General features: G+C 44.5%; 51 protein-coding genes, 2 riboswitches and 1 other annotated feature (2 of these 54 running past the window's edge). Of the genes, 13 read left to right on the top strand and 38 right to left on the bottom strand.

Features of this window, described 5'->3' with window-relative positions:
* The 5 genes from AR1Y2_RS06395 to AR1Y2_RS06375 form a co-directional block, all read right to left on the bottom strand.
* Window positions 1–1,461 carry the beginning of a pyruvate carboxylase gene (locus AR1Y2_RS06395; RefSeq protein ID WP_137328229.1) on the bottom strand. 2,001 nt of this gene lie to the left of the window's left edge, so 1,461 of the gene's 3,462 nt are visible here — the first part of the coding sequence; the start codon lies at window positions 1,459–1,461; its stop codon lies off the left edge, out of view.
* A 181-nt stretch (window positions 1,462–1,642) separates the two neighbouring features.
* Window positions 1,643–3,544, bottom strand: coding sequence for a bifunctional 4-hydroxy-3-methylbut-2-enyl diphosphate reductase/30S ribosomal protein S1 (locus AR1Y2_RS06390; protein WP_137328228.1), 1,902 nt, complete (start codon window positions 3,542–3,544; stop codon window positions 1,643–1,645).
* Window positions 3,545–3,547: 3 nt separating this feature from the next.
* Entirely contained in the window at window positions 3,548–4,210 is a 663-nt protein-coding gene (gene cmk / locus AR1Y2_RS06385; protein WP_137328227.1) for a (d)CMP kinase, read from the bottom strand.
* A 14-nt stretch (window positions 4,211–4,224) separates the two neighbouring features.
* A complete protein-coding gene (locus tag AR1Y2_RS06380) occupies window positions 4,225–5,445 on the bottom strand; it encodes a BaiN/RdsA family NAD(P)/FAD-dependent oxidoreductase (RefSeq protein ID WP_137328226.1) in 1,221 nt (406 codons plus the stop codon).
* Between the two features lie 17 nt (window positions 5,446–5,462).
* Window positions 5,463–6,812 carry an MATE family efflux transporter gene (locus AR1Y2_RS06375; RefSeq protein ID WP_243118880.1) on the bottom strand — a complete coding sequence of 450 codons (1,350 nt, stop codon included), beginning with the start codon at window positions 6,810–6,812 and terminating at the stop codon, window positions 5,463–5,465.
* A gap of 252 nt (window positions 6,813–7,064) precedes the next feature.
* Between AR1Y2_RS06375 and queA the strand changes: the two genes are divergently transcribed.
* Together queA and AR1Y2_RS06365 are read left to right on the top strand one after the other, a co-directional pair.
* Complete coding sequence (gene queA / locus AR1Y2_RS06370) at window positions 7,065–8,090, top strand: tRNA preQ1(34) S-adenosylmethionine ribosyltransferase-isomerase QueA (RefSeq protein ID WP_137328224.1); 1,026 nt, start codon at window positions 7,065–7,067, stop codon at window positions 8,088–8,090.
* Window positions 8,091–8,303: 213 nt separating this feature from the next.
* The gene (locus tag AR1Y2_RS06365) at window positions 8,304–8,657 is read left to right on the top strand and encodes a molecular chaperone Hsp90 (protein WP_137328223.1); all 354 of its coding nucleotides are present in this window, start codon (window positions 8,304–8,306) and stop codon (window positions 8,655–8,657) included.
* Between the two features lie 89 nt (window positions 8,658–8,746).
* Here AR1Y2_RS06365 and AR1Y2_RS06360 read toward each other — a convergent pair whose 3' ends face one another.
* The 5 genes from AR1Y2_RS06360 to AR1Y2_RS06340 all read right to left on the bottom strand — a co-directional run bounded on the left by AR1Y2_RS06360 (window position 8,747) and on the right by AR1Y2_RS06340 (window position 18,591).
* On the bottom strand, window positions 8,747–10,372 hold the full coding sequence (locus AR1Y2_RS06360) for an aryl-sulfate sulfotransferase (protein ID WP_137328222.1): 1,626 nt from the start codon (window positions 10,370–10,372) through the stop codon (window positions 8,747–8,749).
* A 97-nt stretch (window positions 10,373–10,469) separates the two neighbouring features.
* Window positions 10,470–12,167 carry an aryl-sulfate sulfotransferase gene (locus AR1Y2_RS06355; protein ID WP_137328221.1) on the bottom strand — a complete coding sequence of 566 codons (1,698 nt, stop codon included), beginning with the start codon at window positions 12,165–12,167 and terminating at the stop codon, window positions 10,470–10,472.
* A gap of 162 nt (window positions 12,168–12,329) precedes the next feature.
* Window positions 12,330–14,750: a phenylalanine--tRNA ligase subunit beta gene (gene pheT, locus AR1Y2_RS06350; RefSeq protein ID WP_137328220.1), complete on the bottom strand. Its 2,421-nt coding sequence runs from the start codon at window positions 14,748–14,750 to the stop codon at window positions 12,330–12,332.
* 198 nt (window positions 14,751–14,948) lie between these two features.
* Window positions 14,949–15,968: a phenylalanine--tRNA ligase subunit alpha gene (gene pheS, locus AR1Y2_RS06345; protein WP_024727983.1), complete on the bottom strand. Its 1,020-nt coding sequence runs from the start codon at window positions 15,966–15,968 to the stop codon at window positions 14,949–14,951.
* Window positions 15,969–16,017: 49 nt separating this feature from the next.
* Window positions 16,018–16,193 (bottom strand) — a binding site (T-box leader).
* 64 nt (window positions 16,194–16,257) lie between these two features.
* Window positions 16,258–18,591 (bottom strand): transcriptional regulator, encoded by a 2,334-nt coding sequence (locus AR1Y2_RS06340; protein ID WP_243118879.1) that lies wholly within the window; start codon window positions 18,589–18,591, stop codon window positions 16,258–16,260.
* A gap of 261 nt (window positions 18,592–18,852) precedes the next feature.
* Between AR1Y2_RS06340 and AR1Y2_RS06335 the strand changes: the two genes are divergently transcribed.
* Genes AR1Y2_RS06335 through AR1Y2_RS06305 form a run of 7 tightly spaced genes read left to right on the top strand, consistent with a single transcriptional unit; the run spans window position 18,853 to window position 23,727 of the window.
* A complete protein-coding gene (locus AR1Y2_RS06335) occupies window positions 18,853–19,266 on the top strand; it encodes a PTS sugar transporter subunit IIA (protein WP_137328219.1) in 414 nt (137 codons plus the stop codon).
* Window positions 19,263–19,739 carry a PTS sugar transporter subunit IIB gene (locus AR1Y2_RS06330; protein ID WP_024727986.1) on the top strand — a complete coding sequence of 159 codons (477 nt, stop codon included), beginning with the start codon at window positions 19,263–19,265 and terminating at the stop codon, window positions 19,737–19,739. Before AR1Y2_RS06335 ends, AR1Y2_RS06330 begins: the two co-directional genes overlap by 4 nt.
* A 14-nt stretch (window positions 19,740–19,753) precedes the next feature.
* Entirely contained in the window at window positions 19,754–20,518 is a 765-nt protein-coding gene (locus AR1Y2_RS06325; protein ID WP_006568889.1) for a PTS mannose/fructose/sorbose/N-acetylgalactosamine transporter subunit IIC, read from the top strand.
* Window positions 20,519–20,530: 12 nt separating this feature from the next.
* Window positions 20,531–21,355, top strand: coding sequence for a PTS system mannose/fructose/sorbose family transporter subunit IID (locus tag AR1Y2_RS06320; RefSeq protein ID WP_024727987.1), 825 nt, complete (start codon window positions 20,531–20,533; stop codon window positions 21,353–21,355).
* 10 nt (window positions 21,356–21,365) lie between these two features.
* Window positions 21,366–22,130 carry a ChbG/HpnK family deacetylase gene (locus tag AR1Y2_RS06315; protein ID WP_137328218.1) on the top strand — a complete coding sequence of 255 codons (765 nt, stop codon included), beginning with the start codon at window positions 21,366–21,368 and terminating at the stop codon, window positions 22,128–22,130.
* Between the two features lie 18 nt (window positions 22,131–22,148).
* Window positions 22,149–22,781, top strand: coding sequence for a beta/alpha barrel domain-containing protein (locus AR1Y2_RS06310; protein ID WP_024727989.1), 633 nt, complete (start codon window positions 22,149–22,151; stop codon window positions 22,779–22,781).
* Window positions 22,782–22,785: 4 nt separating this feature from the next.
* Entirely contained in the window at window positions 22,786–23,727 is a 942-nt protein-coding gene (locus AR1Y2_RS06305; protein ID WP_137328217.1) for a phosphoglycerate dehydrogenase, read from the top strand.
* A gap of 76 nt (window positions 23,728–23,803) precedes the next feature.
* On the opposite strand, the gene AR1Y2_RS06300 is transcribed toward AR1Y2_RS06305, so the two are convergent.
* The 7 genes from AR1Y2_RS06300 to licT form a co-directional block, all read right to left on the bottom strand.
* Window positions 23,804–25,909, bottom strand: a complete 2,106-nt coding sequence (locus tag AR1Y2_RS06300) for a PTS transporter subunit IIABC (RefSeq protein ID WP_137328216.1) — start codon at window positions 25,907–25,909, stop codon at window positions 23,804–23,806.
* A gap of 62 nt (window positions 25,910–25,971) precedes the next feature.
* Window positions 25,972–26,907 (bottom strand): type I phosphomannose isomerase catalytic subunit, encoded by a 936-nt coding sequence (locus tag AR1Y2_RS06295; protein ID WP_137328215.1) that lies wholly within the window; start codon window positions 26,905–26,907, stop codon window positions 25,972–25,974.
* A gap of 20 nt (window positions 26,908–26,927) precedes the next feature.
* Window positions 26,928–27,299 carry a DUF956 family protein gene (locus AR1Y2_RS06290; protein ID WP_137328214.1) on the bottom strand — a complete coding sequence of 124 codons (372 nt, stop codon included), beginning with the start codon at window positions 27,297–27,299 and terminating at the stop codon, window positions 26,928–26,930.
* A 177-nt stretch (window positions 27,300–27,476) separates the two neighbouring features.
* Window positions 27,477–28,388, bottom strand: a complete 912-nt coding sequence (locus AR1Y2_RS06285; RefSeq protein ID WP_137328213.1) for a PTS system mannose/fructose/sorbose family transporter subunit IID — start codon at window positions 28,386–28,388, stop codon at window positions 27,477–27,479.
* Window positions 28,389–28,406: 18 nt separating this feature from the next.
* Window positions 28,407–29,207, bottom strand: coding sequence for a PTS mannose/fructose/sorbose transporter subunit IIC (locus AR1Y2_RS06280; RefSeq protein WP_137328212.1), 801 nt, complete (start codon window positions 29,205–29,207; stop codon window positions 28,407–28,409).
* Window positions 29,208–29,242: 35 nt separating this feature from the next.
* Window positions 29,243–30,223: a mannose/fructose/sorbose PTS transporter subunit IIB gene (locus AR1Y2_RS06275; protein WP_137328211.1), complete on the bottom strand. Its 981-nt coding sequence runs from the start codon at window positions 30,221–30,223 to the stop codon at window positions 29,243–29,245.
* A gap of 428 nt (window positions 30,224–30,651) precedes the next feature.
* On the bottom strand, window positions 30,652–31,482 hold the full coding sequence (licT, locus tag AR1Y2_RS06270) for a BglG family transcription antiterminator LicT (RefSeq protein WP_137328210.1): 831 nt from the start codon (window positions 31,480–31,482) through the stop codon (window positions 30,652–30,654).
* 395 nt (window positions 31,483–31,877) lie between these two features.
* On the opposite strand from licT, the gene AR1Y2_RS06265 reads away from it, so the two are divergent.
* Window positions 31,878–32,693 carry a YihY/virulence factor BrkB family protein gene (locus AR1Y2_RS06265; protein ID WP_137328209.1) on the top strand — a complete coding sequence of 272 codons (816 nt, stop codon included), beginning with the start codon at window positions 31,878–31,880 and terminating at the stop codon, window positions 32,691–32,693.
* Between the two features lie 297 nt (window positions 32,694–32,990).
* On the opposite strand, the gene AR1Y2_RS06260 is transcribed toward AR1Y2_RS06265, so the two are convergent.
* A complete protein-coding gene (locus AR1Y2_RS06260; RefSeq protein ID WP_137328208.1) occupies window positions 32,991–34,211 on the bottom strand; it encodes a 6-phosphofructokinase in 1,221 nt (406 codons plus the stop codon).
* Between the two features lie 105 nt (window positions 34,212–34,316).
* Here AR1Y2_RS06260 and AR1Y2_RS06255 point away from each other — a divergent pair, with 105 nt between their 5' ends.
* Window positions 34,317–36,089 (top strand): aminopeptidase P family protein, encoded by a 1,773-nt coding sequence (locus AR1Y2_RS06255; RefSeq protein WP_137328207.1) that lies wholly within the window; start codon window positions 34,317–34,319, stop codon window positions 36,087–36,089.
* 197 nt (window positions 36,090–36,286) lie between these two features.
* Here AR1Y2_RS06255 and AR1Y2_RS06250 read toward each other — a convergent pair whose 3' ends face one another.
* The 4 genes from AR1Y2_RS06250 to AR1Y2_RS06235 form a co-directional block, all read right to left on the bottom strand.
* Window positions 36,287–37,399, bottom strand: a complete 1,113-nt coding sequence (locus AR1Y2_RS06250) for a 5-methyltetrahydropteroyltriglutamate--homocysteine S-methyltransferase (protein WP_137328206.1) — start codon at window positions 37,397–37,399, stop codon at window positions 36,287–36,289.
* Window positions 37,400–37,525: 126 nt separating this feature from the next.
* The gene (locus tag AR1Y2_RS06245) at window positions 37,526–38,437 is read right to left on the bottom strand and encodes a LysR family transcriptional regulator (RefSeq protein WP_137328205.1); all 912 of its coding nucleotides are present in this window, start codon (window positions 38,435–38,437) and stop codon (window positions 37,526–37,528) included.
* Window positions 38,438–38,449: 12 nt separating this feature from the next.
* The gene (locus tag AR1Y2_RS06240) at window positions 38,450–39,373 is read right to left on the bottom strand and encodes an AEC family transporter (protein ID WP_137328204.1); all 924 of its coding nucleotides are present in this window, start codon (window positions 39,371–39,373) and stop codon (window positions 38,450–38,452) included.
* A gap of 12 nt (window positions 39,374–39,385) precedes the next feature.
* Entirely contained in the window at window positions 39,386–40,222 is an 837-nt protein-coding gene (locus AR1Y2_RS06235; RefSeq protein ID WP_243118878.1) for a substrate-binding periplasmic protein, read from the bottom strand.
* Window positions 40,223–40,384: 162 nt separating this feature from the next.
* On the opposite strand from AR1Y2_RS06235, the gene sigG reads away from it, so the two are divergent.
* Window positions 40,385–41,161 (top strand): RNA polymerase sporulation sigma factor SigG, encoded by a 777-nt coding sequence (gene sigG / locus AR1Y2_RS06230; RefSeq protein ID WP_175403598.1) that lies wholly within the window; start codon window positions 40,385–40,387, stop codon window positions 41,159–41,161.
* 49 nt (window positions 41,162–41,210) lie between these two features.
* Here sigG and AR1Y2_RS06225 read toward each other — a convergent pair whose 3' ends face one another.
* The 4 genes from AR1Y2_RS06225 to rpiA all read right to left on the bottom strand — a co-directional run bounded on the left by AR1Y2_RS06225 (window position 41,211) and on the right by rpiA (window position 44,989).
* Window positions 41,211–42,074, bottom strand: a complete 864-nt coding sequence (locus tag AR1Y2_RS06225) for an AraC family transcriptional regulator (protein WP_137328201.1) — start codon at window positions 42,072–42,074, stop codon at window positions 41,211–41,213.
* A 304-nt stretch (window positions 42,075–42,378) separates the two neighbouring features.
* The gene (locus tag AR1Y2_RS06220; RefSeq protein ID WP_137328200.1) at window positions 42,379–43,326 is read right to left on the bottom strand and encodes a magnesium transporter CorA family protein; all 948 of its coding nucleotides are present in this window, start codon (window positions 43,324–43,326) and stop codon (window positions 42,379–42,381) included.
* A 59-nt stretch (window positions 43,327–43,385) separates the two neighbouring features.
* Window positions 43,386–44,357, bottom strand: a complete 972-nt coding sequence (locus AR1Y2_RS06215; RefSeq protein ID WP_137328199.1) for a Gfo/Idh/MocA family protein — start codon at window positions 44,355–44,357, stop codon at window positions 43,386–43,388.
* A complete protein-coding gene (gene rpiA / locus AR1Y2_RS06210; protein ID WP_137328198.1) occupies window positions 44,354–44,989 on the bottom strand; it encodes a ribose 5-phosphate isomerase A in 636 nt (211 codons plus the stop codon). The genes AR1Y2_RS06215 and rpiA overlap by 4 nt, the downstream gene beginning before the upstream one ends.
* A 140-nt stretch (window positions 44,990–45,129) precedes the next feature.
* On the opposite strand from rpiA, the gene AR1Y2_RS06205 reads away from it, so the two are divergent.
* On the top strand, window positions 45,130–45,474 hold the full coding sequence (locus AR1Y2_RS06205) for a DNA-directed RNA polymerase subunit delta (protein WP_243118877.1): 345 nt from the start codon (window positions 45,130–45,132) through the stop codon (window positions 45,472–45,474).
* A gap of 44 nt (window positions 45,475–45,518) precedes the next feature.
* On the opposite strand, the gene AR1Y2_RS06200 is transcribed toward AR1Y2_RS06205, so the two are convergent.
* The 12 genes from AR1Y2_RS06200 to AR1Y2_RS06145 all read right to left on the bottom strand — a co-directional run bounded on the left by AR1Y2_RS06200 (window position 45,519) and on the right by AR1Y2_RS06145 (window position 57,210).
* The gene (locus AR1Y2_RS06200) at window positions 45,519–46,010 is read right to left on the bottom strand and encodes a GNAT family N-acetyltransferase (RefSeq protein WP_137328196.1); all 492 of its coding nucleotides are present in this window, start codon (window positions 46,008–46,010) and stop codon (window positions 45,519–45,521) included.
* 16 nt (window positions 46,011–46,026) lie between these two features.
* Window positions 46,027–47,508 (bottom strand): fibronectin type III domain-containing protein, encoded by a 1,482-nt coding sequence (locus AR1Y2_RS06195; protein WP_175403597.1) that lies wholly within the window; start codon window positions 47,506–47,508, stop codon window positions 46,027–46,029.
* A 122-nt stretch (window positions 47,509–47,630) separates the two neighbouring features.
* Window positions 47,631–48,518 (bottom strand): Hsp33 family molecular chaperone HslO, encoded by an 888-nt coding sequence (hslO, locus tag AR1Y2_RS06190; RefSeq protein WP_137328194.1) that lies wholly within the window; start codon window positions 48,516–48,518, stop codon window positions 47,631–47,633.
* Entirely contained in the window at window positions 48,515–49,279 is a 765-nt protein-coding gene (locus tag AR1Y2_RS06185) for a class I SAM-dependent DNA methyltransferase (protein WP_137328193.1), read from the bottom strand. Before AR1Y2_RS06185 ends, hslO begins: the two co-directional genes overlap by 4 nt.
* Before the next feature lie 12 nt (window positions 49,280–49,291).
* Complete coding sequence (cls, locus tag AR1Y2_RS06180) at window positions 49,292–50,854, bottom strand: cardiolipin synthase (protein WP_137328192.1); 1,563 nt, start codon at window positions 50,852–50,854, stop codon at window positions 49,292–49,294.
* 246 nt (window positions 50,855–51,100) lie between these two features.
* Window positions 51,101–51,874: an HAD hydrolase family protein gene (locus AR1Y2_RS06175; protein WP_137328191.1), complete on the bottom strand. Its 774-nt coding sequence runs from the start codon at window positions 51,872–51,874 to the stop codon at window positions 51,101–51,103.
* A 48-nt stretch (window positions 51,875–51,922) separates the two neighbouring features.
* A complete protein-coding gene (locus AR1Y2_RS06170) occupies window positions 51,923–52,501 on the bottom strand; it encodes a thiamine phosphate synthase (protein ID WP_137328190.1) in 579 nt (192 codons plus the stop codon).
* A 13-nt stretch (window positions 52,502–52,514) separates the two neighbouring features.
* Window positions 52,515–53,612, bottom strand: coding sequence for a 2-iminoacetate synthase ThiH (gene thiH / locus AR1Y2_RS06165; protein ID WP_137328189.1), 1,098 nt, complete (start codon window positions 53,610–53,612; stop codon window positions 52,515–52,517).
* A gap of 4 nt (window positions 53,613–53,616) precedes the next feature.
* On the bottom strand, window positions 53,617–54,384 hold the full coding sequence (locus AR1Y2_RS06160; protein ID WP_137328188.1) for a thiazole synthase: 768 nt from the start codon (window positions 54,382–54,384) through the stop codon (window positions 53,617–53,619).
* 2 nt (window positions 54,385–54,386) lie between these two features.
* Entirely contained in the window at window positions 54,387–55,019 is a 633-nt protein-coding gene (gene thiF / locus AR1Y2_RS06155; protein ID WP_243118876.1) for a sulfur carrier protein ThiS adenylyltransferase ThiF, read from the bottom strand.
* 1 nt (window position 55,020) lies between these two features.
* Window positions 55,021–55,299: a sulfur carrier protein ThiS gene (thiS, locus tag AR1Y2_RS06150; RefSeq protein ID WP_330554874.1), complete on the bottom strand. Its 279-nt coding sequence runs from the start codon at window positions 55,297–55,299 to the stop codon at window positions 55,021–55,023.
* 63 nt (window positions 55,300–55,362) lie between these two features.
* Window positions 55,363–55,469, bottom strand: a riboswitch (TPP riboswitch).
* Between the two features lie 466 nt (window positions 55,470–55,935).
* Window positions 55,936–57,210 (bottom strand): amidohydrolase family protein, encoded by a 1,275-nt coding sequence (locus AR1Y2_RS06145; RefSeq protein ID WP_137328186.1) that lies wholly within the window; start codon window positions 57,208–57,210, stop codon window positions 55,936–55,938.
* Window positions 57,211–57,613: 403 nt separating this feature from the next.
* Window positions 57,614–57,671: riboswitch (purine riboswitch) on the bottom strand (it continues 41 nt past the right edge of the window).

Here is a 57,671-nt window from a genome sequence, read left to right as displayed (position 1 = left end):
TTCCGCTTTCTGTTCGTTGACCATTTTATTGCCGAGGAATTCCAGGATCTTTGTGGCACGATCCTGACTCTCAGGCAGAAGGAACAACTCCGGAGTATCTTCTATAAACGTAGTGTAGCACTGGCCGGTCTTAAAAGTCTCATGGTTCAGCACATTGATCAGGAACGGGATATTCGTCTTGATCCCACGGATCCTTGTCTCTTTTAACACACGGGTAGACTTCATCACAGCCCCTAAGAAGGTGCGGTCATGGGAACATGCCTTTACAAGAAGGCTGTCGTAATACGGTGTGATCTCAGCACCCGCATACGCATTTCCTCCGTCCAGACGGATTCCGTTTCCTGCTCCGGAACGGTAAACCGTAATCTTTCCGGTATCTGGCAGGAAATTATTAGACGGATCTTCTGTAGTGATACGTGTCTGAATAGCATAGCCTGTGGTCTCAACACTTTCCTGGGAAGGAATCTGGATCTCATCAGAATCCAAGGCATATCCCTGAGCTACCTGAATCTGGGTCTGCACGATGTCGATTCCTGTGACCATCTCTGTGACGGTGTGTTCGACCTGTACTCTCGGATTCATCTCAATAAAATAAGGGTTGTTATCCGCATCCACAAGGAACTCTAAGGTTCCGGCATTGCGGTAGCCCACTGCCTTTGCCAGTCTTAAAGAGCTGTCAAAGATGGTCTGCCTTGTCTCTTCCGGAATACTGAAGGCAGGTGCATACTCAACCACCTTCTGGTGGCGGCGCTGTACAGAACAGTCACGGTCATACAGATGAACCACATTTCCGTAATTATCCCCAATGATCTGTACTTCAATATGTTTTGGACTCTTTAAATACTTTTCTATAAAAATCTGGTCGTCTCCGAATGCCTTTTTGGATTCGTCTCTGGCTTCCGCATACTCCTTCGGCATCTCCTGTGCAGTGTGGACGATACGCATTCCGCGTCCGCCTCCTCCGTTGGATGCTTTCAGCATAACAGGATATCCGACTTTTTCTGCAATCTCAAGAACCTCTTTTTCACTATGTACTGCATGGTCGACACCCGGAATAATCGGAACATCCGCTTTGATCGCCATTTGCTTGGAAGAGATCTTGTCTCCCATCGCTCTCATGATGTCGGAAGTCGGTCCGATAAATGTAATGCCGTGTCTCTCGCAGGCATCTACAAATTCCGGATTCTCAGATAAAAATCCATAGCCCGGATGAATCGCATCCACATTCTTCTCTTTGGCAATCCGGATGATGGTCTTGATATCCAGATATGCATCGATCGGCCCTTTATCCGGATTCAGCTGATAAGACTCATCCGCTTTGGAGCGGAACAATGCATAGCGGTCTTCTTTTGAAAAGACGCCAACAGTCGTAATCCCTAACTCATTCAGTGCACGAAATACACGGATTGCAATCTCACCGCGGTTGGCTACTAATACTTTTTTAAATTTCTTTATTTGCATTGGTAAACTACTCCTTATATAAAATTTGTCTTTCCTGGCAGGACAATAATCCGCGCCAGTAAGACGTATTAGAAATCATTATAGCTTAAAACAAATCATATTACAATAGTAGATTGCCCCACAACCTTCGATCGGTCAAAAAAAGACGGCTTCCTATATCGGAAACCGCCTTGGCAATATCTTATTCTGCATCATCTGCATTGTCAGTGATCAATGCTTTCATGCTCAAGCTGATCTTCTTTTCATCCTTTTTGAAGTCAACGACTTTGGCTGTGATTTCCTGTCCAACGGATAAAACATCAGATGGCTTGTCAATATGTTCCTTGGCAATCTGAGATACATGAAGCAGAGCATCAATGCCTGATTCTAACTCAACAAATGCTCCGAAATCAGTCATACGCGCAACTTTTCCGTCTACAACGTTGCCAACTTTATATTTCTCTTCTGCCTTTAACCATGGATTCTCTTCAGGGAATTTCAGGCTTAACGCAATCTTCTCACCCTGGATATCCTTGATCAGTACGGTAACCTTATCTCCGATAGAAAATACCTTTTTAGGATTCTCTACACGTCCCCAGGACATCTCAGAGATATGAAGCAGTCCGTCTGCACCGCCCAAATCGATGAATGCACCGAAGTCTGTCACGTTCTTGACAACTCCGTCAATCTTCATTCCAGGCTCAATCTTCTCGAATAATTCTTTCTGTTTTTCTTTCTTCGCAGCTACTAATAACTGCTTGCGGTCACCAATGACTCTTCTCTTTCTCGGGTTAAACTCACTGATGACAAACTCGATTTCCTGTCCGTCATATTTCTTTAAGTCTCTCTCGTAAGAATCAGAAACAAGGCTTGCAGGGATAAAAACTCTCGCCTCATCAATAATGACACTTAAACCACCATCTAAAACCTGTGCTACAGGCGCTTTGAGTACTTCTTTGTTTTCGTAAGCTTCTTCCAGGCGCTTGTTGCCTTTTTCTGCTGCCAGTCTCTTATATGTCAACAACACTTGTCCCTCACCGTCGTTCACTTTCAGGACCTTTGTCTCCATCGTATCTCCTACTTTGGCGATTGTTGTTAAATCTAAGTTAGCTGCATCATTAGAGTATTCGCTGCGTGTCAGGATACCGTCAGCTTTATAACCGATGTTTAAGATGATCTCATCTGGCTTTACGTCAATGACTGTTCCTTCCACTACCTCTCCGTTACGAATCGTAACTAAACTTTCCTCTAATAATTGTTCAAAACTCTTTTCCGTCATGCTAGCATGAACCTCCTTGATAATTTTCTCTGGGGTGGATGCCCCCGCTGTAATACCTACCTTACCAGTCGATTCAAAAAGTTTCAAATCCAGGTCTTTAAGTGTCTGCACAAAAAAGGTGTTCCCACACTCCTTCTTGCTGATCTCATATAACTTCTGGCTGTTAGAACTCTGTCTGTCGCCAATGACAATCATTGCATCTACATCGTGTGCTATAGATTTTGCTTCTAGTTGACGCTCTTCTGTGGCATTACAAATTGTATTACATACTTCTATATGATAACTCTTTTCCTTGATAATTTCAACTATATCTTGAAATTTATTGTAATTAAATGTCGTTTGCGAAACAACACAGGTCGGTTTGCTCTCCAGGTCGACCCCTGAGAGCTCTTTTGCATCGGATACAATATGGACTTCTCCGCTGCACCATCCTCTGATCCCTTCCACTTCCGGATGCTCCGCACTTCCGATGATCAGGATCTGTTTTCCTTCCCCGCTGGCCTTCTCCACGATCCTGTGGATCTTTAACACAAACGGGCAGGTGGCATCCACCAGATTCAGGCCCTTCCCGCGGATCAGCTCATAAATATCCTTTGCCACTCCATGGGATCTTATGATCACAGTACCCTCTGAGATCTTCTCTAAATCCTCCCGGGATTTTAGGACCTTGACACCTCTCTTTTCCAAGTCTGAGACAACTTCCGAGTTGTGGATGATCGGTCCGTATGTATAGACCTTTTCTTTCCCGGCTTCTTCATATACCTTGTCCACCGCACGTCGGACACCAAAACAAAATCCTGCTGTTTTCGCTAAATTTACTTCCATCTCTTATTTCACCTTTTCAAATTCCCGGATGACCGTGTCCACCACATCTTCAATGGACATGAAAGAAGAGTCCACAAGAACCGCATCCTCCGCCTGTTTGAGCGGTGCGATATCTCTGGTCATATCCTGGTGATCCCTTTTCTTAATATCGTCTTCAATTATAGCAAGATCAGCTTCCTGCCCTTTCTCGATCAATTCATCATAACGGCGCTTTGCCCTGACCTCCACGGACGCCGTCAGATATATTTTTAAATCCGCATCCGGCAGCACATTGGTCCCAATGTCTCTTCCGTCCATGAGAATATCCGCAGTTTTGGCAAGATCTCTCTGAAGATCCAAAAGAGTGGCCCTGACAGAAGGATAGGCAGAGGTCTTGGAAGCCATATTTCCCACTTTTTCTGTTCTGATCTGTCCTGTGACATTATCTCCGTTTAAGATCACCTGCTGCATGCCGTCCTCATAGGCAATGCGGACATGAATGTCCTTGCACGCCTCATCGATAGCCGCCTCATCCTTCTCATCGATGTGATGGTGTATAAAATAGAGCGCCATAGCCCGGTACATGGCTCCCGTATCCACATAGATAAACTCCAATTTCTTTGCGATCGTCTTTGCGATCGTGCTCTTACCGGCCCCTGCCGGCCCGTCAATGGCAATACTGTACATAGTATGATATCCTCCTAATTCATTCCTGCTAAATATCCTGTAGACCACGCGATCTGGAGATTATACCCCCCGGTCAGCGCATCCAGATCCAAAACCTCTCCAGCAAAATATAATCCCTGCACCTTTTTTGACTCCATGGTGCTTGGGTTGATCTCCTTTACATCCACGCCTCCATGGGTGATGATGGCCTCCTTAAATCCCCTGGTACTGGTGACAGACAGAGGTACTGCTTTTAAAAGTTCCGCAAGCCTCATCCGCTCCTTCTTTGTAATCTCATGGATCTTCTTCTCTCCGGGAATCTCCGACAGTTCTAAGATAACCGGGATCAGTTTTTTTGGCAACAGCTTTCCGAGAGAATTTTTAAATTCCTTGTTGATGTTTTCCTGAAAATCTTTAAGAAGTCTCTGGTCCAACTGTTCTTCTGACAGCGCCGGCTTCAGGTCGATCAAGAATTTCAGCTGTTTTCCTTTATGCTGTACCGCATAGCTGCTGGCACTGATGATGATGGGACCGCTGACTCCGAAGTGCGTAAATAGCATCTCCCCAAACTCCTTATAAATCCTTTTGCCGTCCGCATAGAGGGATGCCTCCACATTTTTAAGGGAAAGCCCCTGTAATCTTGAACAGACAGTACCATCCACGTTAAACGGAACCAGCGCCGGGTAAAGATGCGTCACCTTGTGTCCCTCTTTCTTTGCAAATCCATACCCGTCTCCTGTGGAACCCGTGGAAGGGTAGGACATGCCTCCAGTGGCAATGATCACCTTATCCGCTCTCATGACTCTTGAGCCTTTCAGTTCAACACCTCTGGTTCTCCCGCTCTCTGTCAGGATACGGCGTACCTCCGTATTCAGTTTGACAGTGACCTTCTGATGGCGAAGCTCTCTCTCCATAGCGCGGATCACATCCGAGGACTTGTCAGACAGAGGAAATACGCGGTTTCCCCGCTCTACCTTTACTGGACATCCCCACTGTTCCATCCACTCCATCATCTGCTCATTGGTGAAGGAATAAAACGCGCTGTATAAAAACTCCCGGTTTGTAACCACATGGCCCATCAGGTCCTCGATATCCCCGGCATTGGTCAGGTTACATCTTCCTTTTCCTGTGATAAAAAGCTTTTTCCCCAGCTTTTCATTTTTTTCTAATAAGACAACCTGATTGCCTTCTTTCGCGGAACAGATGGCAGCCATCATTCCTGCCGCCCCTCCTCCAACTACGATTACTTGACTCATAAAACTCCTTTATATCTTTAAGATTGTTTACATTCCAACAAAAGCCGTTTCTTCCGGCAGCCAAAATACAAAAGCCCGAACACATCCGCCAAAGCCCATCCGATGGGAACTGCCCACCAAATCCCAATCAAACCTATGGCAGGAACGGCTGACAAAGCATAAGCTAACAGAACTCTGCTCCCCAGGGAGATGACTGTAAGCCAGATGGAAACTGCAGAGCGTCCCAGACCCCGGTAAAGTCCGTAGAGCAGAAATAGAATCCCAATACCCGCATAAAAACAGCCCACAATATGAAGATACTTTACCCCGATGGCAATGATCTCCGTCTCCTGCGGTTTGATGAAGATCAGCATAAGCTGCCTGGCAAACGCCACCACGATCATAGATGCAGCGGCACAAAAACAGACAGAGATCCCCACTGCCAAGCGGAGACCATTTTTGATACGGTCAGGTTTTCCCGCTCCATAATTCTGCGCAATGTACGTGGTAAACGCATTGCCGAAATCCTGTGCCGGCATATAGGCAAAGGCATCGATCTTTACTACTGCTGCAAAGGCTGCAGAGGTTAAGAATCCAAAGCTGTTGACTAATCCCTGCACCATCAAAATTCCAAGATTCATGATAGACTGTTGTATGGCTGTCAAAGTGGAGTTATTGATGATCATTCCCAAAAGCTCCCGGCTGTAGTACATATGACAGCGCTTGGGGCACAATTCCCCTTCTTTTACAAAAAAATAGACCGTAATCAGGGCTGCGGATACCCCCTGGGCAATGACGGTAGCCCATGCCGCCCCTGCAATCCCCATTCCGAATTTTAAGATAAATACCATGTCCAATATGATATTCAGGACTGCGGAAACAGCAAGAAACATCAGAGGCGCCACTGTATTTCCGATACTGCGCAGTACACTGCTAAAAAAGTTATAGATGCAGACAAAAAATATCCCGAAAAAGATAATAAACAAATATTCCCGGGTAAAAGGAGCCGCTTCCGGAGGAATATGAAGCCAAAGAATAATCTCATCCAGAAGCAGAAACGCAAGCCCCGTGATTACAGCGGCCACTGCAAAAATAAAGACAAAAGCATTGACCACCGCTGTCTTCATCCGGTCTTCCTCCCTTCGCCCATAAAGCTGGGCAAATACCACCCCGCTGCCCATGCAGAGTCCCAAAAGGATCGACGTCAGCAGCACCATCAGCGCATAAGCCGATCCCACCGCTGACAGAGCCGCAGCCCCGATCGTCCTTCCGACAATGAGCGTATCGGCAACATTATACAGCTGCTGAAGCAGATTGCCCAAGATCATAGGAAGGCTGAATAAAATGATGGAGCGGCCGATCCTGCCATTCGTCAAGTCTACTCGCATTGATACCTCCATTATACACTGAATGCTGCCACATTTTCTTGAGATTTGTTTATAGATAATCTCTAAACAAGGCACAATTATAAATCTTATTTATACGTCCTGGCAGCCTTGTTTTATTATATAGTATCAGATTATTTTAAGCAATTGCATATCTTTAAATTCCTAACCTGAATTCCGTTCTCTTGAGGCATTGCCGGACTTTATCATTAATGCTATACTGTTTGAAAGAATTATAAGAAAGCAGGAGCATTTATGAAAACATCAGATTTTACGTTTGAACTGCCGGAGGAACTGATCGCACAGAATCCCCTGGCTGACCGTTCAAGCTCAAGATTATTAGTATTGGACAAAGAAAGCGGGGAGATCAGACATGAGGTCTTTAAAAACGTGGTCAGTTACCTGAAAAAAGGGGACTGTCTCGTATTAAATGACACCAAGGTCCTACCGGCCCGTCTGATCGGAGAAAAAGAGGGAACCGGAGCTAAAATCGAGGTCTTGCTGCTAAAACGAAGGCAGGACAATGTCTGGGAAACTCTTGTAAAGCCGGGGCGAAAAGCGAAACCCGGAACCAGGATCTCGTTCGGCGGCGGAAGGCTTGTAGGAGAAGTCACTGACATTGTAGATGAAGGAAACCGGCTGGTTCGTTTTGAGTTTGAGGGAATCTTTGAAGAGGTGCTGGACGAGCTCGGACAGATGCCTCTCCCTCCATACATCACACATCAACTTGAGGATAAAAACCGGTACCAGACGGTCTACGCCAAGCACGAGGGTTCCGCGGCAGCACCTACAGCCGGCCTGCATTTTACTAAAGACCTTCTGAAAGAGATCGAAGAAAAAGGGGTAAGGCTTGCCTACGTCACCCTGCATGTGGGACTGGGCACATTCCGTCCGGTAAAGGTAGAAGACGTGACGGATCATCACATGCACTCAGAATTCTATTCTGTGGATGAAACAGCTGCCCAGGCGATCAACCAAACCCGGGAGGACGGCAGACGGATTATTTCCGTTGGAACCACCAGTACCAGGACGCTAGAGTCCGCTGCTGATATGGACGGACATATTAAGCCCAAGAGTGGATGGACCGATATCTTTATCTATCCGGGGTATGAATTTAAAGTGATTGATGCCCTAATCACCAACTTCCATCTTCCGGAATCTACACTTTTGATGCTTGTTTCTGCATTGGCAGGCAAAGAACATATTCTTGCCGCCTACGAAGAAGCCGTTAGAGAACGGTACCGCTTTTTCAGCTTTGGAGATGCCATGTTTATTCAATAATTAGTATCTGAATAAACCCACAAGACGCAGAAATACTGCGTTTTGTGGGTTTTTCTGGTCAATGCCGCACCTTAGTGGTCAGGAAATCCAGATTTCGGTTATAAGTAAATTTTTTATTCCACAATATGACGCCAACAGTTTAAAAGCCGTTGCAAATACCAAGGTACTAGAGTAAAATAAAGACAAAACCAGACGGAAGAGGAGGTTCCCATTATGAAAAAAGATGTATTAGATTTTGTTGTTGCAAAAACCCACGAACTGATCGATTCCCCTACCTGCAGCCAAGAGACCAAGGAGGCTGCCAATGCCTGGCTGAATGCTGTGGATACCGAAAATGAAGCCGAAGAGACAAAAAAATACATTGCCGAGTTGGAAGAAGACATTATGCCCATTGACACATTGATCGGTTTTGCAGAGTCCGAAGCAGGAGCTCAGGTTTTTGGGACAGATAAAGCGAAAGATGTTGCGGCACACGCCAAAGAGATCAAGTCAAACGGAGCTAAATACTGCGACTGCCCTGCCTGCGCAGCTGTAGCCGCCATCCTGGAAAAGAAAGACCAGCTCTAGGAAAACAAACCAAAATACATAACTCCAACAAAACCCGGATATGCAGCATAACCTCTGCATATCCGGGTTTTGTTCTGTTCTGAAAGTTCTTAATCCTGGCTGTACCAATAATTCTTAAAGTCATATTTTAATACACGGTAGGCATATTTATCCGCGTCATAGGTAAATTTCCCGATCAGATTCCCTTTGCTGTCGTATTCACCGTAGGATTTATCCATGCCGCTGCTGTAGGTAATGTTTCCGTGATAATGCTGGACACTGCTCACAATGCTGGAATAAGGCAGTGTAAAGGAGCTGACAAGCTTGTAGGTTCCTTTGCTCTCATCGACCAGGTACTTATAGTACATAGACTTTGTGCCGGATTCAAATTCTCCAGTCCCTGGATACAGACTCCAGTCAAAACTTGTGTAAGCGGAGGAGCTTGCGTAATTGTTGTTAAACATATAGAGGTAATACTGTCCATCTGCCAGGGAATCATCCTTTTCATAAGTAATCGTGTGCTGTCCGGCCTGGGCCACAAATGTGCCGCTCTTTTTCAGCTGGTATTTTTTTAGCCCTGTACCTTCATAGAGGCTGCCCCCGTGGATTAGATAATCGATGGATGGACTTTTATAAATATTCTTCATCTTGATCACCGTGCTCTGTTCCCTGCTGCTTAATACAAGGCTTCCGTCCTCCAGCAGGTCAAAAGAATTCAGATGAAGCCAGTCAAGCTCCGTCCCCCCATATGTGTTTTTTCCACCTTCCCTTTGCTTCGCCGTCTTTCTGATCTCCTTAAAATAGTCTTCAAAATCGATAAGTTTCTCCACCTTCCCAGTTTTTACATCCACCGCGATCAACACATCTTCTATGGTATCCTTATTCTTGTCATTAACCAGGCAGAGGATCTTTTGACTTTCCTCGTCATAGGCAAAATCGTGGTGTAACTCGTATCCGTCGATAGAGTAAGTCTTCGTCACCTTTCCCAGTCCGTTGACAAGCGCGATTTTGTCCTCCTCATAGGAATAGGCCATCTGTCCGTCGATGAACAAAAGGCGGTCTGACCGGTAGGAATTCAGAGGAATCTTTCCTCTGATGGTGCCACTGTTGTCGTATAGATAAATATTGGCGTTGTCGGTTTTATCATGTCCCAGCATGGCAAACAGTCCATTGGACAGCTTCGTGGTCCCGCTTCCGCTGTTTAAACTGGAAACCGCAGGAATTTCGGAATCCGCCGCTGTTGTCACCCGGAAAGCTTCCTTGTAATAAATGTTTTGATTCTTGTCATAAAAGGTAAGCACCACTTGATTCGTCTTGCCCGGCACAAGCCCTGTGATCAAGAACTCCTGCTCATCTTTCTTGCCGCTGTTATTCTTCAGGGTATACGAATAGTCATCTTTCCCCTCGGCCCGGACCGTACACTTTACCGTGACTTCTTTGGATGAAGTCCCGTAAAAATATAGGGCTCCCGTATTGGTGCCGTACGGATTCATAACGAGGAGCGGATCCTTAACGGTATACTTCTGTTTTGTTTTCCACTTGGCCAGCTGCTGGTCTGTCTCCTTCTGATAAGCCTTTGTATAAATATTAGTTTCTTTATGTTTGACAGTTTTCACCTTGCTGCTTATCTGTTCAGGCGCAGGTTCTGCCCAAACAAGAGGCAGCAGGTTCCGGCTGAACGCGAAACCTGCTGCTATAATGAGTCCTAATAGAATAATATAATGCTTTTTCTTCATGATACTCCTTCCTTTCCTTTGATCTGACAGGAATAGAATACCAGAAATATTTTGTTAAACTTTGATGGTTTTGTGATAATTTTGTGTATGTCTTAGTTTAGTCCCGGAATAAATATCCTTCAAAATTATACTTCATCACTCTGTAGGAATACTTATCCGCATCGTAGCCAAAGGAATAGATCAGCTTTCCGTCCTTGTCATATTCCCCAAAGGTTTTGCTTGTTCCGCTTCCGAAAGAAATGTTGTTCTTCATGTGTTCCACGCTGCTGACGATTGGGGAGTAAGGGATCGCAAAGGACTGCACCAGCTTATACGTTCTTTTGTTTTCGTCCACAAGATACTTGTAGTACATAGACTTTTCCCCTTCCTTCATTGTTCCGGTCCCCGGAAACATACTCCAGTCAAAGCTTTTGATCGTTGCGGAATAACCATAGTTGTTATTGAACATATACAGGTAATACTGTCCTTGTGGAAGCGATTTATCATGCTCCACTGAAATTGTATGCTGCCCTGCCTGTCCCACAAAGCTACCTTCTTTTTTCAGCATATATTTCTGGTAGTCCGTTCCATTGTAGACCGTACCTCCATGGATCAGATAATCCACTTCCGGTTTCTCAAACACATTTTTCATCTTAATGAGTGTGCTCTGCTCCCTGCTGCTGAATATCATGCTGTCGTCGTCAATCATATTCATAGAGTTTAAATGGAGCCAATCAAGGCCTGTTCCGCCGTAAGTATTTTTCTTTGGACGGTAGGCCAGATTCCTCATGGTCTTAAAGTAATCCTCAAAGTCGATCAGCTCTTTTACCTCTCCTGTCTTTACATCTACGGACACTACAACATCTTCGATCGTATCCTGTTCCTTGTCGTTTACCAGACAGATGAATTTATTCTGCTTTTCCGCGTACAGAAAGTCATGATGAAATTCATATCTATCTCCCAGGTCATAGGTTTTTGTGACCTTGCCCAGCCGGTTCACCATAGCAATTTTGTTAAAATCATAGGAATATGCCATGTCATCTCCTACAAAGAGCAGACGGTCTGTACGATATTTATTCAAAGGCATCCGGCCCCGGTTCACTCCATTGTTGTCATAGAGATAAATATTGGCGTTTTGCGCCTTGTCATGCCCGAGCAGCGCAAACAGGCCGTCCTCCATCTTTTGTGCAGAACTTCCCTTGGTCTTTTTCAGAATTCTGGGTATCACATCATCTTCTGGGATATCCACATAAAAATATTGCTTCTCAATGGCTCTTTTATCCTCATTAAAAAATTCCATGGTCACCTTATTTCTTGTGCCCGCTGAAAGTCCCACGATCTGGTACTCATGGGTTGTGCTGTATTTCTTTTTAGCTTTCAAAGTATGCTTGTACACGGCAGCCCCTGCATCGGGAGCCTCCACGGTGCACACGGCATAAGATGCGCGGTCCGTCTTTCCATAATAATATAGAGCTGTAGTGTTGGTCCCATAAGCATTCTGGACCACCAAAGGTTTTTGGATGGTATAATTTTTCTTCTTTTGTTGATCAATCTGTTCCTGTGATTCTTGTTGATAAGCTTCTGTAAACACATCCTTTTCCTTGTGTTCCAATACCTTTGGCGTAACCTTGATCTGTCTTAATTTTACACCCTTTAAAAATTGTTCTTCCTTATAATCTGCGTAGATACGGTATCCGAAGAACCCCGCTGCCATAAGAATCAGAATCGCCAGAATGCATATGATGATGTTTTTCTTTTTATTTTTTTTTGTCTCTGATTTCTGCATTTCTTCAATCATTCCTTTCAAATAGCTCATTTCTTTCTTATCCTCCTGTGACATTTTCAACGGTATTATATCATATCTTCACAATATATGTAACTATTTTGTAATATTTTTAACACAAATGAAAAGAAGAGTAGAAAAACTGCAGTAATCGCACTTCCTCTACTCCTCTTATTATTGCCCCTAGTGGCTTACTTATGCCCTAAGCTCAATTCCCAATGTTTTTAATTCATCCAGAATCTTATCGACAATCTTGTTGATCTCCGCTTCCTCCAGTGTTCTGTCCTGGGCACGGAAGGTCAGTGAATATGCCACAGATTTATATCCCTTGTCAATCTGGTCGCCCTCATAGACGTCAAACAGTTCAAAGCCTTCCAGAAGCTTTCCGCCTTTCTCCCTGAAAATCTTCTCAATCTGTCCTACAAAGATTTCTTTTCTCACAACCATGCTGAGATCCCTCTTCATAGCCGGGAATTTTGCCACGCCTGTATATTTGCGGTCAAAGGTCGCCTTCTCACAAATCACCGGCATATCGATGACTGCCACATAGACTTCCCCCTTCATATCATAATTTTCAACAGCCTGAGGATGCATCTGTCCGATATATGCTGCTCTTTCCCCTCCGATCAGCACATCGGCCTGGCGTCCCGGATGCATAAATGGATGGTCTTTGACCGGAACATATTCAGCCTGTCCGCCAAGTCCCAGATCTCCAAACAAATCCTCCAGTGCCCCTTTCAGTGTAAAGAAGTCACAGTCTCCGTACATTCCTAGTGTAAGCTGCATCCGTTCCTCCGGAAGCTCAGTGAGCGGCAGTTCCTTCGGAAGATAGATATTCCCAAACTCATACAGGCGCACATTTTGATTTCTGTGGCTGTAATTGTTAGCCAAAGATGTCATCATACCGTTTAATGAAACTGTACGCATGATGCTGAAATCCTCTCCCAGCGGATTGGAAATCTTAATGGCTTTCCTCTCCCCAGCGTCTTCCGGCAGCAGAAGCAGATCAAAAACTTTTGGACTTTCAAAAGAATAGCACATACCGCCGCTGAATCCGTTTTTCTCTACAGAGTCGCGCGCAATATCCTCCACACGGATTTTAAACGGCTTTTTACCCGCGGTGGCCTCTCCTCTCGGAAGAGTGACCGGAATGTTATCATATCCGTAGAATCTTGCCACTTCCTCTGCCAGATCCGCCATGCAGTTTAAATCCTGGCGGAAAGACGGAATCAGCAGTTTGTTGGTATCCACATCATATTTCACGTCAATCCGTCTGAAGTACTCGATCATATCTTCCATAGAAATCTTTGTGCCAAGAAGGGCATTGATTTTGTCCGTCTCCAATGGAAGAGACACCGGCTGTTTTGGGTTTGGATATACATCCACGGCTCCACCGATCACTTCTCCTGCTCCCAGTTCTTCGATCAGCTGGCATGCACGGTCCATAGCAGCCATGGCATTTTCCGGATCAAGCCCTTTTTCAAACTTGCTGGAAGCGTCCGTCCTAAGCCCGATTCTTTTGGAGGAAAGACGGATATTGGTGCCATTAAAGCAAGCAGCTTCAAATAATAATGTCTTGATATCATCCGTTACCATGGAATTCTCGCCTCCCATGATTCCGGCAAGTCCGACTTCCTTTTCCCCGTCGCAGATCATGAGTACATCGCTGTCCAGATTTCTCTCCTCACCGTCCAGGGTAGTAAACTTGTCACCGTCCTTGGCCCTGCGCACAATGATCTCATTTCCCGCTATGGTATCTAAGTCGTAGGCATGCATAGGCTGTCCATACTCTTCCATCACATAGTTCGTGATGTCCACCAGATTGTTGATCGGACGGATACCCATGGCCGCAAGCCTTCTCTGCATCCATTCCGGAGACGGTGCAAGCTTGATATTCTTTACGACTCTGGCTGTATATCTTGGACAAAGATCTGTATCGTTTACGGTCACTTTGATATAGTCATTGACGTCCTCATCGTTGCCTGTCTCTTTTACTACCGGCGGATGGAACTCTTTGTGAAATGTAGCTGCCACCTCTCTTGCCATGCCGATCATACTGAAGCAGTCCACACGGTTTGAGGTGATCTCAAATTCCACTACCTGGTCACGAAGACCCATGGCCTCCACAGCGTCATCTCCCGGTTTTACATCCTTCTTAAATATATAAATGCCGTCTTCCGGTGCCTCCGGATACATATCTTTGGTTGTTCCCAGTTCTTCCACTGAACACATCATACCGAAAGATGCCACACCTCTTAATTTTCCTTTTTTGATCTTGATGCCATTTTCCGGGTTCGGGCTTCCATCGTGGCCTCCGGCCACTCTTCCTCCCACTAAAACCACTGGGACTAGATCACCCTCTGATACATTGCTGGCACCTGTGACGATCTGGATGGTCTCTGTTCCCACATCCACCTGGCAGACGATCAGCTTGTCTGCATCCGGATGCTTTTCAACGGAAAGAATTTTTCCTACCACGATCTTTTCCAGGTTTTTATCTAATTCCTCATAACATTCCACATTTGATCCGGAAAGTGTCATCTTGTCCACATACTCCTGAATCGTACAGTCAAGATCCGGCACATATGCCTTGATCCATGAAATTGGTGTATTCATTCTCTATTCTCCTTCAATCATTATAAGTTATTTACCACTATTTCCGTCACGCTTTTGAAATGCACTCCTCCAATAGTGGTAAATAACTATCGTAAAGCAGCACATTTTTTTGACAGAGGCCCTTCTCCAGAAGACATTACGTCCATTTTCTACATGATTGGAGTGAAGCATTCTAAGAGCCGAACGGAAATTGCCGCTTTAGAACTGGCTTAAAAACCTCTTGTCATTTTCATAAAGCAGGCGCATATCATCAATCTCATATTTCAGGAGCGCCACACGTTCCAGACCGATTCCAAAGGCAAAACCTGAGTAAATCTCTGGGTCGATCCCGCATGCCCTGAGCACATTTGGATGCACCATACCACAGCCTAAGATCTCGATCCAGCCGCTTCCCTTGCACATACGGCAGCCCTTTCCTCCACACTTAAAGCAGGTGATATCCACCTCCGCGCTTGGCTCTGTGAATGGGAAATGATGAGGGCGGAATTTGACTTTTGTCTCCGGTCCGAAAAATTCAGTGGCAAACTGTTCAAGTGTCCCTTTCAGATCCGCAAAAGTGATTCCTTTGTCCACGACCAGCCCTTCTACCTGATGGAAGGACGGAGAGTGGGTAGCATCCACTTCGTCTGAGCGGAATACCCTTCCAGGCGCAATCATACGGATTGGCATTTTACCAGTCTCCATCACACGGGCCTGTACCGGTGATGTCTGTGTTCTCAATAAGATATCTTTTGAGATAAAGAAGGTATCCTGTTCATCCTTCGCCGGATGATTCTCCGGGATATTAAGCATCTCAAAGTTATACTTATCGTATTCCACCTCGGGGCCTTCCACAACCTCATAGCCCATTCCGATAAATACCCTCTCCAGGTCTTCCAAGGCAATCTGGTTCGGATGGCGGTGGCCCTTTTCATGCACCTTTCCCGGAAGCGTTACGTCAATGACTTCCTTTTTGAGCTTTTCTTCCATGATCTTTTTCTTAAGAACAGACATTTCCTGCTCCAGTGCCTGTTCGATGACGGCACGTGTATCGTTGACCATTTGTCCTACGATAGGACGTTCTTCTTTGGCAACATCCTTCATGCCCTTTAATACCTGGGTCAATTCTCCCTTTTTGCCTAGAACCGCTACCCTGATATCATTCAGAGCGTCCATGGCATCTGCTGTGTTGATCTTCTCCAAGGCTTCTTTTTTAATCGCCTCAAGTTTCTCCTTCATAATCACTTCTCCTTGTTTTATGGAATTAAAAAAATCCCATCCCTTATATATAAGGGACGGGAATCATCTCGCGGTACCACCCTAATTCCAGGTACAAAAACAACCTGGCTCTTAGTATCCTGCGTAACGTGCAGGCGGCGTTATCCCCTACTGGTCTTTCAGGGATACGACTCCGGTGTGAAATTCGGGAAAGACTTCCTTACTGTGCACCTTCTCTGTCTTTATCATTCCTTATTTTATCACACAAAAGCGGAATGTCAAGACGGAAAACCGATTCTTTATCTCCCCATCAGCCCTGCAGCGCACTGTGGAAAACAGCCTCATACAAAATCTGATAATCCTTCATGGTAAATGCCGATACATGAAAATCAGGCGAGGACAGCTTCTGTATCTTCTGCTGGATGACCTCTAAGACAGCATAATCAATATCCATGTGATCCATGACATTTTTGGAAAAATCAAAATCATGTTTCTTCTGAAATAAGATACAATTTGCATGAAAAAGGAATTCTAAGATCAGGCTGTTATTTAACTTAATATTAAGCTTCTTTGCAATTGCTCTCAGAGCACGGAAAAACAGTTCATTCGTTGTAAACGTATTGATTCCGGGGGTAAGCTTGGACGCAAACAAGAGATGTTTATCCGCGGATCTTAAAGTATAACTCTTTAACTGGTTATCTTTTAATATCTTTATCTCATCATTCTGGCTTATTAACAGATTTGGGATGATGGAAATAATGCTGGCATTTTTCTTCACAGACAGCCTTAAAATCTCTTTCACCAGAATAAAGGAATGAAACTGGACATTATAAGACAATACCTTCGTCTTAGGAAAAAAGTAATTGGTAATGGTTTGTTTCATATCTGCGTCTGATAAGATCAGGACCCCCTGCCCCCGATTAATACTGACCGCAAATTCATATAAGTTCTCAAGGTTCGTTCGTGTCTCATTTCTTTTTCCGGATAAAACAGCAGGAAAGGTATGTATGATTCTCCGGTCAAAAAATAAATTGAAGATATTTGCGTAATTGCTTGCCAGCAAATGATATTTGGAGGTAATAATCACAGGTATATGGATATCACTCATGATGAAGTGGGCATATGTCAGTATAGATTGAATCATTTTTTCTTGGGTTTTTGACAGTTTGCAGTGGTTTGTCTGTGCTAATTGAAGCAGATTGTTGAACAGTGATTTCATCTGCGGTGTTTGAATATCCATAGAAGAGGTTTCCTTCACAATATCCAGACTTTTATCTTTCCGGAATACAGATAGGATCATATGTTCCACTTTTTCTTTTAAAAATGGGTCCTGGCAGAATACACTTTTATTGAATGCCTTTGTGATGCCCGAAATAAGCCTATCGCCGGAATAACTGTTCTCAGATACAACGCCAGTCACCCTGGAACAGATCAGCAGCTGCTTTGTAAAATAATCTGAAACTATATTTTTTGTTTCAGCTAAAGGCTCATGGGAGTTAAGAAACAATTTATTAAAATCAATTTCTCCGTTTGGTCTGATCTGTATCTTGTCAGGGATTTCTGCCTTTAGTTCAGGAATGGATTTTATAAAATCATCCCTTTCATTATCAAGCAGGACCGATGCATCTAACATAAGTTCATTGTTTTTGCCTGCAGTACTTGATGTATAGAGAATCCTTGAAATTGTATATAAAATCTCATTTTCTAATTGATGCAGGTTGCTGCACTTATGTAAAACCAGCTGAATGAATTGGGAAGATACCAACATTGTTTTATCTAAACGGTTGCTCTCTTTTTGGATCATACTCAATAGAATCGAAATCAACTCTGTTTGCGGACGGTCTTTTGCGGAAGGAAAGTTCAGGATGACAGGACTGATGGAATGAAGCAGGTCCGACTGTAATTCTGATGCCCCAATAAAGGCGATCATCGGCGCGTCTTTTTTATTTTTATATTGAATTTCAAGAGAATGTACAAAACCGCTTAAGATTTCAAAGTCTACGTTTTTTTGAACAAACTCGATTGCCAGGATAAAAATATTATGATCCTTTTCCATCATCTCTATGCTCTGCCTTAGATTGACGTAGATATCGCTGAATTCAATATAATAAACCGATGATTCCCGGGCAGCCAATCCCAACGTTTTTGCACGGTTTAACATTTCTTCTAAGAAAAACTTCTTCCCCGTCCCAGCTTCCCCCTGCATAAAAAAGATCTTAAAGAAATATTTAGGGAGATAAAACACAGGCAGGATTCTGGTTACAGCTTCATATAAGGACCCATTTTGCTGACTTCCGACCATAGAAAACGACTGGACGATGGTCTGTTCTTTTGCAGGTACGTCATATCGGATGAAGTCTGAAATGGTTTCATTTTTATTCAATGTATCAGGGATGGATACAAAAGGAAAAGAGTTCCGGATGATCTCTCTTGAAATAAAAGTGGTGGGGCGTCCTGCCTTCTTGATTAATTTTCCTTCTTTGTGCAGATCATTTAGGATACGTGACACATTTGTCCTGTCAATATATAACTCCATCGACAGGATAAGCGCATTGCATTTTTCAAAGGTAAAATTATGATGATTGATGCATTGCAAGGTTTCTTCTTTTAAATAGGATAAAATCTTCTCTTTATTCGTAGACATGGCCATATCTCCTGCGTATATTTGGTGCTGATTACGGTGTTTCTATAACACACACAAATTAAATCAGACGTAATTAATATACACTTATCATACACGAAACTTAAAATTTATGCAAAATCCACAGTAAAAAACTCAAATAGAGTGTAAATCAAGTGTGTATATAGAAAATTTGCGTATATAAAGATTGTGGGTTAGGATATGCCCAAGTGATGTAAGCGCATACAGAACGAATTACCATTTAACGGATAAAGGAGGATGTAGATGACAGACATTATAGTGGCGACACACGGAGGACTTGCAGAAGGTATGATCGATGCATTGGAACTTATGATAGGGAAACAGGAAAATATATGGTTTCTTGGATTGCGGCATGAGGATAGTATTGATACTTTTATCAAAAGGGTCGATTCTTTCGCCGCGGACACAGATCACGATATCTTATTCATGACAGACTTATTAGGAGCCAGCCCATACAATGCCGCAGCCCAGGCGATTCATCATAACAGGGACAAACATGTTATCTGTGTGTCGGGAATTAATTTATCTATGCTGGTGGAAGCAGCTTTGAAAAGAAACGATATGAAACTGGATGATCTGGCAGATTATCTTGTTGAGACCGGAAAACAGGGAATTGCTAAATTATCATTAAATATGGAGAGAGGAGGGACATTATGAGCAAAATAGTATTATCACGGATTGATGACCGTTTAATTCACGGCCAAGTCATGACAGCATGGGTCCAGCATGTGGGAGGGAATGAAATTGTGATCGTCGACGACAAAGTCGCAAAGGATCCATTTTTAAGCGCAGTCATTACAGGTGCAGTACCAAAGCACCTAAACGCTCAGGCAATGACTATTGACGACGCCGCAGAGTATTTAGAAAAGATAAAAGATGAGGATAAAAACATTATTATTTTAGCAAAGGGACCCAAGGTTTTTCTGGATTTGCTTGAAAAAGGTGTCCAAGTAAAAGAAATCAATTTAGGCGGAATGGGTTCTACTCAAGAACGAAAAAAATTATATAAAAATATTTCTGCAAGTGATGAAGAAAGAGATATGTTGAAGCAATTGTCAGCACAGCATGTACATGTCTATATTCAGGTCGTGCCAAATATGGAAACTGTAGAGATAAATAAAATACTTTAATCGGAGGGAGAATCATGCATATTTCAATTTTACAGGCAGTTTTGATTGGCCTGGTCTACTATTTGGGAGCAAATGGGACACCATGGCTTACTGTTAACATGAGCTGGGCGTTGAGAAGGCCTTTAATATCCGGGATCCTGGTTGGTCTTATCTTAGGCGATCCTGTCAAAGGCTGTATGGTCGGTGCGGCGATCAATGTAACCTATCTTGCACAGATTACAGCAGGCGGCGCCCAGACCATGGATGAGGGTCTGGCGGGAACTGTCGGAACAGCACTGGCAATCATCTCAAATGCGTCCACAGGAGTCGCAGTAACACTTGCAGTACCGATTTCCTTACTGGGCAACTTATTATGGATGATTTATATGACAGGGGATATTTTCATTGTCCATAGAACCGATAAAATCGCGGAGACAGGAGATGTAAAGAAAATCATTTTCTATAACATCGTTCCTTCCCAGATTTTTAAGTGCATCATTTATACCATTCCGGTGGCAATTGCCGTATACAGTGGGTCAGGTGTTATTACAAGCATGCTGCAGGCATTAAAGGGAACACCCGTGATTGATGTATTGACTACGATCGGGACAATTCTTCCTGCCCTTGGTATTGCAATGAATTTTAAAGCCATCTTATCGAACGCTGGGGCAAAAGCATACTTATATCTGCTGTTAGGTTTTATTTTATCTATTTATATCAACCTGCCATTGGTGGTCATCGGTATTTTAGCAGTGATTATAGCACTTTTACAGAACAGCGAAAGTTCAGCTTTAAGTTAGGGAGGAATCAACATGGAAACCATAGAAAAAAAGAGATTAAGTAAAAAAGATATCATCAAGTCCTATCTGATCTGGACATTCTTCAGCCATTCAACCTACAACTATGAACGAATGCAGGCCTCCGGGGTACTGCATACCCTGGCGCCGAGCCTGGAAAAATTATACGGAAAAGAGACACAGGAATTAAAAGACGCATGCAAACGGCACATGGAGTTCTTTAATACAGAACCTAATGTAGGAGGCTGTATCTTAGGGATTACTCTTGCCTTAGAAGAGCAAAAAGCAAACGGTGAAGATGTAGACGAAGAAATGATTTCAAGCATCAAAACAGGTTTGATGGGACCTCTGGCAGGCATCGGCGACACAATCTGGCAGGGAACGTTATCCCCCATAGCATTGGGTATTATCCTTGGAATGGCAAAGGCCGGAAACTTCTTAGGACCGATCATCTACCTGATAATCATTGGCGTTGTGTTATTCGGCCTTGGTTACTTATCCTATACCAAAGGTTACTATATGGGACGCGAAGGAATCGGAAAGATCATCGGAAGCGGTTTATTAAACAAAGTAACCGAAAAAGCAACCATCGTTGGGGCAACGGTACTGGGAGGACTGGTGGCATCTTATGTAACTGTGTCCTGCGGATTAAAGTTAAATTTAAGCACAGGTACACTGGACGTGCAGACTGCAGTATTTGACAGTATCTTAAAAGGTATCCTGCCGTTGGGAATCACCCTATTAACTGTATTTATGTTGAGAAAAAAAGTCAATGTCAACATCATATTACTGGTGCTGATCCTAATTGGCACAGTGGGAACACTGATCGGATTCTTTTAGAGGATAAACCATGAAGATTATACTAAATGCTGACGATTTTGGATTGACTCATGAAGCAAATCTGGGAATCGCAAAAGCCTTCGATGAAGGTTTCTGCTCCCAGGCTTCTGTGGTGACCAACACGAATTATTTTGATGAGGCAGTGTCCCTGGCAGAAAAAAATAACTTTAAGCACAAGGTCGGCTTACATATCAATCTGTTCGATGGGACCCCGTTAACCTCCGGGATCAAGAAACTGAAACAATATGCCAGATCAGATCTGTTTGATTATCATCCAGACTTTCTTCACAGAGTGACTCCAATCTATACAGATGTCATCGCAGAGGAATTAGAAGCACAGATCCAAAAGTATCTAAGCGGAGGTTTTTCTCTGATGAATATCGACTCCCACCACTGTGCATTTTATGATATTCCGGTTCTTTACGGATTGATGCCCTTGGTAAAAAAATATAAATTTGAATCTGTCCGTTACATTGGAAACAGTTTTTTTAACGGGAGTAAATGGCGGCATTTCTACGGCGCCCAGTGGAAGAAAAAAATGGATCAGCTGCATCTTCGTCATGCAAACTATTCCAGCAGTGTGGCCACCTTTGATAAAAACCGCAAAAGCCGGAATCCTCAGCTTATGAAGGCAAAGAAGGCAGAGGTATACGTTCATCCTGTTTTAGTTGAGGGATATTTTATTGATAACTACACAGGCGGTACGCATCTTGAAGATAGTTTTAAAAAGGCCAAATTAGACAAAATGAAATTTATTACATCCAGAGACTTATAAAAGAAAGAAGAGATAAAAATGAAAAAGGAAGAAATTATTTTAGGAATCAAAAAAACCGGCTTAATGGCAATCGTCCGGGTGGAAACCGTGGAACGTGGTTATGAGATCGCCCAGGGATGCCTGGATGGCGGAGTCAACGTTCTTGAAATCAGCTATACCAACAACAACGCCGGAGAAGTGATCTCTGCTTTAAAAAAGAAATATAAGGAGGATCTGCTGGTCGGCGCGGGCACCGTCCTAGACGGAACAACGGCCCGCCTTGCAATTATGAGCGGGGCACAATTTATCATTGCCCCTTGTTATGACGAAGGTGTCGCGCAAATTTGCAACTTATACCAGATTCCATATGCGCCGGGATGTACTTCTTATACGGAAATGTTGACGGCACTAAAGGCAGGCGCATCCTTTATAAAGGCATTTCCAATCTCCAATTACTACGGCCCCAGCTTAGCTAAAGTGGTAAAAGTGCCATGCCCCCAGGTGCCGGTCATGGCGTCGGGCGGAGCTGACTTCGACAACCTTGCAGAGTGGTTTGAAAACGGAGCTGACTGCGTTGGCCTGGGCGGATTACTTACCAAAGGTTCCACAGAGGAAATTGCGGCAAACGCAAAAAAGCTGCGTGATATTGTAACAGACGTAAGAAAAGGATGAGCCTATGAAAACGATTCTAGTAACACCGAGAGGGTATGCAAAATACGGCAGTAAAGCAGGAAAACGTTTAGAAGCACTTGGCTATGAAATGGACGTCAATCATACAGGCAGACCACTTCCAAAAGACGTGTTTGCAGAAAAAGCAAAGCGGGCGTCCGGGATCATCGCGGGTGTTGACGAACTGAATGAAGAACTCCTCCGGGAATGCAGGCACCTAAAAGCCATTGTGAAATTCGGGGTTGGGACCGATAATATTGATCTTCCTGTCTGCGAAGAACTAGGGATTAAAGTCGGCCGCTGTATTGGAACGAATTCCAATGCAGTCGCAGAACTCACCATCGGAATGATGTTTGCGGCTGCAAGGCATATTGTGAGTAATGCTATAAATGTCAAAAGTCACGGTTGGAACAAACCAACAGGACTGGAACTCTTTCATAAGAAAATTGGAATTATCGGGTTTGGTAATATCGGAAAACATGTTGCAAGAATAGCAAATGGGATCGGAATGGAAGTTCTGATCTATGATATGTTTGACGCTGCCCAAGATGTACTGGCTGAATACAACGCACAACAAACATCTGTGGAACAAATCCTGAAGGAATGTGACTTTATCTCCATCCATGTGCCTCTTACACAAGAGACAAAGGACATGATCTCAACCAAAGAATTTAAAATAATGAAGGACACAGCTGTTTTAGTAAACGCAGCCCGAGGCGGAATTGTAAACGAATATGCACTTTACATAGCATTAAAAAACAAAGAGATCTACGCCTGTGCATCCGACGTCTTCACCTCAGAACCTCCCCAGAGGGAACCTTGGATTGATGAGCTGCTCAAGATGGATCACTTTATCCAGACAGCCCATATCGCATCCCGTTCACAAGAGTCTGAGATCAATACCGTAAATGCAGCAACCGACACGATGATACAACTTTTACAGAATTAAAGTAATTAATTCTCCAGAAAAAAGATCTTCCTGCAGACATCTGCAGAAAGATCTTTTTTACATATAAATTCTAATTCTATTTTTTTAATGTCAGCACTTTTGTTCCGGCTTCCAGGTGCCCGGTATTTTCTATGGTAATGCTTGTATACTCTTCACTGTTGCTCACCACCACCGGTGTTGTGACAAAATAGCCCTCCTGTTTGATCTCTTCAAGATCAAACTCTGCGATCCGGTCCCCTTTTCTCACTCTCATGCCAGGCTCTACCTTCACATGATGATATTTCCCGGCAAGTTTCACCGTATCAATTCCCATATGGACCAGGACCTCAGCACCGCCCCCGGACGTGATGCAGATGGCATGCTTTGTATTAAACACTGCAGTGACCGTGCCGTCCACAGGCGAAATTACCTTTCCGTCAGAAGGCCTTATGGCAAACCCCTGCCCAAGCATCCCTTCCGCAAAGACCTCATCTTCCACTTCATCTAGTTCTACTACTTCTCCATTGACCGGCATACAGACAGTTTCCGCTGCCACTTCGGGCACCTCTTCTGCCACAGGGACTCTCGGTGCTTCCGCCACTCTGTCAGATAAGCTGCTTGCCAGATAATCTTCTAGGTTGGACTTTATCACAGTGACCAGCGGTCCATAAATGATCTGAACCCCGTCACCTTTCTTTACGATACCCCGGGAGCCGCTCTCTCTCAAGATTCTGTCGTTTACCTTGCCAGGATCCGAGATTGTACACCTAAGACGCGTCACACAGCAGTCCACATCTTTCACATTTGATTTACCGCCCAGGCCGGCAACGATCAGAGCCGATATATCAGACCCGTCAATATCTATGTCACCCTCCAAAGGTTTTTCAGACACATCTGCTCTGGTATATAATTTTACATTCTGCTCTTCCTTTTCCCGCCCCGGCGTCTTCAGATCCAGCTTCCTGATCAGAAAACTGAACAAAAAATAATAAACTGTACAATATACAATCCCCACCGGGATGAACATAAGCCAGTTTGTCTTGGCTTGTCCCTGAAGGATGCCGAACAGAAACATGTCGATGATGCCCCCGGAAAATGTCAGGCCCACACAGACCTTCAGAATATGCATGAGCATATATGCAGCTCCCGCGAAAACGCAGTGGATCGCATACAATCCAGGCGCCACAAATAAAAAGGTAAACTCAAGGGGTTCCGTGATACCTGTGAGCATTGACGTCAACGCCGCAGAGGCCAGAAGGCCGGCCACCGCTTTTCTTTTTTCCGGCCTTGCACACCTGTACATCGCAAATGCGGCACCCGGCAGTCCAAAGATCATCAATGGAAATTTGCCCGTCATAAATCTAGTAGCCGAAACCGCAAAATGAGTTGTCCCAGGATCCGCCAACTGGGCAAAAAAGATATTCTGGGCACCGTCGACCATCTTTCCGCCGATCTCCATTGTACCGCCTAACGAAGTCTGCCAGAATGGCAGATAAAACACATGGTGCAGGCCGAACGGAATCAGTGCCCGCTCCATAATCCCGTAGATAAACGTGCCGAAATACCCGGAAGCGCTGACCATGCCCCCTGCCGCGTACATTGCATCCTGAATGGGAGGCCAGATAAAATACATTAGGATTCCCACAAATACAAATACGACCGTACAGATCACAGGCACAAATCTTGTCCCACCGAAAAAGGACAATACTTCCGGAAGCTTGATTTTATAAAATCTATTATGCAGCGCAGAAACTCCAAGTCCAACGATAATACCGCCGAACACTCCCATCTGCAGGGAGGTAATCCCCAGAACAGAAGCCGTTGCACCCTCACGCATGGCTTCTGCTCCTCCGTTTAAAGAAATCATAGCCGATATGGCTGTGTGCATGATAAAGAACGCGATAGCTCCTGCCAGTGCAGCTACTTCTTTTTCAGCTCTTGCCATACCCACGGCTACTCCAATGGCAAAGATCAGCGGCAGGTTCCCAAACACAGCATTTCCGCAGTCTCCGCAGACTTTCAAGATTGCGTACGGAATCGTATCTGGTCCCATAACCCCCATCAGGCCATAGGCATTCAGCATTGTTTCATTTGTCAGTGATTGTCCGATTCCCAGCAACAGCCCAGCCACCGGCAGGATTGCGATTGGGAGCATGAAGGACCGTCCCACACGCTGTAATACACCGAATATTTTGTCTTTCACATTTTCCCTCCTAAAATACCTCATATCAAAGACATACCTGATTTTCGGCTTTATAATTCAGATCACAGCGTTGCGATCATAATATCCATTGTCCCGTCGAAAACAGTTTCTTTCTGATCCGAACAGATCAGGAAATGATCTCCCTTTTTAACACTCTGTCCATCGATCATCCCTTCTCCTTCTATCACGCTGACCATCTGGAACGGCACATGGTTTTCTACTGTATTTTTACCCGTCAACCGATAGCAGTCCACTTTAAAAAATTCACTCTCAACATATCTTACTTTCGTTCCGTTTTCCAGCTGAGTTTCACAGAAGGATTTGCTGCTGCCAATCTGTGCAGGCACATTGGTAACATCTATGGACTGCTGTACATGCAGCTGTCTTTCATTTCCGTCCTGATCCTTGCGGTGATAATCATAAACGCGGTAAGTGATATCGGAAGACTGCTGAGCTTCATAGATCAAAGATCCGCTGCAGATGGCATGCAGTGTCCCGGAAGGAATATAAAAGAAATCCCCCTTCTCGATGGCAAAGGAATTCAGGAGATTGTCATAGTCATCTTCCTCGATTGCTTTTATAAACTCATCTTTTGTTTTTGCGTGATGACCCATGACCATCTTAGTGCCCTCATCTGCCTGAAGCACATACCAGCATTCTGTCTTGCCCAGAGAGTTTTCGTGAACCCTTGCATACTCATCGTTGGGATGAACCTGTACGGATAAGTCATCTCTGGCATCAATGATCTTTACCAGCAGAGGAAATTCCTCTCCCTCTATATTGCCGAACAGTTCCCGGTGGTGTTCAAAGAGCCATGACAGTGTCTTGCCGGCAAACTCACCGTTTTCAATCGTACAGTCACCGTTTTTATGGGCAGAGACCGCCCAGCACTCCCCCGTATGGTCACTGGGGATTTCGTATCCATACACATCCTTAAGCTTATGTCCGCCCCAGATCATTTCTTTAAACACCGGTTTCATTTTTAGAATATGTCCCATAATCTTGTTCCCCCTAATTCTTACTTTCCGAATTTAGATTTCAGTTTCTTTTTGATCACCCCAAAAAAGCTCAAAGAACGTACCATATGGTCAGATGCCACATATTGACTGATGGCACGCAGTACCTTTTTCGGCTCTTTTGATGCAAAAGAATAAGTTCCATTTTCTTTCGTCTGTATTGCATACCGCGGAATATGTTTTCCCTTGAACATAACTGAGGCAATCACATAATCAACTTCCTTCCAGGGTATCTGAATATAATCATTTACATTCCGGTCATTATAAAATTCAAAACCCTTATCCCCGATCATGATCTTTCCGTAACTGTTGAGACCGTGATAGGAAGTTCCGTTGATCACCAGATCTACTTTTGTGTTTATTGACTGAGCCATAGCAGCTAACTCTCCATTTCTATATTTATTCCTCACGCATACTGCGCAGCTTTTGTACCTTACACATTATATCATGATATTGTTCACCGGAGAATATTTTCTTCCATTAGGAAAACCCGCAGAACTTTCCTAATGGAAGAAAAAAAGTTCGGATTGCTCCGAACTTTTTTCATTGGCCTATAACAATCCGATAACGTGTCCGCCAATACCTACTAAGAATAATGCAATGATGATAATGATTGGTGAAACATTCTTCTTCAGCAGCCACATACAGAATAATGTTAATAACAATGGAACTAATCCAGGAATCAGTGAATCCAAGTTGTTCTGTAAGGTTGTAACCTTTGTCGCTGACAGTGACAAACCTGATGCGTACTGCTCAAATGCCTGCTGAATACCTTTTGCACCTTCCGGAAGCTTAGACCAGTCGATGTACGCTCCATCACTCAAACTTACCTTTGATACTACCGGTTGGAAACTAATGGATACCCACCGCTGAACCAGCGATCCAAGGATAAACATACCGAGGATAGATGCACCTTTTGTGACTTTCTGTAACAGTCCGCCGGAAAGATCTTCTGTGATCTTTGCACCAGCTTTGTATCCGAATTCCTGTGTGTACCACATGAATCCCCAACGGATCACGTTCCACAGTACGAAGAATAAGATCGGTCCTAAGATGTTTCCTGTCATTGCCAGGGAAGCTCCGAGAGCACCGAGAATTGGACGTACAGTAAACCAGAATACCGGATCACCGACACCGGCCAAAGGTCCCATCATACCGACTTTAACACCCTGGATTGCTGCATCGTCAACCTCTGCTCCGTTTGCACGTTCTTCCTCCAATGCCAGTGTAACACCGATAACCGGAGAAGCCACATACGGATGAGTGTTGAAGAATTCCAAATGACGTTTTAATGCCTCTGCACGTTCTTCATCTGTCTTGTATAATTTCTTGATCGCCGGGATGATTGAGAATGCCCAGCCACCGTTCTGCATACGTTCGTAGTTCCATGATCCCTGAAGGAAGGTAGAGCGCAATGCAACGGACAAACGTTCCTTCTTACTTAATGTAACTTTTTCTGCCATTTTTCATACCTCCTTCAATTAATAATTATTTAAGATGTCGCCAAGCGGATCACCTGTATTGCTTCCTCCTCCGTTGGAAGAACCACCGCTCTCAGACAATGTTAAGTAGATCAATGCCAGAGATACACCGATTGCTCCCAATGCGATCAAAGTCAGATCTGAAAGTGCGGCTACGCAGAAACCGATCGCAAAGAACGGCCATACTTCTTTTGTAGCCATCATGTTAATAACCATCGCATAACCAACGGCTACGACCATTCCACCACCGATTGCCATACCGTCTGTAAGCCATGCCGGCATAGATGTCAGGAATTTCTGAACGGTTGTTGCCGGGATAAACAGAAGCGCTCCCGCTGGAATCGCAATACGCAGACCCTGCATAGCGATGGCAATGATATGCCAAAGCTCAACACCTTTGAAATTGGCTTTTTCAGCAGCTGCATCCATACGGTGAACACATGCTACGGAAAGTGTACGTACAACCATTGTTAAGAATAAACCTGCAACTGCAAGAGGGATTGCAACTGCAATAGCAGTGCTGACACCTGCTGTACCCTGTCCTCCGAGAACCAGGATGATAGCGGAAGCTACAGAAGCCAACGCGGCATCCGGGGCAACAGCGGCTCCGATGTTCGCCCATCCTAAGGCGATCATCTGTAATGTACCACCTAAGATGATACCTGCCTCTAACTGTCCGGTCACAAGTCCAATTAATGTACAAGCAACCAGCGGCTGATGGAACTGGAATTCATCCAATACTCCTTCCATACCAGCTAGAAAGGCAACTATAATAACTAATACTATTGATATAACTGACATTATAATTCCTCCTCTATAATCTGAATGTGTGAAGCTTATGATAACTCAGCTTCAGCTTTTTTGATGATCTCATCCATGTTTTCTTTGGAATCGCTCGGTACCTTGCGGACATCAAAGGTAATTCCTTTTTTCTTTAACTCTGCAAAGGTCTTTACATCTTCTTTTCCCAAGGAAACTACTTTGCTCACTGCAACTTTTCCAACAGAGTGAGCCATGGAACCAATGTTCAGCTCTTTGATATCCACTCCGCCTTCGATGGCACGCAGGGCATCCTGAGGTGTTTCAAAAAGCAACAGTGCTTTTGTATTTCCAAAACGCGGATCTTTTGAAACCTCGATCATTTTGTCAACAGGTACAACGTTGGCGCGTACTCCTGGAGGTGCAGCCTCCTGAATTAATTTTTTACGAAGATCATCATGCGCTACAGAGTCAGACACAACGATGATCCGGTTCGGCTGGGTTGTCTTTGTCCATGCAGTCGCGACCTGTCCGTGGAGCAGACGGGAGTCAATACGGGCAAGCACAAACTTGATATGTCCGTCCCCTAATACCGTTCCTTCCGGAATTGCTCCCTGAGGCTGTGCAGGCTGCGCAGCCGGCGCTTCTGTCTTAGGTTCCAATGATTCCGGATAAATCCGGACCCCTTCTTTACCGCTTCCTGCGATCTGAACTGCAATCTCATGAGCAGTTTCCATTGTCATACGTGAAGCATAGGCGTCAATCAGCATCGGTAAATTCAAACCGGCTACTATTGCCCATTTATCCTCATGACCTGATACCAAACCGTTGGCCTGGTTGAATGGAGTACCACCCCAAAGATCAACTAAGAACAACACTTCATCCTGATTCTCGAAAGAAGCGATTGCATCTTCCATCTTCTTTTTGACATCGTTTGGCCCTTCGCTTGGCTGCAGTGTAACAGCTGCCACATCAGGCTGGTCACCGAAGATCATGGATCCAGACTGCATGATTCCAGTCGCAAATCCACCATGCGTAGCAAGAATAATTCCTACCATTTAAACATTCCTCCTTTTCTAGTTATCTTTCGGAATCTTTGTTCTTCTGTGTTCCCCGAGAACTCCAATCCCATTTATAAAATCCCCCGCTGGGGGTGATTTCCTATGTAAGCACAAAGCGGACAAGTCCGCTTCAACTCCTTAAATCCCTCAATCATGAGGGACTTGTTCCGCTTTGCGCGCCGATGTGCGGCTGCAAAGCAGCCTTCCTTGGCACATCGTGTGCATCATGCCCGGAGGGCTTTTTTATTCCATAGGGAGAACTTTCCTAATGGAATAAAAAAACCCGACTCAAACAACGAATCTTTTCTTGATCCATACACCCCGACAACTATTGCGAAACATATGGATTTAAAAAATCCTTTGGTTTGAATCAGGTTTAGCCTGCATTACCAGTAACAATCCTTATTCTTTATCAATATGAACTTTTATCTTGTGACAACCCGCTTAATATGTACAGTGAGATACATCATCTCTTCATCCGTGATATCGTGGTTGCATGTGTTTTTTATATAAATCCTGATCTTCTCCACACAGTCCAGGCACTCCTGATACTTGTTCCGGATGATCTCCTGGAACTCCGTATCATCACTTTCCACTTCGTTGCCCGTAAAAATCCTCTGGGCAAAAAACTTCAAGTGTGTGATGAACCGCTCGTAAAAGACAGATTCTTTATCCATCTGGTCCGGGAAACAATCATCTACAATCTTAAGAATATTTTGTGTCAGCTTGGTCATGGAAACCATCTCTGTCATATCCAGATCCAGTTCTGCGTTGACGATATGAAGTGCGATAAACGCCGCTTCATCCTGGGGCAGAGTCACCTTAAGTTTCCTCTCGATCATACCGATCGCCGCCTGCCCGATCAAATATTCCTGGTAGTAGAATTTCTTGATCTCCCATAAAAAAGGATTCTGGAAGGGAACTCCCATCTCTACCCGTTCAATGGCAAAATTAATATGGTCTGTAAGAGAAATATAAATATTGTCATTGATATTCTTTTGCAAAGTGTCTTTGGCATATTGAATAATTTCATTACATATTTCCAATCGCTCTATGGGAATGTCCTCGACCAGCTGCTGAAAGCGGTTTGTCATCCCATGGTCTTTCATAATATAAGTCTTTTCAACTTTGTCCGGGTCGATCTCATCTCCCGGATGTCCTTGAAAGCCCAATCCTCTTCCCATTAGTACCACTTCACGATGGCTGTTATCTTCTGAAATTACAATATTATTATTGATAATTCTTGTAATTTGCACAGTTCCACTCCGTATTGTAAAATATTCAGTTAAGAAAAAAAATAAACCACACCTATTGAAATCTATCTCTAAAAATCCCATAAGTTGGTTTAGCCTGCATTACCAGTAACAATCCTTCTTTCTTTATTCCCTTAACTTATTTCCAATTTTATCAAAGCGGCCACTCTATGTCAACCACTTTCTTTATAATTTCTTTATAAATTTTTAAGATTTATTCTCTATCAGACAACAAAAACTCTCTCAAAAGTTCGGGAATCCTTTATACATGCGGTTTACGGCAATTGTCAGTCTGCCAGCATTTTTTCTTGAGTATTTATAGTGCTTATGGTAAAATATATGAACTATTTGCATAAAATTAAGCTTTACCCAATTAATATGATCTGAGAGGTATTCATATGTTAAAGTTTATTGCCCTTCTGAATTCGGTCATAGCCAAGGCCCAGAAGGATCACATCACTGCCTTTTCTGCCCAGGCGGCATTCTTTACGGTACTTTCCTTTTTTCCGTTTTTGATCGTCGTACTGAGCCTGATGCGGTTTGTGCCTGTGACACCGGCAGATCTGATCGGACTTGTGAACTATTATCTGCCCGAACAGTACAGTGAAAGTCTCGTGGCGGTCATTAATTCTTTATATGGAAAGATAACCACAACTTACATGTCATTCACGATCATCACCTTGCTCTGGTCAGCATCCAAAGGAATCCTTTCCATGATGACCGGGCTGAACACGATCCATGAGATTCCTGAGAAGAGGAATTATTTTGTACTCCGGTTTATCGCCACATTATATATTGCGTTTATCGCCGTAGCCGTGCTGATCGGGATCATCGTGCTTTTATTCGGAAATACCCTGCTGAACCAGCTGTACCAGTTTTATCCGATTCTAGCGACACAGCACATTGTATTTTTGCTCATTCGGTTTGGCATCGCATTTTTTATTTTCTTTTTAGTGTTTTTTATCATGTACCGCTTTCTTCCAAGCGAACACTTTAAAGCAAAGCAGGTAATGCCGGGAGTGATCTTCAGCTCCGCGGGATGGATCATTTTATCCTCCCTTTTCTCTATTTATTTTGATAACTTTAAGTTTTTCAGCATTATGTACGGCGGTTTGACCGGTATTCTGCTGACTCTGTTCTGGCTCTATTTCTGTATGATGATTCTGTTCATCGGAGCCGAATTAAACCAGTACCTCATGAAAAACCATAGATAACAAAAGAGAACCTTTTCTTGTTTTGTTCAAGAAAAGGTTCTCTTTTTATGAGTTATTTACCACTATTTCCGTCGCGCTTTTGAAATGCGCTCCTCCAATAGTGGTGAATAACTTTCGAAAAGTGGCTCCTTTTTGACAGAAGCCCTTCTCCAGCAGACATTACGTCCATTTTCTACATGATTGGAGTGAGGCATTCTAAGAGCCGAACGGAAATCATGTGGAAAATGTCATACCTTATCGTGCGAAGCACGCCCAACCGAAGGGTATGGAACACGGGATGCCCTGCTGGGTATGGTTTTAGAGCATAAAGTGCTGCGGTACACCGTCTTTATACGGTATCTGTACCTCCCCCTGGATCAGCGGTTTCAGATAGTCCACCAACTCCTGTGTGATATCATGACCGTCTTCTGTAATCCACTCAATGGGCACTGTTTTCTCCACATTAGCGATCTTAGACAGGTCCGCAAGTACAATATCCACCCCATATGTTTTTCCCGGCAGCCGCTTGAGGGCGGACATCTTTCCGCTCTCCCCACGGATAGCGCTGACAGCTGCATAAGCTCCAAGATTCCTGGATTCCATAATGTCTGTTTCGCTGAGCATATATCCGGCGCAGCGTTGAAGAATATTCAGTTCCACAGAGCGAACCTTACAGCCTATCTGATCCGTGACCACCTGCTCTAAATACTTCCCGATTCCGGACAGATATTGATGTCCGAAAGCGTCTTCCTTTCCGGACTTCATCTCTTCTCCAACATATCTGCCCTGGGCATCTTTCAGTCCTTCGCTGACTGCAATAATAATGTTATTTTCTTTTTTCAGTGCTTCTTTTACATCTTCCACAAACTGTTTTGTACTGAACGCCTTCTCGCAAAGATAAATCAGCTGCGGAACGTTCCGCTCCTCATTTCTCGCAAGCGCTGCGCTGGCTGTGAGCCATCCGGCGTTCCTTCCCATGACTTCCACGATGGTCACAGACGGGATATCGTAAACGTAACAGTCACATGCGATCTCCGTGAACGCAGTGGCGATGAACTTTGCCGCTGATCCAAAGCCCGGGCAGTGATCCGTCTCCCCCAGATCATTGTCAATGGTCTTTGGGGCGCCCATGATCTTAATGTCATCCACTCCGTGTTCTCTGCAATACGTGGAGAGCTTATATACGGTGTCCATGGAATCATTTCCTCCCGTATAGATAAAATACCCGATGTTGTTCTTCCTGAGAATCCGGATGATCTCCTCAAATTCTCTCGCGTCCTCCTCAGGATTTTTCAGTTTCCAGCGGCAGGATCCCAGGGCGGCAGCCGGGGTGACTGCCAGCAGCTCCCTTGTGGCCGGATCTTTGCATATTTCATCCAGCCTTACAAAATTCTCATTTAAGACTCCTTTGATCCCATTCAGTGCACCATACACATGCCCCACCTCTTCGAATTCAAGACCGGTGTCGATGACTCCGGTAATGGTCGCGTTGATTGCTGCCGACGGCCCTCCCGACTGTGCCACTAACATGTTTTTCATCCTCGATGTCCTCCTCATTCAGTTGCAAAATTTCTGTACAAATTCTATTTTTCATTATATCGTGTTATAATAAAAATCACAACTGTAGAAAGGAGACTCTGAATTATGAATACACCTTTAGCAAAACTTCAGGAATCTATGAAGAAGAAAAATCTAACCTATTACCTGATTCCAAGTGAAGATCCCCATCAATCAGAATATGTCGATGATCACTATAAATGCCGCCAGTTTATCTCTGGTTTTACCGGCTCCTCCGGTGCCGTTCTCGCTGAACAGGACAGCAGCCGTCTCTGGACCGACGGAAGATATTTTACCCAGGCGGAATCACAGATCGACCGGGATCGGATGGAACTGATGAAGATGGGCGTCTCCGGTGTTCCCACCGTTCTGGAATATTTGGAACAGCATCTAAAAGAGGGGGATACCCTCGCCCTAAACGGCCGCACCATCAATACAACTTATGGCAAAAAGCTTTCCGCCCTGACCACCGCAAAAAAAGCATCTCTTGAGACAAACCACACACTCGCTGAAGACCTGTGGACTGACCGGCCTGCCGCTGCCGCCTCTGAAATATTTATACACGATGAAGCATACGCCGGTGAAGCTGTATCTTCAAAATTAAAACGGGTGCGAAGCCACATGGAGGCAGTTTCTGCCGAGGCCCATTTCATCTCTTCTCTGCCGGATATTGCATGGATCTTTAACCTCCGTGGAAATGACATGGCCTGCACTCCTCTGTTTTACAGCTACGCCTGGATCACTATGGAGGGCTGCTTTCTGTTTGTGAAGGAACACTGCCTCTCAGACGCTGTAAAAGACTATTTAGCTAAAAACCATGTGTCCGTTTTGCCTTATGAACATATCGGCACATTCTTAAAAGAACAAAAAGCAAGCATCCTTATGGACCCGGATACGGTCAGCTACAAGCTCTACCTTGAGGTGAAAAAAAACCGGATCCTCTTTGGAGAAAATCCTTCTTATGCTATGAAGGCAGTAAAAAATGACGTTCAGATTGAGGGCCTGCGCAGCTGCCATCTTTCCGACGGAATCGCTATGACAAAATTCATGTGCTGGCTGAAACAGAATATTGGCTCCGTACCCATGACAGAACTTTCTGTTTCGGACCGTCTGGAAGAGGAGCGAAAAAAGCAGCCTTTATACCAGGGGCCAAGTTTTGACACCATCTGTGCCTACAAAGAGCATGCGGCTATGATGCACTATTCCTCCACGGAGGAATCCAATGTGGAGCTGAAATCTGAAGGACTTCTCTTGATCGATTCCGGCGGACAGTATCTGACCGGAACCACAGATGTAACCCGAACTTTTATTTTAGGTTCCATCACTGCCGAAGAACGCAGAAACTTTACGCTTGTGTTAAAAAGCATGCTGTCCCTGGCAGACGCCAAGTTTCTTCAGGGCTGCCGGGGCAGCAGCCTGGACATTCTAGCCAGGGGGCCTCTCTGGCAGGAAGGTATTGACTACCGCTGCGGAACCGGACACGGTGTGGGACACTTCCTCGGTGTACATGAAGGCCCGAATGCCTTCCGCTGGCAGATCAGGGAAAATCAGCTGGATGCGGTCCTCGTGCCGGGCATGGTGACCACCGATGAACCGGGGGTCTATGTGCCGGGACAATACGGAATCCGCACAGAAAACATGCTTCTGTGCAGGAAGCAAAAACAGAATGAGTACGGCTCCTTTTTAGAATTTGAACACCTGACCTTGGTTCCCATTGACATGGACGGGGTTGACGAGACACTGCTCAGTGAGAAAGAACTCCATCTGCTCCGTGATTACCATCGTTTGGTTTTCGACAGACTTTCCCCTCACTTGACCGAAGCTGAGGCCGACTGGCTGTACAGTTTCTTAAAAATCTAACAAAGTGGGCAAGCCCACCTCTGAACTGACCCCCACTCTTTGAGGGGCTTGACAACTTTGAGCACCAAATGCGATTTGACGTAGTCAAATGATTTCCTTACGTGTCATAGGAGGTTCCGTAGGAATTTCCTATGACATAAACAATGCCCCCGGCTGGTTTTTCCTGCCGGGGGCATTGTTATGTCAGACAGTTGGGATTAATTCCAGACTTCCTCTGCAACTTCCCTCACCAATTTTAATTTATTCCACTGTTCTTCCTCTGTGAGCTTGTTTCCTTCCTCCGTAGATGCAAAACCGCACTGAGGACTTAAACACAGCCTGTCCAGCGGCAGATATTGTTCGGCCTCACGGATCCGTTTGATGACAGCTTCTCTGTCTTCCAAAACCGGATTTTTCGTGGTGATCAGCCCTAAGACAACTTTTTTATTCTCACTTACATGTTTTAACGGTTCAAAATCACCTGAACGATCATCGTCGAACTCTAGATAGTATGCATCCACATGTTCTTCACCAAACAAGAACGGCGCGATTGGTGCATAACCTCCCTTGGAAGCCCAGGTGGAATGATAGTTGCCCCTGCACACATGTGTTGTGACCACAAGATCATCCGGTCTTCCCTCCACTGCAAGATTGTTCACTTTCACATACTGCTTCGCAATTTCTTCCACGGAAACCTCATCCTGCTGACGGTTTTCCCAATATTTAACGTCACAGAACATTCCCCATGTGCAGTCATCAAACTGCACATTCCTACAGCCTGCCTCATATAATTCCCCGATCACTTCCCGATAGGCGGCTCCAATATCCGCAACCAGTTCATCTTCATCTGGATAAAATGATTTAGTGATCTTGGCGTTGTCTCCTCTTGTCAGTTCGGCAAGAAGCTGTGCTGGGGCCGGAACTGTCTGACGGGCTGTGACTGTGTCATTCTCCTGTTCTTTTACAAAACGAAAATGTTCTACAAAAGGATGGTTCTCCCCTGAGATTTTTCCTGTCAGTACTGCTGTCTCTCCTCTTGTCACTTCATCATGGAATTGATATCCGCTCTCGATCTGTTTTTTCTCAACTCCATTCAGTCCCCACATGAAATCCAGATGCCACCAGCTTCTTCTGAATTCTCCATCCGTGATCACGGACAGGCCTGCTTTCTTCTGCTTTTCAATCAGGTTAAGGATTGCTTTGTCTTCTGTCTCTCTCAGCTGCTCCTGTGTAAGGTTTCCTGCCTGAAATTCTTTCCTGGCTGTTTTCAAGCCTTCTGGCCTCAAAAAACTTCCCACAATATCAAATCGAAATGGTGCTTTATTTTTCATCGTATATTCTCCCTTTGTCTTATTTTCTCTATGTTGTAAGTATACTTTGTATTGATCCCAATGAAAAATATAAAAAAACAGCAGTTTGATATAGTTTAAAACTATATCAAACTGCTGTTTCTTCTTTTACAGCTGGCAGCTTAGAACATGTCTTTTCAGAGCTTCCATATATGCTTTTCCGTACCGGCTCAGCATCATGTGCTTCTGCTGGATCGTTCCGATCCTCATATGCTCCTCCACCAACAAAGGCTTTGCAATGATATTAACACCGTTTAATTCCTCGCTTATGACTCCGGAACTGACCGTATATCCATTGAGGCCTATGACAAGGTTAAACAACGTTGCCCGGTCCCTGACCTTGATATTTCTGCTCCGGTCCAAGGTGCTCAAAATCTCCTCGGAAAAATAAAAAGAATTGTAATCCCCCTGCTCAAATGACAGATAAGGGTAGTCCTCCAGATCTTTCAGGGATAGCTCTTTTTTCTCTGCCAGAGGGTGTTTTGAATTAATGAAAACATGGGGTTTTGCCAGAAACAGTTCTTCAAACACCAGACCGTTTTGTTTTATGAGCTTCATAATAATCTGTTCATTGATGGATGATGTATACAAAATACCAATCTCACTTTTAAGCCGGCTGACATCCTCAATGATCTCATATGTCTGGGTTTCCCTCAAAGTAAAATCATACTGGTCTCCGCCAAACTCCCGGATCACGTCCACAAACGCATTGACAGCAAAGGAATAATGCTGGCAGGACACAGAAAAACGCGGACTCTGCTTCTTTGCATTTAAATACTTTTCTTCCAGTAAATTAGCTTGTTCCAGAACTTGCCTGGCGTAACCTAAAAAGACGTCCCCTTCATTGGAAATAATCACCCCTTTGTTTGTCCTTCTGAATATGGTGATCTGCATTTCCTTTTCCAAATCCTTGACTGCGCTGGTGAGGCTGGGCTGGGAGATAAACAGCTCCTTAGCCGCCTCACTGATGGTTCCTTTTTCCGCAACCATAACTGCATACTTAAGCTGCTGTAATGTCATCTTGTCACTCCTTTAAAAAAATGTCTCGCCAAGGGAAATCATGAGCGGAAGAGTGGCAATCGCCGCAATGGTGGATATGGCAAACAGTTCCGCCGCATAACCCACATCCTTCTTAAACTTCACCGCAAACATGGTCGTTATGGCTGCCGTAGAAGCCGATGTGGCAAGCAGTGACAGAATCTTAAGATCCTTCGACACAGGAACAAAGATCAGGATCAGAAACATAACAAACGGCACGACCAAAAGCCTCAGCACGGTCAAAATATAAATCCTTGGTTTTGACAGAATCTTTAGCAGATTCGTCTGTGCAATGGCCGTTCCTGAGATCATCATAGCCAAAGGAGTGTTCATATCCGCGATGGCCTTTAACGGTCTGAACACCAACGCCGGGAATTTAATCTGAAGCAGATAGCACAAAAGCCCTGCAAATGTGGCAATCATCACTGGCGCCTTAAACACCTCTTTGATCGATTCCTTTTTAAAAGATCCCTGCATGCTGGCCACTCCGTGGGACCAGATGAACAGGTTCTGTGCGGCAATAAACGCTGTTATGTAGATAACTCCTTTGGAACCCAGCACTGCCTGCGCCAAAGGAATGCCCATAAATCCGCAGTTTGGATAGACCACACTGAACCGCTCAAGAGCAGTGCGATCTTGATCCCTGCCTCTTACAAGGCCGTAGGACAGCAGGATCGCCAGACCATGGGCTATAATTCCAAGCACAAAGGTTATAACAATGCCGTGAAAGATATTTGCGTCAAAGTCAATCTGGAATGATGTGAGTACCACAAACGGAATAACCAGATACAGGGTGATATTGGAAAGCTCCGCGCTCCCCTTTTCGGTTACGAGGCCTGTCTTATATGCACCTGCCCCCACCGCCATCATCAAAAACATCATGACGATCTGCCCGAATACAATTGAAACAATATTCATTAAATTCCCTCTTTAATCTTCGTCTTCCGATCCAATCCACATGTTTTTGATGGTCTGATAGGTACCCTCTGTGTTCAGCACCTGCAGGGTCACATTAAACTTACCCACAGAAGGATCTTTTTTTCTGAACATGATACCGTAGTTGCTCTCCGCTGAATTCAGCTTTTCATCCAGGGCAGAAATCTTATCTCCCTTATAGTTGTCCATAAAATAATCGACACCCGTGGTATCATAGACAGTAGCGTCAATCTTCCCCTTTTCTAGGTCTTTAAATACCTTTTCCATGGATGAATAAGTCTTGATCTTATTTTCTTCTGAGAGGTTCTGCTGTGCATATTCAGCATTGGAGGTTCCCTCTTCCACACCGATTGTTTTTCCCACTAATTCTTTCCGATCCGTGATATTTTTATCTGAATTGACCATAATCTTCAGTGTATTCTCAAAGTAAACATCAGAAAACTGGAACTCTTTCTGACGGCTGTCCGTGATACAGATGCCGGAAATGGCAAGGTCGATCTTCTTTTCCTGAAGCAGCTTTGTAAGCTCTCTCACAGGCGCCACACGAAGCTTATATTCAAAGCCAAGATACTGGCTTATACCCTTCATAAGATCAATGTCAAAGCCCTTCATTTCCTTTGTCTTTTCATCACGGAAAGAAAATGGAGCCATACCTTCTGATACTCCTATGACAAGTTCTTTTCCCTTCATAGAATCCTTCACTTCCGAAGCTGTGATGTTTTCTTTTTTTACATCTTTATTCTCTGTCTTCTTTTTATCCCAAGGGAGATTGCAGCCCCCTAAACAAAAAATAAGACATATCATCATACAAATTGTCAGTAATTTTTTCATGATATGATTCCCCATTTCTATAGATTGTTTTTTATCATAATATCATTGGTAAATAGGGGTGTCAAACAGTCTGGCAATTTTTTCATCGTATAAATCCATTTTGATTGGTGAATGATTTTAATATATCGTTCGCAAGAACAATTTACAAATGGAGGAATTATCATGGCACTTAATAAAGTTGAAATCTGCGGAGTCAATACTGCTTCTCTTCCTTTACTCACCAATGAAGAAAAAGAGGAATTGTTCATAAGAATTGAACAGGGAGACCAGGAAGCCAGGGAACAATACATCAAGGGCAATTTAAGGTTAGTTTTAAGTGTCATTCAACGTTTTTCCGGCAGCAGTGAAAATGCCGATGACCTGTTTCAGGTAGGATGCATTGGACTGATGAAGGCGATTGATAATTTTGACCGTACGCTGAATGTTAAATTTTCCACTTATGCGGTCCCGATGATCATCGGAGAAGTCAGACGCTATCTCCGTGACAACAATTCTATGAGGGTCAGCCGCTCTCTTAGGGATATCGCTTATAAGGCCATCACGGCAAAGGAAGCCTTAACCAAAAAATTTAACAAGGAGCCGACCATCGAAGCCATTGCAGACGAGATTGAAATGAAAAAAGAAGATGTCTTATTTGCCCTGGATGCCATTGCCACTCCGCTCTCCCTCTATGAACCAGTGTACCAGGACGGAGGCGATACCCTGTTTTTAATGGACCAGGTGAAAGATAAGAAAAACAAAGAAGAATTATGGGTAGAATCCATCGCCTTAAAAGATGCCATGGAACATCTGCCTGAACGGGAATACAACATCATCAAACTCCGGTTCTTTGATGGAAAAACGCAGACTGAAGTAGCTGACGAGATTAGTATCTCACAGGCGCAGGTCAGCCGTCTGGAAAAGAACGCCCTGAATCATATGAAACACTATCTGGATTAAAACGGCAGGGGACATTTCTTTTTGGAAGAGAAATGTCCCCTTTCTTATGTTATAAAATCGGTACCCAGAATTGAATCTCACTCTGCCCGTGCTCATCCGCTGTCTCCCCGTATTTTGCAAAATCGTATGGGTTTCTTTCATTAAATCTACATGTGGAATTGGGAAACCACTCTTGATAAATATATTCTGCCACAGGCTGAAGGCTGTCCTCATTTTTCCCTCTAAAAGTAAAAACTGCATATCTGCTGGGCGGCAGGGTAAACGCTTTCATATGTGCTGGAATGTACGCTAGTGAAGTCACCTGGGCTGCTGCAATATAATGGAATAACGGCCCGTTGCTTTCATACTCCTTATAATCGTTGACGCCGATAAGAAAATCCTTGTCTGTCCTGCTGATGATCTCGTCTTTATATTTATGCATCAGATTCCAGCAACGGCCGATGACCCGGAACCCATGTTTCGTGCTTCCGTCATATCCAGCCAGATAGATGCTGTCTTCCTCCACTGTTTTTATATTCAAGACCCTGTCACCCGGTATTTTTCCGCGTTGTTCCATATCATATTTCAGCTGTAACGGCATAAAACTACTCTTCTTCCGGTAACGGCTGGGCGAACAATTGTACATGGTCTTAAAACTCCTGGAAAATGAACGCTGGGTGTCATAACCGGAACACAGCGCGATCTCCATCAACGGCTTTTGTGTAAAAACAAGCACCCGGGCCGCCTCAGTCAATCTGCGGCGTTGGATATATTGATGGATGGAAACACCCACAACAAACGTAAACATTCTGTGTAAGTGATATTTAGAATACCCAATTTCTTCTGTTATCATATCCAAATTTAATTCTTCCTCAGTGAGATGCTCCTCTATATAATCGAGCACCTGCCTGATGACCTGTAAATTATTATCCATACCAATACCTCCTGCTCTTAGAATAACAAAATGCGGAGTAGGATGATTCACAAATCTTGCGGTCTGCGAAAAAAATCTAGAATGTTAATCTGTATATTTATACTTCATTTTGTTGTCCTTAAAATAATATTCATTATTATTTACGGAGAACTTTCCTATGAAATGAAAAAGGGCCGTCTGCAACAGACGCCCTCAATCTTTTTAATTCTTTGTAATTATTGTTTCTAAACAAGATATTCTCTCCATTTTCTACATGATTGGAGTGAGACATTCTAAGAGCCGAACGGAAATCATGTGGAACATGTCACAATAAATTCTTCTTTTTCAAAATCAGTACTGCGATCACGCACACTGCAACCGAAAACGCACTTACAATAAAGAATCCTATGGGGCTCCCCGAAAACGGCATTCCGGCAGGATTCAGGTTCATTCCATAGAGGCCTGAGATCATCGTCGGGAGTTCCAAAACAATCGTGATTGCGGCGAGGAACTTCATGACCTGGTTTAAGTTGTTGTCGATAATAGAACCAAACAGTGACATGGTGCTCCTCAAGATGTTATGGTAAATATAGGTCATCTCCATGGCCTGTTTGTTCTCAATGATGACGTCCTCCAGGAGTTCCTGGTCTTCCTCGTAATGCTTAAGCCCAATGTGTTTTCTGAGCTTTTCCAACACAACCTCATTAGACTTTAAGGAGGTTGTAAAATACACCAGACACTTTTCCAGGTCATAGAGTTGGATCAAATCCTTATTCCTGGATGTCTCATGCAGGATCTCCTCCACCTCGTTGGCCCGTCTGTCGATCATACGCAGATGCATCAAAAACAGTGCCGCATTGTTGTAGAGAATCTGATAGACAAACCTTGTCTTCATATATGTATAGAAATTCGGGACCAATCCGTCTGTAAACTGCTTTAAGATATTTGTCTCTTCCAGGCAGACGGTGAATACCACCTTCTCTGTGATAAAAATACCGAGAGGAATGGTCTCATACATCCGTTTTCCCTCTTCCTTCCGAACCACCGGGATGTTGACCAGGATCATCGTATAACAGTCTTCGTGCTCCAGACGGGACCGCTCTTCCTCATCCAAAGGCGCCCGCAGATCGTCTAAGTCGATCCGATATTCTTCAGCCACCATCTGCAGTTCCGCCGCGCTGGGGTCCGTCATCATGACCCAGGATTCCCGTTCGATGTCAGTAATCTCCCTCAATTCTTTTGATCCCTCATAGGTTTTAAATATCCTGACCATGATTCCCCTCCTTTTGACAATACTACTATTATATCAACTGGAAAAGGAAACGGCAACCATTATTCAAATGGATACTTCATTCCCCACTGGGTTCTCACACTGCTTAAGATCTTCATAACATCTCTGGAAATTTCTATATTGTTATCAGAAAGGCTTCCTTCTACCGCCCCTTCCATGGCATTTACTTCATATACCAGGGCATCTTCTGTGTTTCCTGCCTCAATGGTCTCTGTGAGACCTGTCTCTGTGTTTGTAATGGTTGCTTTTGACGCACGCGGATATTCATACACCTCAATATATCCCTTGTCTCCGGTGACAACGCCCCTTTTAGGCTGTTTTGCCCGAATGGTCAGACAGATCACTGCCATCTGGTCAGACTCATTTTTCAGAATAATTCCGGACTGCTCATCCACTCCGGTCTCCACATACTGCACAGTGGTCAGAATCGTATTTGGCGCCTCGTCCATAAAGGTCCTTGCAAATGTAGTTGCATATCCCCCGATATCCAGGAGCGCTCCCCCTGCTGCTTCCAGAGCGAAAAACCGATTGGTGGAATCATATCCTTTGTTGCTTCCGAAGTTGACCTGCACCATCTTAACTTTCCCGATGGCACCCTGGCTAATCCTGGACTTTAATTCCTTAAAAAGCGGCATATGGCTGATAGTCATAGCTTCCCTGACAATCAGATCCTTTTCCTCTGCCATGGAGAGAACCTCATTAAGCTGATGATCGTTGACCGTGATGGCCTTCTCACACAAGATGTGCTTTCCCGCCTCTATGGCCTCTTTCATGTTTTCGTAATGCTGACTATGAGGAGTGGCAATATAAACCACATCAACCGCCTCATCCCCGAGCATCTCTTCGTAGGAATCGTAAACCTTCTCGACACCGTATTTCTCTGCAAAAGCCTCTGTCTTGGCTTTGGTCCGGCTGCTGACTGCATAAACCTTTCTTCCCATCTTCTCAAATGCCTGCGCCATTTCATTGGCGATCACTCCGCATCCAAGAATTCCCCATTTTAAATCACTCATTTGTTTCTCCTTTCTGCTTCCATCACTGTAATTCCCTGTTCTCCTGCTACAATGGCTTTAGCTGCCACATGATAAAAAAGTGAAGTCTCCACGACTCCGGTCATCTGCTTCAGTTCTCTGTCTAAGCTCTCAAGTTCCTTCAATTCTGCAAACCAGACCTCCATTAGAGTCCTGGATCTCATAGATGTACGTCCGCCTATCTCCTGTATCTTTGATTCCACATATCCCTTTGCCTCCGGAACGATCTCCAGCACGATTGGAAATGTAAAGTCAATCTGCTCTGCCACCTTGCTCTCGTCCACTAGCAGAACATACTCATCAGCCATCTTTCCGATAATTTTTTCTTTTGTGTGGATACCCCCTCCACTCTTGATGGCGTTCAGGCAGCGATCTACTTGATCACAGCCGTCAAAAGCAATATCTACATGTGAAACCTCTTCCGTATCTGTGACACAAAGGCCCAGACGCTCACAAACCTCTTTCGTCTGCTCGGAAGGAGTCACGATCTGTCCTTTAAATTCTGCCTCTTTCAGATACTCCGCCAGATACCCGATGGTTTGTCCTCCTCCCAGGCCTATGATCCCTTTTCCTGCTGCCCAGCTGACGGCTTCTTTTGCACACCGACGTTTCATGATTTCTCCTTTCTCTAAAAGAAAATATGTTTCTTAATCTGATTTTATCACGAAACTTTATTTTGTCAACCATTGCGTTGCTTTTTCTTTTTTTTCATATTACAATGAGGATACCAGAAATGAGAAAGGAGCACGACACTATGGGTAAGAAATTGAAAAAATTTATGAAAGTTGTGACTGCCATCATCTCTATCGGCGGAATTCTTTATATCGCCAGAGACCAGATCAAAGCAATCATTGACAAGCTGAAAGAACTGAAGGACCAGGAAAAGGATGAAGATCTTGATGACTGGGACCCAGAAGAGTTTGACGATGACGACATCTTCCCGGATTCAGCGGAGGACAGCCGTGATTACTTCTCCATCCACATCACAGATGAAGAAGAAACAAAAGAAGAGACTTCCGAAGAAGAATTTCCTTCTGAGGATGACCCTGACGAGAAAGATAAAACTTCTGAACCAACAGAAGAAGATGATAAACAATAAAAAAACTCCTATGCCTGCAGTTCAGAGCATAGGAGTTTTTCTTCTTAAAGATCCAGCTGCATGATATAATCATCCATGATAAATCCGTTTCCGATATCGGTCTTTACAGAATCAATAGTCTTAAACCCCTTTGCCTCGTAGATGTCCAGGCTGTTCTGATTGTATTTATTACAAGTCAGATAGACTGCCTGTTTTTCCTGTTCCTCTGCAAAAGCCAGTGCTCTTTTTAAGAGTGTACTGGAAAGCCCTTTTCCCCTCTGATCCTTGTGCAGATACAGCTTGCTTAAAAAAAGACGATCGCCGTCGGGTTTTACCCCGCAGAATCCAATCAGTTTCCCTTGTTCATATCCGAGAAAATATGTATAGTGTTCCTCCTCAATGGCTTTGCTCAATGCCTCATAGCTCTGGAATTTCTCCACCATATAGTCGATCTGATCTTTTGAAATGATCTCCACAAAATATTCATGCCAGATCTCTGTGGCCAATCCTGCCAGTTCCTGAATCTGTTGTTTCGTCTCACATACTTTAATTTCCATGCTGCAACCCATCCTGTTATCTTATTTTTACTTTCTTTGCTTTGGAATAACTTCCAAAATATTTTTTGCCGTTAATCGTCTTAAAAGCCCTTACTTTTACATAGTAAGTCTTCTTTCTCTTAAGTTTCTTGCTTGTATAAGAAACTTTTTTTCCGCTGGTGTATTGCTTCACTCTTTTGTACTTGCCCTTCTTGCCTGTCCTGATATAAATCCTGTAGCCGCTGGCACCAGAGATCTTCTTATATTTGATCTTCAGGCGGCGTCCGCTTTTCTTTACTGTCACCTTTGGTTTTCCCGGTCTTGTTCCGGATTTCAAAGGCGTTGAGTACGGACTAAAATACCGTTTGTCAAATACATTTCGAAAAGCTCTGACTCTATAATAATATGTCTTTCCAGATTTTAGCTTCGAATTGGTATAAGAAGTTGTTTTACTTGAAACCTGTTTTAAATATTTATAGCCTGAGTTTTTCTTCGTAGAACGATAAATTCTATATCCAGACACATTTTTTAATGACTTCCATGATATTTTAGCTGAAGATGATGTCCTGCTCACATGTTTTACTGTTGTCTTGGAACTTAGATAAAGAGGATTTTTTATATAAATATATACCGGTAATTGACTGGCTTTTCCTCCTTCCAGACACCCATCTTCATAGTTAATAACCAATTCAGGAATTGAACGGATCACGGTATCGTCATTATAGGCTTCATAATCTCCATTGTTCAGAAGGCTAAAAAAGTTTAACTTAAGACGGTTCGTATCCAGTACAATTTTAAATGTATTAGTACCTCCCACTGCGTTCTGGGCTGTGGAACCTGTATGTTTATATGTTCCATCGGAAAATTTAAAGTATCCTTTGGGATCTAATTCAATCGATTTTACAGGTACTGATTCATTACCCAGGTTTTTAAAACTGACCGTTAATTCATTTTTACTTTTAGAGAGATCCATGGTACCCAGCATTTTATAGCCATATCTCCAGATCCCACTCCATTGGTTTCCATAGGTATAATGTTCATCATATTCACCTGGTGTATCATATGCAAATGGTATCTTCCTGATGATCTTTCCTGTTGTAACGTCCTTTATGTAAATGGCTGTCCAATTTAACTTAGGATCCACCTTATTACTTGAAAAATTTACAGATACCTGGATCTTCTCTCCTGACTTTAAGGCCGCTGTGGAAGAAGATAATTTAATATCGGCTTTTGCTCCGTCCTTGTCCTGCATCTCAACAGATATACTGCTATAGTCTGTATTTCCTTTATTTTGAATGGTAAATACTTTATCCTGTCCGACTGCTATGGTATTATCTTTATTTCGCTCCGCAGACAGAGTATACCAAGTCACAACATTCTTATTTTTTATTTTATTGCCAGTGTAATTTGTCACAGATATATTCATATCTTCGGTTATCTCTTCCGCTTTCACCACACTCACCTGCGATATGATCAAACATGCTGTCAGCAATACTATCATTAATCGTTTCAGCTTCATCTTTTGTCCTCCTTTCCACATATCATACCATTTTCCAACAAAAAAAACCACGGCTCCCCATGGTTTTTCATTGTAACAAAGTGAGTGCCCCTAAAGATAAAGCAGGCTTGCCCTCTTTGTTCTTATTTACCGGCTTCGATGTCCGCTGCCATCTGTTTTAATTCCTCCACACTGAAATTGTAGTGTGTATTACAGAAATGGCAGTTTACCTCGATATCCTCACAATCCTTGATCATATCGTTGATCTCGTCTTTGCCGACGCTGATCACTGCTTTTTTCACCCGCTCTTTGGAGCAGTTGCAGGAGAACTTTGTCGGTATGGTCTCATAAAACTTTGTCCCGAATTCTCCCAGCAGTTCGTTCATCATATCTTCCGGAGTTTTTCCCTCCTCCAAATGAGATGTGACAGACTGAAACTCCGCAATTTTCTTTTCCAGGGCAGTGATGACTTCCTCAGACGCATACGGCATCATTTGAATGATAAACCCTCCGGCGTGCCGCACCGTGTTATCCTTGTTCATCAGCACTCCCAGTGCCACAGAAGTAGGGATCTGTTCACTGGCCGCAAAATAATAGGTCAGATCTTCTGCGATTTCCCCTGATACAAGGTGGGTCTGTCCTGAATACGGTTCCTTCATTCCGATGTCCTTGATGACAGTTAAAACGCCCAGGTCCAAGGCTTTCCCCACATCCAGCTTTCCTTCCTTGCTCGGCGGCAGCATCACATCTGGATTAACCACATAGCCTTTCACATCAGCTTTAGAATCCGCAGTCACCGTGAGTCCTCCGATGGGGCCGCTGCACTGGATCTGCAGTGTGATCATGTCCTGTTCATTCTTACACATGCTTCCCATCATGGCTCCTGCCGTCAGAAGCCGTCCTAGGGCCGCTGTGGCAACAGGACTTGTATTATGTCTCTGTCTTGCCTCTTCCACTATATCCTTTGTATAAGCAGCAAAAAAACGAACCTGATCGTCTGCCGCTGTTCCTCTTACAATATAATCTTTCATTTGTCCACCTCATGATCTATCGTTGAAATAAAATACAGCCGTCCGCTCTCTGGATCTGGCTCCTCTAAGTTGTCCGCATCCACCACTTCCCGGACTGAAAAACCTGCCGAGTGAAGTGCGCTTACTATCTCCTCTTTCTCATATGCTCTCTGAAAATGTACTTCCTCAAACTTCTGGTACAGCCCCAAATCGCTGCGGATAAATAACGTCAGGTCATACTCATTGATCCTGTCCTCCGGATCATAAAAGTTCTGCCAGATAAAACTGCAGTCCTCACGATCCTCCGCAAACGTATTTTCAGCCAGCAGTGTTTCGTATTTATAGAGGGTGTTCATGTCAAATAAAAACACTCCGTCTTCGCTCAGATTTTCCCGCACCCGGTGAAACACCTGCACAAGATCCTCCGGCTCTAAAATATAGTTTAAGCTGTCACAGGTGCTGACCGCCGCATCGGCAGGATGGAGAAGAGAAATTTCTCTCATATCCTGACAGATATAAAATATCCCGTCCTCGCCTGAATCTGCCGCGATCTCCAGCATCTCCTGAGAATTGTCAAGCCCGGTCATCCGGTAGCCATAACCTTTGAGCACTTTTGTCATCTTCCCGGTGCCGCAGCCCAGATCCAAGATTTTGGCACCGTCCTTTACCTGATATTTGGTCAGGAATTTCCTTATATTTCTGCCCCACTGTTCATAGGGCGTCTGGTCCATAAATTCATCATAAACTCTGGCAAAGCTTTGATAGCTTGTAAACTCATCCATTGTTTCTACTCCTTACAGCAGAGGCGCCAGAACACGGAGTACACTCTGCATCAGACGCTTCACCATGTTGCCCTGGCATTTTTCTTTGGTAATCATCTCACACTGCGTAAAGGTCTTCAGCATGTCGATCTTGACTTCCGTGACTGCCAGACAGTGGTACATAAAGACGCCGTTCTCAAAATGCAGGTAAAGACTCCGGTAATCCATATTAATAGTTCCAACCGTTGCGATAACGTCATCACTGACAAAACATTTGGCGTGTATAAATCCCGGTGTATACTGGTATACTTTAACCCCAGCTTCTACAAGCTGGGCATAATAGGACTGTGTCAGCAAAAAGACCGTCGGTTTATCCGGAATTCCCGGGGTGACGATCCGCACATCTACCCCTCGTTTAGAAGCCAGACAGAGGGCTGTCATCATCTCGTTGTCAATGATTAGGTACGGGGTATAGATATATACATACTCTGTAGCCGCATTAATGATGTTCAGGTAAACGTTCTCCCCTACCGTCTCTGTATCCAGCGGATTATCCGCATAAGGCTGGATAAAACCGTCATCTACAAACCGCCCTTCATGATGGCCGTGGGGCACAAACATACCGTATCCTTCATCCGTTTTTCGGATAGCATTCCACACCTGTAAAAACATCACGGTAAAATTCCAGACTGCGTCCCCGATCACCTTAAGGCCTGCGTCTTTCCAGTAGCCAAAGCGTTCCTTCCGGTTAATATACTCATCCGCCAGGTTAAGGCCTCCTGTATAAGCGGTGTGCCCGTCAATGACCACTACCTTCCGGTGGTCACGGTTATTCCATGCCGTTGACACCAGCGGAATGATCGGATTAAAGGCCACACAGGAAATACCGTACCGCTCCAGCTCCTTGTAATATTTATAAGGAAGCAGATCCACGCAGCCCACATCGTCATACATAAATCTGACTTCAACGCCGTCGTCCACACGCTCCTTCAAAATATCCAGGATCGTGTTCCACATATAGCCTTCTTCCACGATGAAGAATTCCATAAAAATATAATATTTCGCTTTTTTTAAGTCCTCGATCATTTCCTCAAACATTGACTCCCCTGATGGGTAATACTTTGCGGAGGAATTCTGATAGATCGGGTAACCGCCTGAACTCTCAATATACTTGGCTTGAGTTGCCGCCTGGGGACTTCTCTGTTTTAAGTTGTACATGACACTGTCATCCTGTGGCAGCAGAAAATCTGTCTCTTGCAAAGACCTTTCCAACTCAAGCCTCAGCTTCCTGGCCGGCTTCTTATTGCCCAGCGTCAGATAAAGCAGTCCGCCGAAAATAGGAAAGATCAGGATCGGGATCGTCCACGCCAGCTTGTAGGCGGGATTTTCTTCCTTATTTACTATATAAACGACCACAGCGATGCTGACAAGCTGAAGACACCATTCGATGGGCTTTGAATGTTCTCCGATGATCTGAGCCAGCCAGATCAGCCACAGGATCTGCAGCACAATGACAACGCTGACGACCACCAGCCTGCGCAGCAGGACCTTCAGCAGTTTCGATATGCCCTTTTTCATCACTTTTAAAAACTTCATAATCCCTCCTGATGTCTAATCATTCTCCCAGCGCAGCAGTGTGCAGCCTTCCGCAGGAATTTTCTATACAGAACAAGGTGGGCAAGCCCACTTCATCTACCCAGCCCCTCAAGTGCCCGTAGGGCTTTTTTGTTCCATAGGGAGGTTCAGAGAACTTTCCCATGGAATAAAATAAGACCAGAAAATTCTGGTCTTACTATTCTATAATGATTTAAGGAACGGTGTCAAGAAGGCTTCTTGTCCTTTTTATATCCAGCCAAAATGCTCACAGGCCTTTTTAATGCCGTCGTTGACATTGGTGTCCGTCACATAGTCTGCCTTGTCCTTTAATTCCTGGCATCCATTTCCCATGGCGATGGAAAACCACTGAGGGCTGAACATATCCAGGTCATTGTAATCGTCTCCAAATACTACAACATCCTCCAGCGGCCCATTTAAGTGCTGCATCATCTTGACGATGCCTTCTCTTTTATTGTCCGGCTGGAACATCAGATATTCCGGCTCAAACCGGAGATTTCCGATCAATTCCTTTGTGGTAAGAGCATCTTCTTCCTCTTTTGGGATCGCCACATAAATCTTATAAAAATCCTCGACCTCATGATAATCCATAGTGTCATCAATGATATAGCGGGTCGGTTCTTTTCTTTTTCCCACCTGCCGTAAAAACAGGTCATTGGTCATGTATACATCCTTTGTGTCGTCCACGGCGATACACCAGCCATATCCGAGCTTTTCTGTCTCTTCAATGATCTTAATGCATCCTTCTCGGTCCAGAGGAATGTTTTCCACAAATTTGTTGTCAATGACAAACCCGTTTCCCCCGTTGCATACCATGTTCTTAAATCCATTGGACTGGATGAACAGATCTGCCTTATAGTGGGCTCTTCCCGTGGCAATGGCTACAAAATGTCCGTTTTCTTCCAGCTTTCTCAGTGCCTCCAGTGCACTGGGCACTACCTGATTTGTCGAGCGGTCGGTCAATGTTCCGTCAATGTCAAAAAAGCAATATTTCTTTTTCATAAGTACCCTCCATCTTGATATATTTCTCCTTCAAGTATGCCCCAGCACTTAAGGCTTGTCAATGATTTTAGGCGACTTCATGAAGCCTGACATCATACATCCTCCGGCCGCTCCGGCTGTCAGAACCTCTTCTATATTAAGTGGTGTAATACCTCCGATGGCATAGACAGGGATGGATACCGCCTGGACCGTTTCTCTTAAGAACGAAAGGCCTCTGGGCGGAACCCCTTTCTTGCAGTCTGTCTGAAAGATATGTCCTGCGATGACAAATTCCGCTCCCATCTGCTCTGCTTCCACTGCTTCCTCCACCGCATGAATGGAAGTGCTCACATGAGAAAACTCATCCATCTTGCCCAGGCTTTCCCGAAAGACAGAAAACGGCAGGTGAATGCGGTCTGCGTGAAGCTTTCTGGCCGCCTCCAAGTGACCATGCAGGGTAAGGGATGCCCCCTCCCTGCGGCAGATCTCCATGCACTCTGCGGCCAGCTGCTCATAAGCACGTTCATCAAGATCTTTTTCCCGCAGGAGGATGGTCTTTAATCCCTGTCCGGCTAAAATGCGGATGACCTCTAAATAATCCTGTAAACAAAGCTTCCTGTTGGTCACTGCGATCCATTGTGTGTTCATTCCTCCTCCGTTTCTAAACCCTCACATAGTCCGTATAAATTCCCTGCATCCCCCGATGTCCGAGCATCTGGACTACCTCATCCACACTTCTCGGATCGGAGATCATAAATTGTGCGTCACCCTTCTCCTCTTCCTCGTGTCCGCCGACTCCCGTGCTGACTCCCGCGGAGATTTTGGTTGCTGCCATGCCTACCACGTTGTCACGGAATCCTGCCCGCTCCCTTGTGGAGATGGTGATGCCCGCAAACGGCATAAACAGACGGTGGGCCAGCATCACCTGAAGCAGCTGTTTTTCATGGACATCTTTGGCATCGTTTGTTTCGTTATTTTTATACGGTCTCAATCTTGGTACAGAAAATGATACCTCCGCCTGGGGATATTTTTTCTGCAATAGTGATGCATGGATGCCTGAGGCGAATGCATCCTTTCTGAAATCATCGAGTCCCAGCAGGGCGCCGCATCCAACCCCTCTCATTCCACCCAGAAGCGCCCGTTCCTGGGCATTGAAACGATAGGAGAATACCTTTTTCGGCCCGCTTAAATGGACCTGGTCATAAGTTTTGGTGTTGTATGTCTCCTGATATACGCTGACAAAATCAGCACCTTTTTTATGGATATATTCGTATTCATCCACATCCATCGGGTAGACTTCAATGCCAATGGTGGAAAAATACTTTTTGGCCAGTTCCACTGCATCTCCGATGTACTCCACACTGGACGCCGTTTTGGACTCTCCCGTGAGAATCAGGATTTCTTTCAGCCCGGTCCTTGCGATGGCCTGGTATTCCTTTTCGATCTCCTCCATGGAAAGCTTTGCTCTGTGGATCTTGTTTGTACAGTTAAATCCGCAGTATACACAGTGATTCACACAGTAGTTGGCGATATAAAGGGGAGTAAACAGACAGACGCTGTTGCCGAAGTGCTTCATAGTCTCTTGCTTGGCCCGTCTTGCCATAGGCTCCAAAAACTCCATGGCTTTAGGGGACAGAAGAGCCTTATAGTCTTCCACATCAATGGTATCCTTGGAAAGCGCCGATGCTACATCATTTCTGGTATAACTGTTATAGTCATATTCCTTATATTCTTTCAGTACTTTATCTAATATTTCCATGATCCTAGTCCTCCAAAAATCCTGTCAGCGGGGAAGACGCATCGCTGCCCTGATTAAGCACTCGCCCCAGGCCTGCAAGGTAAGCTTTTCTTCCGGCATCCACTGCCATTCTGAATGCCCCTGCCATAGCCGCTACGTCGTTTGCCGTGGCCACCGCTGTGTTTGCCAGTACGGCATCTGCTCCCATCTCCATTGCCGCACATGCCTCAGACGGTTTGCCTATGCCTGCGTCCACGATCACAGGAAGGTCGATATTCTCAATGAGCATCTGTATAAAGTCTTTGGTGAGAAGTCCTTTGTTGCTCCCAATCGGGGCCGCCAAAGGCATGACCGCAGCGGCTCCCGCGTCCACAAGATCCCTGGCAGCATTCAGATCAGGGCTTATGTATGGCAGCACTGTAAATCCTTCCCTTGCCAGAATCTCTGTGGCTTTGACAGTCTCATTATTATCCGGCATGAGATATTTTGTATCCCGGATCACTTCGATCTTAATAAAATCCCCGCATCCTACTGCCTTTGCCAGCCTTGCGATCCGTACTGCCTCCTGGGCGTTCCTGGCACCGGACGTATTTGGCAGCAGAGTCACTGTATCCGGTATGTACTCTAAAATGTTGCTGGATCCGGCCTCTTTCACCCTCCGCAGAGCCATGGTAACGATCTGGGCATCTGCCGCGCTGATCACCTCAGCGGTCTTTTCAAGGCTGAACTTTCCGGTTCCAAGCAGAAACCTTGATGTAAATTCTTTTGTTCCGATTTTTAATGTATCTTTCATTTTTATACCTCTTTTTCTCCTAAGATCAATCGTATCGCCATATTTGCCTCATGTCCGGCACAGATGTTTACTCTTGCGGCGGTCAGGGATTCTGTCTTTGAGATCCCGTGGACGCCATCCCCGCACACATAAAGGCGGTTCATTTTCTTGTCCGTCCGGATTAGATTGGAGCTGTAGGAACCCGCCATCCCGTTTCCTGAGATCAGTACAGATCCAGGCAGCCTGGATATGACCCCGTTTACCAGCACGGCTTTGGATTCCGGCGTGTCAAACGCCTCACATATGACCGGATAGGGTTCAAACAGCTTTTCTACATTTGCCTCCGTGACCCTGCCGTCAAACGTCTCCAGTTCCATCCAGGGATTCACCTGCCTGATGAGTTCTTGGATGGCATCTGTTTTTTTCATTCCCATCTGAGGGATCGTGTAAGCCTGCCGGTTTAAATTGGATGGGTCCACTGTGTCAAAATCAACAAGAAACAGCTTTTTAACCCCTGTCCTCGCAAGCATCAGTGCGATATTGGAGCCCAGGCCTCCAAGTCCTGCCACGGCCACACATCCCTCTTTGAGCTTTTTCCTCACTTCCGGTGTCTGGCGCCTGGTCAGCTCAAGTTCAAACTGTTCTCTTGAAAGCATCTCATCCACCGCCTACGAAGCTGACGATCTCCAGAGTGTCCGCCTCTGAGAGTATGATCTGTCCATACTCCTGCTTCGGGGCAATCTGCCCGTTTCTCTCCACCGCGATGTGCTTTAAATGATAGCCCTCCCCCAGAAGAAATTCTTCCAGAGTCTGAACAGACTCAAGCGGCATTTCCTTTCCATTGACACGCATGATGATTCTCCTTTCTTTTTCAAGAGCTGACAAACAAAGAACAAAGTGGGCGAGTGCGCATCCCACGGAGCGTTTTTGTTCCATAGGGGATTCCTTAGGAATATTCTATGGAACAAAAAAAGATGAAGCGTAAGCTCCATCTCTGTGTTCTATCGATTGAAAACTCCCTACGCTAGTGCTAACTAACAGGTTCCATGAATCTTCAGGTTATACCTTCCTCTCAGCCAATAACATCGGCTCTCCAGTTTTACTTGTTTATGAAATTTTATCAGACAGAATCTATGATCTGTCTTACGAGAAATTATTATAATCCTGTTTCCCCAAAAAAACAAGAGAAAATTTTGCTGTTCACGCCGGTTCCAATACCTCTTGCGCCTTTTCCTGTCCAACAAAGCTTAACTGTGATAAAAAGAATACATCATAACATTTGCTTTTGTTTCAGTGGATCTACATGGTTGGACAGTAAATAGAAAAAATGCTTTTTCATTTGATTCCAGTACGAACATAGTAAACTGAATTCGTTAATGATTGTCCCCCAATGGTTAAACATCGTTGCTATAAAGAAGTACATATTCCTTAGTTCAAAAATAATCTTTTAGTAAAATCTGATGAAACAAAGTTGAATCTCCTCCATCTGCTTGGACAAAACAGATGTTCATGATTTCAGGCCGTCCTGAAGAACTCCTCAACCAGTTCTTACAGGATGGCTTTTTCGTATCATCAGCGCCGGAAAACCTCTTGTCCGTGTATATACTTGGCCATGATGTGCTCATTTTGGCTTAAATACATAGCCCTTTCCATCCGCTGTTCCATGTCCGGGTCAAGAGCGGTCTTGATCGGTGTGTCGTTAAGCACCACAGCATCAAACTCACAGCCCTGTTCAAAACTTCCGACATTTCCAAAAAAGCTCCCGCCCCCTTTTGTCCCCAGATAAAAAGCTTCTGATGCGGACAACGGCTTTTTGTCCTGGTCCAGATATCTCCAGTACATCTTGGAGACCTGTACCGCATCGGTCATCACCCGCAGAATGGAGAGAGAGGCACCTCCTGCCATATCCGTCCCAAGGCCCACATGCAGGCCTTCTTCCATCATTGCCCGTACCGGAGCGATGCCGGAGGACAGATTCAGATTTGACTGTGGGCAGTGCGCGACGTAGACGCCCCTCTTGCTCATCAAGTCTCGTTCCTCTTTTCCTGAATAAACACAGTGGGCCATGACAGTTTTTCCATGATTCCCAAACATCCCGAAATGGTCATAGGCATCTCCGTAAAATTCTGACCACGGAGCCAGCTCCTTTACCCATTCTACCTCTCCCGGATTCTCCGAGAGATGGGTCTGCATATACAGACCGGTCTTTTTCTGAACTTCTTTAAGCTGCTCCATCAGACGGTCAGAACAGGTCGGCAGGAATCTCGGTGAAAGGATGGGACGAATCCCCGTTCTGTCCTTCACGGATTCATACCAACTCCATGTATCTTGTACGGATGTATCTGCATCCTTTTCCTTGTAGTAATCTGGACAGTTCCGGTCCATATTGACCTTCCCAGCAAAACCTCTCATCCCCGCTTTCTCAAGCAGATCCATCAGCAGCACCGTAGCTTCTCCATGGATCGTGGCAAAAACATTGACTCTAGATGTGGCGCTCTTTCTTAAATCATTAGTGAATATCTCATATGCTTTTTGCGCGTATTCCAAATCACCGTACTTAGCTTCTTCGGGAAAGGTATAAGTCTCCAGCCAGGAAAGCAGCTCCATATCCATTCCCATCCCCCTAAACGAATACTGGGGCGCATGGATATGTAGATCGCAGAGTCCCGGGAAAATAAGTCTTCCGCTGTAATCTAAAACACGGATACCTGAAAACCGTTCCGGCAGTTCCTTCCATATGCCGCTCACCATTCCGTCTTCACAGACTATATAAGAATCCTGTGCTGACTGAAACTTTTCAGGTGTGGGTGTAAAAATAATATCTCCTTTTAAAGCAAAATTCTTCATGATAATAACCTCCAGTAAGTAGGAACAAAGTGGGCAAGCCCACCTCATCTCCCCAACCCCTCACTCTTTGAGGGGCTTGACAACTTTGAGCACCAAATGCGCTTTGACATAGTCAAATGATTTCCTTACGCATTTGTGTGCATAGTGCCCGCAGGGCTTTTTTAATCCATAGGGAGGTTCGAAGAACTTTCCTATGGAAGAACAAAGTGGACAGGCCCACTTCAACACCCCAACCCCTCACTCTTTGAGGGGCTTGGCAACTTTGCGCGCCAAATGCGATTTGACGCAGTCAAATAGATTCCTTACGCATTTGTGTGCATAGTGCCCGCAGGGCTTTTTTATTCCATAGGGAGGTTCGAAGAACTTTCCTATGGAATAAAAAGAGTTATTCCCTTTTGATAAAAGATCAAAGGGAATAACTCATAGTCCGGCTTTCGGAAGCCTGGTAGAAACTCCTGGGC

It is taken from the genome of Anaerostipes rhamnosivorans (assembly GCF_005280655.1).
Lineage (GTDB): Bacteria > Bacillota > Clostridia > Lachnospirales > Lachnospiraceae > Anaerostipes > Anaerostipes rhamnosivorans.
The sequence above is the reverse complement of the archived record's forward strand: the minus strand, read 5'-3'. Positions and strand labels throughout refer to the sequence as shown.

Bases quoted from the DNA above. Each gene is read 5' to 3' on its own strand.
- AR1Y2_RS06265 (WP_137328209.1), top strand. From the start codon at position 31,878: ATGTTAAAGTTTATTGCCCTTCTGAATTCGGTCATAGCCAAGGCCCAG.
- AR1Y2_RS06280 (WP_137328212.1), bottom strand. From the start codon at position 29,207: ATGTCAGTTATATCAATAGTATTAGTTATTATAGTTGCCTTTCTAGCT.
- AR1Y2_RS06200 (WP_137328196.1), bottom strand. From the start codon at position 46,010: ATGGAAATTAAAGTATGTGAGACGAAACAACAGATTCAGGAACTGGCA.
- AR1Y2_RS06315 (WP_137328218.1), top strand. From the start codon at position 21,366: ATGAAGATTATACTAAATGCTGACGATTTTGGATTGACTCATGAAGCA.
- AR1Y2_RS06185 (WP_137328193.1), bottom strand. From the start codon at position 49,279: ATGGATGAGTTTACAAGCTATCAAAGCTTTGCCAGAGTTTATGATGAA.
- thiH (WP_137328189.1), bottom strand. From the start codon at position 53,612: ATGGAAATATTAGATAAAGTACTGAAAGAATATAAGGAATATGACTAT.
- AR1Y2_RS06375 (WP_243118880.1), bottom strand. From the start codon at position 6,812: ATGCGAGTAGACTTGACGAATGGCAGGATCGGCCGCTCCATCATTTTA.
- AR1Y2_RS06305 (WP_137328217.1), top strand. From the start codon at position 22,786: ATGAAAACGATTCTAGTAACACCGAGAGGGTATGCAAAATACGGCAGT.
- AR1Y2_RS06225 (WP_137328201.1), bottom strand. From the start codon at position 42,074: ATGGATAATAATTTACAGGTCATCAGGCAGGTGCTCGATTATATAGAG.
- AR1Y2_RS06240 (WP_137328204.1), bottom strand. From the start codon at position 39,373: ATGAATATTGTTTCAATTGTATTCGGGCAGATCGTCATGATGTTTTTG.
- AR1Y2_RS06245 (WP_137328205.1), bottom strand. From the start codon at position 38,437: ATGACATTACAGCAGCTTAAGTATGCAGTTATGGTTGCGGAAAAAGGA.
- AR1Y2_RS06380 (WP_137328226.1), bottom strand. From the start codon at position 5,445: ATGAGTCAAGTAATCGTAGTTGGAGGAGGGGCGGCAGGAATGATGGCT.
- AR1Y2_RS06330 (WP_024727986.1), top strand. From the start codon at position 19,263: ATGAGCAAAATAGTATTATCACGGATTGATGACCGTTTAATTCACGGC.
- AR1Y2_RS06175 (WP_137328191.1), bottom strand. From the start codon at position 51,874: ATGAAAAAGAAATATTGCTTTTTTGACATTGACGGAACATTGACCGAC.
- hslO (WP_137328194.1), bottom strand. From the start codon at position 48,518: ATGAAAGATTATATTGTAAGAGGAACAGCGGCAGACGATCAGGTTCGT.
- cls (WP_137328192.1), bottom strand. From the start codon at position 50,854: ATGAAGTTTTTAAAAGTGATGAAAAAGGGCATATCGAAACTGCTGAAG.
- AR1Y2_RS06220 (WP_137328200.1), bottom strand. From the start codon at position 43,326: ATGGTCAGGATATTTAAAACCTATGAGGGATCAAAAGAATTGAGGGAG.
- AR1Y2_RS06235 (WP_243118878.1), bottom strand. From the start codon at position 40,222: ATGAAAAAATTACTGACAATTTGTATGATGATATGTCTTATTTTTTGT.
- AR1Y2_RS06145 (WP_137328186.1), bottom strand. From the start codon at position 57,210: ATGAAGAATTTTGCTTTAAAAGGAGATATTATTTTTACACCCACACCT.
- thiS (WP_330554874.1), bottom strand. From the start codon at position 55,299: ATGGAACAAAAACGCTCCGTGGGATGCGCACTCGCCCACTTTGTTCTT.
- thiF (WP_243118876.1), bottom strand. From the start codon at position 55,019: ATGCTTTCAAGAGAACAGTTTGAACTTGAGCTGACCAGGCGCCAGACA.
- pheS (WP_024727983.1), bottom strand. From the start codon at position 15,968: ATGAAGGAGAAACTTGAGGCGATTAAAAAAGAAGCCTTGGAGAAGATC.
- AR1Y2_RS06365 (WP_137328223.1), top strand. From the start codon at position 8,304: ATGAAAAAAGATGTATTAGATTTTGTTGTTGCAAAAACCCACGAACTG.
- AR1Y2_RS06320 (WP_024727987.1), top strand. From the start codon at position 20,531: ATGGAAACCATAGAAAAAAAGAGATTAAGTAAAAAAGATATCATCAAG.
- AR1Y2_RS06170 (WP_137328190.1), bottom strand. From the start codon at position 52,501: ATGAACACACAATGGATCGCAGTGACCAACAGGAAGCTTTGTTTACAG.
- AR1Y2_RS06295 (WP_137328215.1), bottom strand. From the start codon at position 26,907: ATGGGACATATTCTAAAAATGAAACCGGTGTTTAAAGAAATGATCTGG.
- AR1Y2_RS06255 (WP_137328207.1), top strand. From the start codon at position 34,317: ATGAATACACCTTTAGCAAAACTTCAGGAATCTATGAAGAAGAAAAAT.
- cmk (WP_137328227.1), bottom strand. From the start codon at position 4,210: ATGTACAGTATTGCCATTGACGGGCCGGCAGGGGCCGGTAAGAGCACG.
- AR1Y2_RS06310 (WP_024727989.1), top strand. From the start codon at position 22,149: ATGAAAAAGGAAGAAATTATTTTAGGAATCAAAAAAACCGGCTTAATG.
- AR1Y2_RS06275 (WP_137328211.1), bottom strand. From the start codon at position 30,223: ATGGTAGGAATTATTCTTGCTACGCATGGTGGATTTGCGACTGGAATC.
- queA (WP_137328224.1), top strand. From the start codon at position 7,065: ATGAAAACATCAGATTTTACGTTTGAACTGCCGGAGGAACTGATCGCA.
- pheT (WP_137328220.1), bottom strand. From the start codon at position 14,750: ATGAATACACCAATTTCATGGATCAAGGCATATGTGCCGGATCTTGAC.
- AR1Y2_RS06355 (WP_137328221.1), bottom strand. From the start codon at position 12,167: ATGAGCTATTTGAAAGGAATGATTGAAGAAATGCAGAAATCAGAGACA.
- AR1Y2_RS06340 (WP_243118879.1), bottom strand. From the start codon at position 18,591: ATGTCTACGAATAAAGAGAAGATTTTATCCTATTTAAAAGAAGAAACC.
- AR1Y2_RS06335 (WP_137328219.1), top strand. From the start codon at position 18,853: ATGACAGACATTATAGTGGCGACACACGGAGGACTTGCAGAAGGTATG.
- AR1Y2_RS06250 (WP_137328206.1), bottom strand. From the start codon at position 37,399: ATGAAAAATAAAGCACCATTTCGATTTGATATTGTGGGAAGTTTTTTG.
- AR1Y2_RS06160 (WP_137328188.1), bottom strand. From the start codon at position 54,384: ATGAAAGATACATTAAAAATCGGAACAAAAGAATTTACATCAAGGTTT.
- AR1Y2_RS06215 (WP_137328199.1), bottom strand. From the start codon at position 44,357: ATGAGTGATTTAAAATGGGGAATTCTTGGATGCGGAGTGATCGCCAAT.
- AR1Y2_RS06195 (WP_175403597.1), bottom strand. From the start codon at position 47,508: ATGAAGCTGAAACGATTAATGATAGTATTGCTGACAGCATGTTTGATC.
- AR1Y2_RS06205 (WP_243118877.1), top strand. From the start codon at position 45,130: ATGGGTAAGAAATTGAAAAAATTTATGAAAGTTGTGACTGCCATCATC.
- AR1Y2_RS06285 (WP_137328213.1), bottom strand. From the start codon at position 28,388: ATGGCAGAAAAAGTTACATTAAGTAAGAAGGAACGTTTGTCCGTTGCA.
- sigG (WP_175403598.1), top strand. From the start codon at position 40,385: ATGGCACTTAATAAAGTTGAAATCTGCGGAGTCAATACTGCTTCTCTT.
- AR1Y2_RS06260 (WP_137328208.1), bottom strand. From the start codon at position 34,211: ATGAAAAACATGTTAGTGGCACAGTCGGGAGGGCCGTCGGCAGCAATC.
- AR1Y2_RS06360 (WP_137328222.1), bottom strand. From the start codon at position 10,372: ATGAAGAAAAAGCATTATATTATTCTATTAGGACTCATTATAGCAGCA.
- AR1Y2_RS06390 (WP_137328228.1), bottom strand. From the start codon at position 3,544: ATGGAAGTAAATTTAGCGAAAACAGCAGGATTTTGTTTTGGTGTCCGA.
- AR1Y2_RS06290 (WP_137328214.1), bottom strand. From the start codon at position 27,299: ATGGCTCAGTCAATAAACACAAAAGTAGATCTGGTGATCAACGGAACT.
- AR1Y2_RS06325 (WP_006568889.1), top strand. From the start codon at position 19,754: ATGCATATTTCAATTTTACAGGCAGTTTTGATTGGCCTGGTCTACTAT.
- rpiA (WP_137328198.1), bottom strand. From the start codon at position 44,989: ATGAAACGTCGGTGTGCAAAAGAAGCCGTCAGCTGGGCAGCAGGAAAA.